A 41,338-nucleotide genomic window follows, 5' to 3' on the forward strand; every position below is an offset into this window, starting at 1 on the left:
GCGGAGTCCGTCCAAAATCGACCAAACCGCCGCTCAGGCGGCACAAACGGCGCGAAAATCGCTGGCAACGGCGTCTGTCCGGCGCCAAACTGCCTTCAAGCCGAAGCCTCGGCGCAGCCGAAGGCGTTGATCAGACGTTCCCTTATTGCCCGCACGCCAAAATCCATGCGCGAGGACCGAGACTGCCAATAAAATGCTCGCCGTCAAATTTTTCATGGGTGCTCCCGTGCGGGCTTGCTTTCCTAGGAAAGATAGCTGTTCACCCAAGGTCCGCAATGGGCTCTCCCCCGACCTTCGCCGCCCATCCCCCAAACGCCTGCTATCTTCACCGGAAAAGGACAATCCACCGCCCAAACCGGATCTCCTATGCGTCCAATTCCGGCCCCATGTTGCCTATGCGCCACCGAGGCGGGGCCGCAGAGAAACCCCCTTCACGCAAGGCGGCCTCTGGTGTCTACTTCCTCACCAACTGGCCAGGGGGGATACTGCCATGTCTGCATCATCGGATCACGCCGATTGCAAGAGGATCGTCATCATCGCGGGGGCCGCGGTGGCGCTGCTCCTGGCGTTCCTTCTGTTCCTGTTCGGCCTGGGCACCATCTGGTCGCTGATCGTTGGTCTTCTGTTCTTTGTCGCGGTGATCGTCTTCGGCCCGGACCTTTTCTGCGGCGACAACCCGCGCTTTGACGTAGGCTCCATGGCCGACACCGCGCGCGCCAAGGCGGCGGCCTCGGTCGCCACTGGCCCCGCCGTCGCCCCCACGCCGGAACCCGAGCCGGAACCGGAGGAAGGCCCCACGCCGGAGCCCGCCACCCCCGTCGTCGCCCCGCAGCCCGATCTGGATGCCGAGCCCGAGCCGGTCGAGGTCGCGCCAAGCGCCCCGCAACCGGTGGAGGATCACGAGACCGCCAAGCCAGAGGACCGCGCGCCCTCGACCATCGCCCCGAGCGCCCCGCAGCCGGTGGAGGACGCCGGCGCCGCCGCGCAGCCCGAAGCCCTCTCAGAGGCGCGCGAGGGCGGGCCTGATGACCTCAAGAAAATCAAGGGGGTGGGCCCGAAGCTGGAGCAGGTGCTACATTCGCTCGGCATCTATCATTTCGACCAGATCGCCGCCTGGGGGCCTGCCGAAGTGGCCTGGATGGATGACAACCTGGCCGGGTTCAAGGGCCGCGTCACGCGCGACGGCTGGGTCGACCAGGCCGGTCTATTAGCCGCAGGCGAAGACACCGAATTCTCTAAAAAAGTGGATGACGGCGACATATATTGACGCGCGGGAGGATGTGAGACATCCGAAAACGAGGATCAACAGAATGACTTTTGCCGATACTCTGTGGCGTAACGCGATCACCGCCCGCAGCACCATGATCACTGCGGCGAACTATTCCGCCGCCTTCTATGGCAATGCCGCCGTGCAGGGCTGGCACCTTGGCATGACAGCGCCGCTCACCTTCTGGCAGACCATGGCACGCACGGTCGCAAGCCCGGCCAATGCCGAGGCCACCGACAACGTGGTCGAGATGCTGCGCGACATCGCCTCGGAACCCGTGGCGGCCATGGCCGAGGTCGCGGAGATGGTCAGCGCCGAGGCCGCAACCGATCCGGCCCCCGTGGCCGAGGCCCCTGCCGCGCCTGTCGAAGCCGCGCCCGCAGAACCCGCGCCCGCAGAAGCCGCGCCGAACCCCGCCCTGCTGGACGCCCCGCGCGGCGGCAAGCCGGACGACCTGACCGCCCTGCGCGGCATCGGCGCGAAACTGGCCGGCAGCCTGAACGAGATCGGCATCTACCATGTCGATCAGATCGCCGCGCTGGACGCTGAGGGCATCGACTGGCTGGACGAGAACATCCCCGGCTTCAAGCTGGCCTGCACCCGCTTCGACATCGTCGCCGGGGCCGCCAAGCGGGCCTGACCCCGGCGCACACTCTTTATAAAACCCGCGCCGGTCAGCCCCGGTGCGGTTTTTCATGTCGCTTGCAGCCGGGCCAGTGGACATTCCCCGCCCGCCTGACCTAAAACCGATCCCGACCGACATGACGTGAAGGCCCGCCCGCCCGCAATGCCCTCCAGCCCCGACACCAACGCCCGCAAGGCGCGCATCGCCGCCATCGTGATGGCCGCGACCATGGTGCTGTGGTTTGGGGCGCAATTCCTGGGCGGACAGCTTGGCCTGCCCGTGCGCTATGTCTTCTTGTTCGACCTTGCGGCAATTGCGGCACTGGTCTGGGCGCTGATTGTGACATATCAGGTCTGGACGGCCCGCCGCCACGAAAGGGACTGAAGGATGCTCCAGGACAAAGACCGGATTTTCACCAATATCTACGGGATGCACGACCGCGACCTGGCCGGGGCCAAGAAACGTGGACATTGGGACGGCACCAAGGATCTGATCGCGCTTGGCCGCGACAAGATCGTCGAGATCATGAAGGCCAGCGGCCTGCGCGGGCGCGGCGGCGCGGGGTTCCCGACCGGTCTGAAATGGTCCTTCATGCCCAAGGAAAGCGACGGGCGGCCCGCCTACCTGGTGATCAATGCCGACGAATCGGAACCTGGCACCTGCAAGGACCGGGAGATTATGCGCAACGATCCCCACACCCTGATCGAGGGCGCGCTGATCGCCAGCTTCGCGATGAACGCGCATGCCTGCTATATCTACCTGCGCGGCGAATATATCCGCGAACGCGAGGCGCTGCAGGCGGCCGTGGACGAGGCGTATGATGCGGGCCTGCTCGGGCCGAACGCCGCCGGGTCGGGTTGGGATTTCGACCTCTACCTGCATCACGGGGCAGGGGCCTATATCTGCGGCGAGGAAACCGCGCTGCTGGAGAGCCTGGAAGGCAAGAAGGGGATGCCCCGGATGAAGCCGCCCTTCCCGGCGGGCGCGGGGCTTTATGGGTGCCCGACCACGGTGAACAACGTCGAGAGCATCGCCGTCGTCCCCACCATCCTGCGTCGTGGCGCGGAGTGGTTCGCGGGCTTTGGCCGGCCCAACAATGCGGGCACCAAGCTCTTTGCGATCTCGGGCCACGTCAACAACCCCTGCGTCGTGGAAGAGGCCATGTCGATCAGTTTCGAGGAACTGATCGAAAAGCATTGCGGCGGCATTCGCGGCGGCTGGGACAACCTCAAGGCGGTGATCCCCGGCGGATCCTCGGTGCCTTGCGTGCGCGGCGAGAACATGCGCGACGCGATCATGGATTTCGACTACCTGCGCGGCGACCTGCAATCGGGCCTCGGCACGGCGGCGGTGATCGTGATGGATCAGTCGACCGACATCATCAAGGCGATCTGGCGGCTGGCGGCCTTCTACAAGCACGAAAGCTGTGGCCAATGCACGCCCTGCCGCGAAGGCACCGGCTGGATGATGCGGGTGATGGACCGGCTGGTGAAGGGCGACGCGGCGGTCGAGGAAATCGACATGCTGCTGGACGTGACCAAGCAGGTCGAGGGCCACACCATCTGCGCGCTCGGCGACGCGGCGGCCTGGCCGATCCAGGGCCTGATCCGCAACTTCCGCGACGAGATCGAGGATCGCATCAAGCACAAGCGCGGCCCCATCGCGGCCGAGTAGGCGCCGGAATGCAGCGGCGAAATTCCTGACAAACCTGTCAGGAAAAGCGGACAAAGCTGTCAGGAATTTCCCGCAGCCCTCGCCGCATCGTGATTTTGCCGGGGGCGGGACCGGGGCTATGCTGACCTGGCCCATTCCCGCAAGCAGGAGCCCGCCCGATGTGCTACGGACCCCATGAACATCGCCAGATGATGCAGGATATGGCGCGCCGCACCGAGGGCCTCCGCGCGCCGAGGGTTTCGCTGGCGGGCGTGCTGGCCGCGCTCGGGCGCTGGCTCGGCGGGCGGCAGGAAGGGGCGCGGGCGGGGCAGCCCATTCCGGCGAAGGCCCGTCGCTAAACTATTGGTATCATGCCATATCCCGTCATGAGGCCCGATCCGAAAGCGCGCGCTGTTGCAAAACTGATCGCCCGACCGTCAGGCAGGCGCCTCATTTCTTGCCCGGTAGGCGCCCACCCGCTATGATACCCGTGAATTGGACAACGCCCCGCGAAAAAGGGGCGAGCCAACGGAGGCGGCAGTGGCAGATCAACCGATGCACAGCAATCGCCCGGTCCTGAGCGGGTTCTACCGGGCCTGGATGACGGTGGTGTTCCTGGTCCTGATCGGGCTCGGGCTTTGGCTCGGCTATACATGGGGCATCGGCGGCTCGATCCTGGGCGCGGTGATCGGGGCGCTGCTGGCGGGCATGGTGATGATGCTGCTGAACACGCCCGAAAAGCTGGAAGGCGCGATCTACTCGACGCTTGGCCTGGCCTTGGTGGGCCTGGTGATCTACCTGATCATCGCCTTCTGGGGCGTGCGGATATAGGCGGTTTCCTCAGGAAATCGGCGACTTCGGGCCGATGTCGCCGGATGACGGGCGGTTGATATTGAATGACAGGGGCCCGTGCCCCACGTCTCAAGCCTCGTCGAGCCGATTTTTCGAAAGGACCTGTTCATGATGCTCCGATTGACCCCGCTTCTGGTTGCGGGCCTTCTGGCCGCCGCGCCCACGCAAGCGCCCGCGCAAGCCGAAGACTGGGACGCGCTGCGCAATGATCCGGTGATCAGCGAGGGCCTGATCAATTTCGCCATCGCGCGCCATATCCATAACCGCTGCCCCGATATCTCGGCCCGCCGCCTGCGCGCGATCGGCTATATCAACAACCTGGTGTCCGAGGCCGAGGCGCTAGGCTATTCGCGCAGCGAGATCCGCGCCTATGTGAACGACGAGGCCGAACAGGACCGGGTGCGCGCCCTGGCCGATGCCCGGCTGGAGCCGCGCGGGGCCTCGCCCACCATGATGGAAGGCTATTGCACCGTCGGCCGCGAGGAGATTGCCGCGGGCTCCGCCATCGGGCAGCTTTTGCGCTGATCGGCACCGCCTGCCGGAAAGAAGGCCCGCGCCGGGATGCCCCCCCCGGCGCGGGCCTTTTCGCGTGTCCGGCGCGGCGAAAAACCACCCCGTCCGGTCACGAATCCCCTCCGTCGCGCGTTGCAAATCCCTCCCGAACGCGGCATTGGGGGGGCCATGTGGAATTTCCGCGTGAATCCGGGTGGGCGCTGCGTTAGACAGGGCTGCAAACCACGCCCCTTCCGACGCGCGCGCCCTGCAAAGGTAAAGCCATGACCGAGCTACGCAAAATCAATATCGACGGCAAAGAGGTCGAGGTCGATCCGGCCATGACCCTGATCCAGGCCTGCGAACAGGCCGGGGTCGAAATCCCGCGCTTTTGCTATCACGAACGCCTCTCGATCGCGGGCAATTGCCGGATGTGCCTGGTCGAGGTCGTGGGCGGCCCGCCGAAACCGGCGGCAAGCTGTGCCATGCAGGTGCGCGATCTGCGCCCCGGCAAGGATGGTGAGCCGCCGATGGTCCGGACCAACAGCCCGATGGTCAAGAAGGCCCGCGAAGGCGTGATGGAATTCCTGCTGATCAACCATCCGCTGGATTGCCCGATCTGCGACCAGGGCGGTGAATGTGACCTGCAGGACCAGGCGATGGCCTATGGCGTCGATTTCAGCCGCTACCGCGAGCCCAAGCGCGCCTCGGAAGACCTGGAACTCGGGCCGCTTGTCGATACCCAGATGACGCGCTGCATCTCGTGTACCCGCTGCGTGCGCTTCACCTCCGAGGTGGCGGGCGTCATGGTGATGGGCCAGACCGGCCGCGGCGAGGATGCCGAGATCACCACCTATCTGGGGGCGATGATCGATTCGAACCTGCAAGGCAATATCATCGACCTTTGCCCGGTGGGGGCGCTGACGTCCAAGCCCTACGCCTTCACCGCGCGTCCCTGGGAGCTGTCCAAGACCGAGACCATCGACGTGATGGATGCGCTCGGCAGCAATATCCGTGTCGATACCAAGGGGCGCGAAGTGATGCGCATCCTGCCGCGCAACCATGACGGCGTGAACGAGGAATGGATCAGCGACAAGACCCGCTTTGTCTGGGACGGGCTGCGCAAGCAGCGGCTGGATAAACCCTACATCCGCGAGAATGGGCGTCTGCGCCCCGCGACCTGGCCCGAGGCTTTGGCCAAGGCGGCGGACGCGATGAAGGGGGCTGGCAAACTGGCCGGTCTGGTCGGCGACCTGGCCCCGGTCGAGGCCGCTTATGCACTGAAAACGCTGGTTGAATCGCAAGGCGGCTCGGTCGAATGCCGCACCGATGGCGCGCGCCTTCCCGCAGGCAACCGCGCCGCCTATGTCGGGACCGCCACGGTGGAGGACATCGACGATGCCGACATGATCCTGCTGATCGGCACCAACCCCCGCGTTGAGGCGCCGGTGCTGAACGCGCGCATCCGCAAGGCCTGGATCGCAGGCGCCGAGGTCGCGCTGATCGGCGAGGCCGCCGACCTGACCTATGACTACTACCATGCCGGGACGGGCCGTCAGGCGCTCTTGGACATGATCGCGGATGGTGTCTCGGAGGAAACCCGCGACGAGAAGAAGACCATCGTGATCGTGGGGCAGGGTGCCCTGCGCGAGGCCGATGGCGAGGCGGTGCTGGCACAGGCGCAGAAGATGGCCGAGATCTCGGGCTCGGGCCTTCTGGTGCTGCACAGTGCGGCGGGCCGGGTCGGCGCGATGGACGTGGGGGCCGTGACCGAGGGCGGCATGGAGGCCGCGATTGACGGCGCGGACGTGATCTACAATCTCGGCGCCGATGAGGTCGAGATCGACGCAGGCGCGTTCGTCATCTACCAGGGCAGCCATGGCGACCGGGGCGCGCACCGCGCCGACGTGATCCTGCCGGGGGCCGCCTATACCGAGGAACAGGGGCTGTTCGTCAACACCGAGGGCCGCCCGCAACTTGCCCTGCGCGCGGGCTTCGCGCCCGGTGAGGCCAAGGAAAACTGGGCCATCCTGCGCGCGCTCTCGGCTGAAATGGGGGCCACGCTGCCCTTCGACAGCCTGGCGCAGTTGCGGACCGCACTGATCGAGGCGGTGCCGCATCTGGGCCGTATCGACGAGGTTCCGGAAAACGAGGGTGATGCGCTGGAGCTTCGCACACCCGGCAATGCCGATTTCGTGCCCGCGATCGGCGATTTCTACCTGACCAACCCGATTGCGCGCGCCTCCAGCCTGATGGCGGAGCTGTCGGCAGGGGCTAAGGCGCGGGCCGAGACGGTCCTGGCGGCGGAGTAACCGGCGATGCCGGGGATCAAAATCGCGGCGTTCTGGGGCGCGTTGGCGGTGCTGGCCGCCTGCGCGCCCGGCGCGCGGCAGGCCGAAACCCCCGAGGCCCCCGAGGCCCCGGAGACCAGCCGCGACATCCCCGTGGAATTGTTCGAGTTCATGGGCGTGCAGACGCGCCTGCTGGATGACGATCTGGTCAATTTCCACGTCACGATGCGCGGCGCGCGCAACCGCGAGGATGTGGCGCTCTATGCCGAATGCGCCGCCGCGCAATATGCGGTGATCCGGGGCTACGGCTTTGCGCGACATGTGCGCACAAATGTGGATGAAGAGTCTGGCCTTTGGCGGGCAGATGCGGTTTACACCGTGTCACCGGCGCTCCCGCGGGGGGTGCAGACGATCGACGCCGAAGTGGTGGTCGCGGACTGTGCCGAGCAAGGCATACCGACGGTGTGAGGGACTATGGTTGAATTCTTTACGACAACGGGTTTGGGCATCACCCTGCTGACCGTGGGGCAGATCCTGCTTCTGGTGGTGCCGCTTCTGGTGGCGCTGGCCTTCCTGATGTATGCCGACCGCAAGATCTGGGCCGCCGTGCAGATGCGCAGGGGGCCCAATATCGTGGGGGCCTTCGGCCTGCTGCAAAGCTTTGCCGATTTCCTGAAATACATCCTGAAAGAGGTCGTGTTCCCCGCAGGCGCCGACCGTGCCGTGTTCCTGCTGGCCCCGATGGTCAGCCTGGTGATGGCGCTGATTGCCTGGGCCGTGATCCCCTTCGATGACGGCTGGGTGCTGGCCGATCTCAACGTCGCGGTCCTCTATGTCATGGCGATCTCGTCGCTGGAGGTCTATGGCGTGATCATGGGCGGATGGGCCTCGAACTCGAAATACCCGTTCCTGGGGTCGTTGCGCTCGGCGGCGCAGATGATCTCCTACGAGGTGTCCCTGGGCCTCATCGTCATTGGCATCGTCATCTCGACCGGATCGCTGAATTTCGGGGCCATCGTCGCCGCGCAGGATGGCAATCTGGGCCTGCTCAACTGGTACTGGCTGCCGCATTTCCCGATGCTGATCCTGTTCTTCATCTCGGCGCTGGCGGAAACCAACCGCCCGCCCTTCGACCTGCCCGAGGCGGAATCGGAACTGGTCGCGGGCTACCAGGTGGAATATTCCTCGACGCCCTTCCTTCTCTTCATGATCGGCGAACTTGTGGCCGTGGTGCTGATGTGCGCGCTGGTTGCGCTCCTGTTCTTCGGCGGCTGGCTCAGCCCCATCCCCGGCCTGCCCGATGGCATCTGGTGGATGTCGATCAAGATTCTGCTGGTCTTCTTCGTCTTCTCGATGGTCAAGGCGATCACCCCGCGCTACCGCTATGACCAACTGATGCGGATCGGCTGGAAAGTGTTCCTGCCGCTTTCCCTGGGTTGGGTCGTGCTGGTCAGCTTCGCGGCAAAGTTTGAATTGTTCGGCGGCGCCTATGCCCGCTGGATGGTAGGGGGCTGAACATGACCCAGATCGACTATACCCGCGCCACGAAATACTTCCTGCTTTGGGATTTCATCGTCGGCTTCAAGCTTGGGCTGAAATATTTCTTCTCGCCCAAGGCGACGTTGAATTACCCGCATGAGAAGGGGCCGCTTTCCCCCCGTTTCCGCGGCGAACACGCGCTGCGGCGTTACCCCAATGGCGAGGAACGCTGCATCGCCTGCAAGCTGTGCGAGGCGATCTGCCCGGCGCAGGCCATCACCATCGACGCCGAACCGCGCGAGGATGGCAGCCGCCGGACCACGCGCTACGACATCGACATGACCAAGTGCATCTATTGCGGCTTCTGCCAGGAGGCCTGCCCGGTCGATGCCATCGTCGAAGGCCCGAATTTCGAATTCGCGACCGAAACGCGCGAGGAGTTGTTCTACGACAAGGCCAAGCTTCTGGAAAACGGCGAGCGGTGGGAAGCCGAGATCGCCCGCAACCTGGAAATGGACGCGCCCTACAGATGAGTGAGAATGTGGATAACCTGATCCTGACCCAATTGTGGGAGATGCGCGAGGAGAACGCGACCTTCCGCAAGGAGGTTCGCAAGGAGCTGTCCGATCTGCGTAACCTGATCGGCGGGCAAGGAGTCTTGCTGACCTCCATCGCGGGATACATCCATCAGGTGGAAGAGCGCGTGGAGTCGCTGGAAGGGACAGACCCGACATGACCGACACCCCGCAAAACCCCTTCGAGGCGCTGTTCAAGCAGACTCAGGACATGGCCAAGGCGATGAACCCCGCGCTGGCCAGCTTCACCCCCGACGGGTTCGAGAAGATGTGGCCCACCATCCCCGCCGAGATGATGGAGATGATGATGGGCAAGCAGTTCAACCCGGAAGGTTTGGACTCGAAAACCCGTCTGCTGCTGACGCTTCAGGGCCTGACCATCCAGGGCGCCCATGCCGAGCCGCAGATCCGCCTGACCGTGCGCCACGCGCTGGAGGCCGGGGCCACCAAGCAGGAGATCGCGGATACCATCGCGCAGGCGGCCATGTTCGGCGGCGTGCCCGCGATGACCAAGGCGATGGACCTGGCCCGCCAGACCATCGACGGAAACGAGGAATAGACCCATGGGCGTTGTCGATTTCACCTTCTACCTGTTTTCGCTCACCACCGTCCTGGCGGGCCTCTTCGTCGTCGTGGCGCGCAACCCGGTGCATTCGGTGCTGTGGCTGATCCTGGCCTTCCTCAGCACGGCCGGCCTGTTCGTGCTGATCGGGGCGGAATTCGTCGCCATGCTGCTGATCATCGTCTATGTCGGCGCGGTGGCGGTCCTGTTCCTCTTCGTCGTCATGATGCTGGACGTGGATTTCGCCGAGTTGAAGGCCGAGATGGCGAAATACGTGCCGCTGGCGGGGCTGATCGGCGTGGTGATCCTGATCCAGCTGTCGATGGCCTTCGGGTCGTGGCAGTTCTCGGAAGGGTTCGACGGACGCCTCGGCAACCCGACGCCCGCGCTGTCCGAGATGCACAATACCGAGGCGCTCGGCGCGATCCTCTATGACCGCTACTTCCTGCTGTTCCAGCTTGCCGGGCTGATCCTGCTGGTCGCCATGATCGGCGCGATTGTCCTGACCCTGCGCCACCGCACCGACATCAAGCGCCAGAACGTGCTGGCCCAGATGTATCGCGACCCAGCCAAGGCGATGGAGTTGAAGGACGTGAAACCGGGGCAGGGTCTGTAACGCCCGCCCGCACAGATATTCGAGGGCCCGCGCGCCCTCGACGACGAATGAATGGGGACGTGAAAACCCCGGAGGGACGAGATGAGTATCGCACTTGAACATTACCTGACGGTGGCCGCCGCGCTGTTCGTCATCGGGATTTTCGGGATCTTCCTGAACCGCAAGAACGTCATCATCATCCTGATGTCGGTCGAACTGATGCTGCTGGCGGTCAATATCAACCTCGTCGCCTTCTCCGCCTATCTGGGCGATCTGACGGGGCAGGTCTTCACCCTCTTCGTCCTAACCGTCGCCGCCGCCGAGGCCGCCATCGGCCTGGCCATCCTGGTCTGCTTCTTCCGCAACCGCGGCACCATCGCGGTCGAAGATGTCAACGTGATGAAGGGCTGAGACCATGGAAACCATCCTCCTCTTCGCCCCCCTGGTCGGCGCCATCATCTGCGGGTTTTCCTGGCGGCTGATCGGCGAACAGGCGGCCTGCGTGGTCTCGACCGGCCTGCTGTTCCTGTCCATGGCGCTGTCCTGGATCGTGTTCTTCGCCTTTGACGGTGAGACCTATACCCGCGACCTCTTCACCTGGATCGCGTCCGGATCGCTTGACACAAGCTGGCAGGTGCGCATCGACCGGCTGACCGCGACGATGCTGATCGTGATCACCTCCGTCTCGGCGCTCGTGCATCTCTACAGCTTCGGCTACATGGCGAATGACGAGCATTTCCGCGAAGGCGAGAGCTACCGCCCCCGCTTCTTCGCCTATCTCAGCTTCTTCACCTTCGCGATGCTGATGCTGGTGACGGCGGACAACCTGTTGCAGCTCTTCTTCGGCTGGGAAGGGGTCGGCGTCGCCTCCTACCTTCTCATTGGCTTCTACTTCCGCAAACCGACCGCCGGGGCCGCCGCGATCAAGGCCTTCGTCGTCAACCGGGTCGGCGACTTCGCCTTCCTGCTTGGCATCTTCGCGCTCTACAAGCTGACCGACAGCATCAATTTCGACGTGATCCTGGCCATGGGGCCGGAACTGGCGGAGATGACGATCAGCTTCCTGGGCTATGAATTGAACGCGGCCAACACCATCGGCATGCTGCTGTTCTTTGGCGCGATGGGCAAATCGGCGCAACTGTTCCTGCACACCTGGCTGCCCGACGCGATGGAAGGCCCGACGCCGGTATCCGCGCTGATCCACGCCGCGACCATGGTGACGGCGGGCGTGTTCCTGGTCATCCGCATGTCGCCGGTGCTGGAATACGCGCCCTATGCGACGAATTTCATCGTCATCATCGGGGCCGCGACGGCGTTCTTTGCCGCGACCGTGGGCCTGGTGCAGAACGACATCAAGCGCGTCATCGCCTATTCGACCTGTTCGCAACTGGGCTACATGTTCGTGGCGGCGGGTGTGGGCGTCTATTCGGTCGCGCTCTTCCACCTCTTCACCCACGCCTTCTTCAAGGCGATGCTGTTCCTCGGCGCAGGCTCCGTCATCCACGCGATGCACCATGAGCAGGACATGCGCAACTATGGCGGTCTGCGCAAGAAGATTCCGCTGACCTTTGCCGCGATGCTGATCGGCACGCTGGCCATTACCGGCGTCGGCATCCCGCTGACCTATATCGGCTTTGCCGGGTTCCTGTCCAAGGACGCGGTGATCGAGAGCGCCTTCGCCTTCGGCGGCGGGCTTGGCCTCTACGCCTTCTGGGCGCTGGTCATCGCCGCCTGCTTCACCAGCTTCTATTCCTGGCGCCTGATCTACCTGACCTTCTTCGGCACCCCGCGCGGCGACCGCCATGCCCATGACCACGCCCATGAAAGCCCGATGACCATGCTGATCCCGCTTGGCGCGCTGGCGCTCGGGGCGGTGTTCTCGGGCATGATCTGGTACAGTTCCTTCTTCGGCTCGGTCGACCAGGTGGGCCGGTTCTTCGGTGTGGAATACGCCGAGGAGGGTGAGGTCGGCGCAGAGGAAGCCCATGCCGAGGAGGCGGGCGACCCCGTCACCGAGGAGGCCGCTGCCGAGGAGGCGGGCGACTACGCTGGCGAAGACGCGGGCGGTTACGGCGAAGCGCATTACGTCTTTACCGGCGCGCCCGGCGATGGTGCGATCCACATTGCGCCGGACAACAATGTCCTGAACGACGCCCATGCCGTGTCCACCTGGGTCAAGCTTGCGCCCTTCATCGCCATGCTGATCGGGTTCGGGACCGCGACGCTGTTCTACATCGTCAACCCGTCCCTGCCGCGCCGTCTGGCCGAGACCAACCGCCCCGCCTACCTCTTCCTGCTCAACAAGTGGTATTTCGACGAGATCTACAACTGGCTCTTCGTGATCCCCGCGGGCTGGCTTGGCCGTCTCTTCTGGCGCCGGGGCGATGGCAATATCATCGATGGTGGCATCAACGGGCTGGCGATGGGGATCATCCCCTGGTTCACCAGGATGGCGGGCCGCGCGCAATCGGGCTACCTCTTCCATTACGCATTCGCCATGGTCCTGGGCATCGCCCTTCTGATCACCATCGCGACCCTGAGCTTCGGGGGCTGAGAGATACGACATGCAAGATAACCTCCTGTCCATCGTCACCTTCCTGCCGCTCGTCGCCGCAATCGTGATGGCCGTGTTCCTGCGCGGCAATGATGAGGCCGCGCAGCTTGGCGCGAAACGCATGGCGCTGTTTGTCACCGCCGCGAATTTCGTCATCTCGCTGTTCATCCTGACCCGGTTCGACGCCTCCAATCCCGGCTTCCAGCTTGTCGAGGAGGGCGAGTGGATGATGGGCCTGACCTACAAGGTGGGCGTCGACGGGATCAGCGTGCTCTTCGTGCTGCTGACCACCTTCCTGATGCCCCTGACCATCGCCGCCTGTTGGGGGGTCAGCACCCGCGTCAAGGAATACATGATCGCGCTGCTGGTGCTGGAGGCGCTGATGATCGGCGTCTTCGTGGCGCTGGATCTCGTCCTCTTCTACCTCTTCTTCGAGGCGGGGCTGATCCCGATGTTCCTGATCATCGGCATCTGGGGCGGCAAGGACCGCATCTATGCCGCGTTCAAGTTCTTCCTCTACACCTTCCTCGGCTCGGTCCTGATGCTGGTGGCGATCGTGGCGATGTATATTGATGCCGGCACCACCGACATCCCGGCGCTTCTGGATCATCAGTTCAGCGCGGCCCCGCTTTCCGTCTTCGGCTTCCAGATCATGGGCGGATTGCAGACCGTGCTCTGGATCGCCTTCTTCGCAAGTTTCGCCGTCAAACTGCCGATGTGGCCAGTGCATACCTGGTTGCCCGATGCCCATGTGCAGGCGCCCACGGCCGGTTCGGTCGTGCTGGCCGCGATCCTGTTGAAGATGGGCGGCTACGGCTTCCTGCGTTTCAGCCTGCCGATGTTCCCCGTCGCGTCCGACATGATGGCCGAGTTCGTCATGTGGCTGTCGGTCATCGCGATCATCTACACCAGCCTGGTGGCGATGGTGCAGGAGGATATGAAGAAGCTGATCGCCTATTCCTCCGTCGCGCATATGGGTTATGTCACGATGGGCATTTTCGCCGCCAACCAGCAGGGCGTCGATGGCGCGATCTTCCAGATGATCAGCCACGGCTTCATCTCCGGCGCGCTGTTCCTCTGCGTGGGCGTGATCTATGACCGGATGCACACGCGCGAGATCGACGCCTATGGCGGTCTGGTGAACCGGATGCCCGCCTATGCCGCCATCTTCATGCTGTTCACCATGGCCAATGTCGGCCTGCCCGGCACGTCGGGCTTCGTGGGCGAGTTCCTGACCCTGATCGGCGTCTTCCAGGTCAACACCTGGATCGCGGTCCTGGCCGCGACCGGCGTGATCCTCAGCGCCGCCTACGCGCTCTGGCTCTATCGCCGGGTGGTGTTCGGCGATCTGATCAAGGAAAGCCTGAAATCCATCACCGACATGTCGACGCGCGAGCGCCTGATCTTCGCGCCGCTCATCTTCATGACGATCCTGCTTGGCGTCTATCCGAGCCTCGCGCTCGATATCATCGGCCCCTCGGTCGAGGCGCTTGTTTCCAATTACGACCTGGCGCTGGAAAACCTCGTTCCCGCCAACGCCGTCGCTGCCAGCAACTAGGGGTTTCTCGATGCTCGCCTCCGATCTCTCCATCCTGCTGCCCGAGATCATCCTCGCCGTCTTCGCGATGCTTGGCCTGATCACGGCGGTCTATACCTCCAAGGACGGGCTGGCCCCGGTGCTGGTCTGGCTGACCGTCGCGGTCTTCGTGGGCGTTGCGGCGATGATCGGCCTGTCGGGCGGGCCGACGCAATCGGCCTTTGGCGGCATGTTCATCGACGATGGCTTTTCGCGTTTCGCCAAGGTGGTGATCCTGCTCTCGGCGGCCGCGATCCTCCTGGTGGGGCAGGAGTTCATGGTCCGCGACGACCTGATGCGGTTCGAATACCCGATGCTGATCACGCTGGCGGCGGTCGGCATGATGGTCATGGTCTCGGCGGGCGACCTGATGACGCTTTACATGGGGTTGGAGCTGCAATCCCTGTCGCTCTATGTCGTGGCGGCCCTGCGCCGCGATTCCGCGCGATCGACCGAGGCCGGCCTCAAGTATTTCGTGCTCGGCGCGCTCTCCTCGGGGCTGCTGCTCTATGGCGCGTCGCTGACCTACGGCTTCGCGGGCACCACGCTTTTCTCGGGCATATTCGAGGCGGCAGAAGGGGGCGCGTCGCTCGGCCTGGTCTTCGGCCTTGTCTTCATGATCGCGGGCCTGGCGTTCAAGGTCTCCGCCGCGCCGTTCCACATGTGGACGCCGGATGTCTACGAGGGCTCGCCCACGCCGGTCACCGCCTTCTTCGCCACCGCGCCCAAAGTGGCCGCGATGGGCCTTTTCGCGCGGCTGGCGCATGACGCGTTCGGCGGCGTTGTCGGCGACTGGCAGCAGATCGTCGCGCTTCTGGCGGTGTTCTCGATGTTCCTGGGCGCCATCGCCGCAATCGGGCAGACCGACATCAAGCGGCTGATGGCCTATAGCTCGATCACCCATATGGGCTTTGCCCTGATGGGGCTGGCGGCAGGCGACGAACAGGGCGTCAGCGCGATGCTGATCTACATGGCGATCTACGTCACGATGAATATCGGCACCTTCGCCTTCATCCTGTCGATGACCCGCGATGGCCGTCACGTCACCAATATCTCGGCGCTGAACGGGCTTTCGTCGCGTGAGCCGGTGAAGGCGCTGGCGCTGCTGGTGCTGATGTTCAGCCTTGCGGGCGTGCCGCCGCTGGTGGGGTTCTTCGGCAAATACGCGGTGCTGGTCGCCGCCGTGAATGCGGGGCTGAACTGGCTGGCGATCCTGGGTGTCATCGCCTCGGTGATCGGCGCGTTCTACTACATCCGCATCGTCTATTTCATGTATTTCGGCGAAGAGCGGGAGCCGCTCGATCCCTCCGGCAACCGGCTGGCGATGGTGGGCCTGATGACCGCCGCCGCGATCATGCTGCTCGGGGTCTTCAACCTCTTCGGGATCGACGACCTGGCGATGGCGGCGGCCGCGACGCTGGTCAACTGATCCATGACCGGCTGGCCCCAGGGCGTGGGCCGCCGGGTCTTGTCCACCGTTGACAGCACCATGGCCGAGGGCGCGCGCATAGCGCCGACGCTGGCCGGTCCCGAATGGGTGCTGGCACATGCGCAGACGGCGGGCCACGGACGCCGCGGCAGGGCCTGGGCGTCACCGTCGGGCAATTTCATGGCCTCGCTGGTGATGCGCCCGACCGAGCCGCCCGAGGTGGTCGCGCTGCGCAGCTTTGTCGCCGCACTTGCCTTGCGCGACGCGCTGCAGGACGCGACGGGCAGGGGCGACGGGTTGTCCCTGAAATGGCCCAATGATGTGCTTCTGAATGGCGGCAAGCTGGCCGGTATCCTGCTGCAGAGCATCGGGGCGGGCGCGCGCGTCGATCACCTGATCATCGGCATCGGCGTCAACCTCGCCACCGCCCCCGGCACGGGGGAGGTGGAGCCCGGCGCGGTGCCGCCCGTGAGCCTCCTCTCCGAGACCGGGGCGCAGGTCACGCCCGAGGACTTCCTCGACCTCCTCGCGCCCGCCTATGCCCGCCATGAGGCCGCCTTCACCACCTACGGCTTCGCGCCGATCCGCACCGCCTGGCTGGCAGGGGCCGCGAGACTGGGCGAGACCATCACCGCGCGCACGGGCCGCGAGGCCATTACGGGTCGGTTCGAGACCGTGGACGAGGCGGGCAACCTCGTCCTCTCAACCCCCGGGGGCCAGCGGATCATTTCCGCCGCCGAGATATTCTTCTGACCACGACAGGGAGGCCGCGACATGCTTCTGGCCATCGACACCGGCAATACCAACACCGTCTTCTCGATCTGGGACGGGGACCAGTTCCTGGCGACCTTCCGCACGACCACGGAACATCAGCGCACGGCGGATCAGTATTTCGTCTGGCTCTCGACGCTGATGGAGCACAGGAAGCTGCATGATGTGGTGATCACCGACGCCATCATCTCGTCGACCGTGCCGCGCGTGGTGTTCAACCTGCGCGTCCTCTGCGACCGCTACTTTGACTGCCGCCCGCTGGTGGTGGGCAAGCCCGACTGCCTGCTGCCGACGCCCCCCCGCGTCGATGAGGGCACGCAGGTGGGCCCCGACCGGCTGGTCAACACCGCCGCCGCCTATGACCGGCATGGCGGTGACTTGATCGTGGTCGATTTCGGCACCGCCACCACATTCGACGTGGTGGCCCATGACGGCGCTTACGTGGGCGGCGTCATCGCGCCGGGCGTGAACCTCAGCCTGGAGGCGCTGCACCGCGCCGCCGCCGCCCTGCCGCATGTCGATGTGACCAAGCCGCAATCCGTCATCGGCACCAACACGGTGGCCTGCATGCAATCCGGTGTCTTCTGGGGCTATATCGGCCTGGTGCGCGGCATCTGCGACCGGATCCGGGGGGAATATGACCGGCCGATGCGAATTATCGGCACCGGGGGGCTTGCGCCGTTGTTCTCGCAGGGCGATGTGCTATTTGACCTGATCGAGGACGACCTGACCATTCACGGACTGACCGTGATCTACAAATACAACAAGGAACACGGGGCAATATGAGCAAATCCAAACGGCTGATCTACCTCCCCCTCGGCGGCGCGGGGGAGATCGGGATGAATTGCTATGTCTACGGCTACGGCGCCGAAGGCAAGGAGCGGTTTATCCTGGTCGATATCGGCGTGAGCTTTCCCGACATGGACGGCACGCCGGGGGTGGACCTTATCCTGCCCGACATCGCCTGGCTGGCGGAGCGCAGCGATCGGCTGGACGGCATCTTCATCACCCACGCGCATGAGGATCATGTCGGCGCGGTCGGCCATCTCTACCGGCACCTCAAGGCGCCCGTCTTCGCGCGGCCCTTCACCGCCTATCACGCGCGCCGCAAGCTGGAGGAGGCAGGGGCCGACCCCGATGTGGTGGTCGAGGCCCCGGTATGGCCCGAGACGGTCACAGCGGGCCCCTTCACCGTGGGTTTCGCGCCGACCTCGCATTCGATCCCCGAGGCGTCCGCACTGGTCATCGACAGCCCCGGCGGCCGCATCGTGCATTCGGGCGATTTCAAGATCGACCATGACCCGCGCGTCGGCGAACCCTTCGATGAGGCGATGTGGGAGGAGATCGGCAACGCGGGCGTCCGCGCCCTGATCTGCGATTCCACCAACGTGTTTTCCCGCCATGAGGGCCGCAGCGAAAGCGAACTGCCAAAGCCCATCACCGAGCTTGTGGCAGGTGCCAGGGGCATGGTCGTTGCGACCACCTTCGCCTCGAACATCGCGCGGCTGAAGACGCTGGCCGAGGCCGGCAAGGCGGCGGGGCGCACCATCGTGCTGATGGGCCGGGCGATGAAACGCATGGTGACGGCGGGGGTGGAAACCGGCGTGCTCAAGGATTTCCCCGCCACCATCAGCCCCGAGGACGCAACCCAGATCCCGCGCGAGAACCTCATGCTGATCGTGACCGGCAGTCAGGGCGAACGCCGCGCGGCCTCGGCGCAGCTCAGCCGTGGCAAGTATCTCGGCCATCAGCTCAAGGAAGGGGACATGTTCCTCTTTTCCTCCAAGACCATTCCGGGCAACGAGATCGGCGTCGCCCGCATCCAGAACGCGCTGTCCGAACTGGGGGTCGAGATCGTGGATGAGCAAAGCGGCTTCTACCACGTCTCGGGCCATGCCAACCGGCCCGACCTGCAGAAGATGCACGCGCTGGTGAAGCCGCAGATCCTGATCCCCAACCATGGCGAACACCGCCATTTGCGCGAACATTGCCGGGTGGGTGAGGGCGGTGGCGTGTCGTCGATACTGGCCCCGAACGGGTCGCTGGTGCAGCTGTCCGGCAATGCGCCGGGCGTGGTCGAGCATGTCGAGGTCAGCCGCACCTACCTGGATGGCTCACGCCTCATTGGGGCCTTTGACGGCGTCGTGCGCGACCGCATGAAACTGGCGCTGAACGGGCTGGTGGTCGTGGCGCTGATCGTCGACGAGGATGACACATTGCTGGAAGGCGCCTGGGTCGAGACGCGCGGTTTGCCCGAGACCATCGGCAAGGGCGCATCGCTGCAAGAGGCGCTGGAGGACAACCTGGAAGGGCTGTTGCCGCGCCTCGACGACAAGACGGTGATGGATGACGACAAGCTGGAAGACGCGGTGAAACGCGCCGTCCGGCAGGTCTGCGTGGCCGAGATCGGGCGCAAGCCCGAGGTCACGGTGATCACGTCACGGCTGATGGCGGATTGATGCGGTCGCGGCGGGGGGAGGCTTTTCGAAAAGCCTCCTGAGGGCCTTCGAAGGCCCTCACCCCCGTCAGGCCGCGCTTTCGTTGTCGTTTTCTGCCTCGGACGGCTCCTCGGCAGGCGCTTCCGCCTCGGGGGTCTCTTTCGGCTTCTTCGCACGGGATTTCCGCTTCGGCTTGGGCTTTTCCTCTGCCGCTGTCTCCGGGGTTTCCTCGACGTCGATCTCGACCGTTTCGTCCTCATCGGTATCCGGTGTCACGGGCCGCCCGCGCCGCTCATCGAAGCTGAGCGCGATGAAATCGGGCAGGTGATCGCCAAGGCCGACAACCTGACCCCTGGAGCCACTGCCACCGCCACCACGGCTGCTGCCGCGCGACGACCTGCGCGGGGCCTCTTTCGGCTTCTCCGCGGGCTGTTCCGGGGTCTTCGCCTCGGCGGGTGTCTCCTCGGCCTCAGGCTCCTTCGGCTTGGACCGCGAGCGGCTGCGCGATTTGCGGGCGGGTCTTTCCTCGTCCTGCTCCGGCTTGGCCGGGGACGTGCCGCTGCCGCCGGGAGACCACGGGGCTTCGATGCGCGGCACCGGCTGGCCGATCAGATCCTCGATCGCCGAGAGATATTTTCCGTCCGAGGGCACCGCCAGCATGATTGTCGTGCCCTTGCGACCCGCGCGGCCCGTGCGTCCGATGCGGTGGACGTAATCCTCGGCATGGCTCGGCACGTCGTAATTCAGCACGTGGCTGACATTGGGAATATCCAGCCCGCGCGCCGCCACATCCGAGGCCACCAGGAACTTGATCGAACCGTCGCGGAAGCCGTCCAGCGTCCGCGTGCGGTGCGACTGGTCCAGATCGCCATGGATCGGCTCGGCGTTCAGCCCGTGTTTCTTGAGCGACTTCGCCACCACATCCACATCCACCTTGCGGTTGCAGAAGATGATCGCGTTGGTCAGTTTCTCGCCTTCGCCCGTGATCACCGCGCGCAGCATCTCGCGTTTCTGCTTGGCGGTCTGGTCGCGGCGGGTGGGCTGGAATTCCACCAGCCCTTGCAGGATCGTGTCCGAGGCCGTGGCCTGGCGCGCCACCTCGATCCGCTCGGGGTTCGAGAGGAACATGTTGGTGATGCGCTCGATCTCGGGGGCCATGGTGGCCGAGAAAAAGAGCGTCTGCCGGGTGAACGGCGTCAGGCCGAAGATGCGCTCGATATCGGGGATGAAGCCCATGTCCAGCATCCGGTCGGCCTCATCGACCACCATGACCTTGACGTCGGAAAGGATCAGCTTGCCGCGCTCGAAATGATCAAGCAGTCGGCCCGGCGTCGCGATCAGAACGTCGACGCCCTTGTCGATCAGCTTGTCCTGTTCCTTGAAGCTGACGCCGCCGATCAGCAGCGCCTTGGTCAGGTTCACATGCTTGGAATAGGTGTCGAAGTTTTCCGCCACCTGGGCGGCCAGTTCGCGGGTCGGGCACAGCACCAGGCTGCGCGGCATCCGGGCGCGGGCGCGGCCACGGGCCAGCACGGTGATCATCGGCAGGGTGAAGCTGGCGGTCTTGCCGGTGCCGGTCTGGGCGATCCCCAGAACGTCGCGGCCTTCCAGCGCGGGCGGGATGGCGCCGGCCTGGATCGGCGTCGGCTCGGTATAACCGGCGTCGACAACGGCTTTCAGAACCTTGGGATTAAGGTTGAGATCGGAAAATTTGGTCATATGCGTCCAGTCAGGCGGGCATCGGTGCCCGGAGAAATTGGGTGATTGGAGCGCATGGTATCCTGTCGCGCCCCGCGGGCTGAGCGTCTCCGCAGATCGGGACGCTGCGCCCCGCAATAGACTATGCGGGCATGATCGTCAAATGGCTGTTTTCGCGGGGCCTTAGCCTGTGTTGCTGCGGGCGCGCATCCGCGAGAGCCGGGCAAAGACGCTGCGTGGATCCCCCATCAGGTCGCGCAAGAGGCAGCGGGTCATGGCGGCGCAAGGGCCTCGGCAAAAAGTGCGGCGGGCGCTTGGATGGGAATGGCCCCTTCACGCCCGATCAGGGTGGCGGAAAACCCGTTGCGCGCGGCGTGTTCCAGCATCATCGGCCCAAGCGCGATGAACCCGACCGCGTTGTCGCGGCAAGTGCCGTGGGTGCAGCCCGCGCGGCTGGGAAGGCGGCGGAAGGGCAGTGCGCGCCCGTCCTGCCAGGCCTGCCACATGCGGACCCGATGCACCCCGTCGCGGCGTTGCTGGATGACCAGCGCGCGGGTGGTCTCAACCCCGTCCGTGGCGATCAGGAAATGGCCCAGAAGCACGTGATGCGGGTGATCCGAGATCACCACCTGCCGCGTCACCGAGCCCGACAGGCCCGTATCGGGCGACACCAGGGCGGGTTCGGCCGCACAGGCGGAGAGGATCAGGCAAAGGGCAAGCGCACGCAGCATCGCCGCGAGCCTGGACCTATCGGGGTTAAGATCGGGTTAAGGCAACCTGGAGAGAGAGGCAGCGCCCGCCCCTTACACCATCATTTCCTTGGTCGCCGAGAGCGTCACATCGGGGTAGTCGCGCACAACGCGGTCGATATCCCACTGCATCCGGGTCAGGAAGACCTGGTCGCCATCGTTGTCGATCGCCATGTGCTGCTTGTTGGCGTTGATGAACTTATCGACTGCGGCCTTGTCGCCCGTCACCCACCGGGCCGAGGTGAATTGCGACGCCTCGAAGCGCACGGGCAGGCCGTATTCCAGCTCGATCCGGCTTGCCAGGACCTCGAATTGCAGCGCGCCGACGACGCCGACGATGAAGCCCGAGCCGAAACTTGGCTTGAAGATCTTGGCGGCGCCCTCCTCGGCAAACTGCATCAGCGCCTTTTCCAGGTGCTTGGCCTTGAGCGGATCGCCCGCGCGGCAGGTTTGCAGCAGTTCCGGGGCGAAGGAGGGGATGCCGGTAAAGCGCAGCGCCTCGCCTTCGGTCAGCGCGTCACCGATGCGCAATTGTCCATGGTTCGGGATGCCCATGATGTCGCCGGCCCAGGCTTCCTCGGCCAGCTCGCGGTCGCTGGCCAGGAACAGCACCGGATTGCTGATCGCCATCGGCTTCTTCGTGCGCACATGGGTCAGCTTCATGCCGCGCTTGAAATGGCCCGAGGCGAGACGCACGAAGGCCACCCGGTCGCGGTGCTTGGGGTCCATGTTGGCCTGCACCTTGAAGACGAAGCCGGTGACCTTGCCCTCCTCGGGCGCGACCTCGCGCGGGGTCGCGGTCTGCACCTGCGGCTCAGGGCCGTAACCCGCGATGCCTTCCATCAATTCCTTGACGCCGAAACTGTTGATGGCCGAGCCGAACCAGATCGGGGTCAGCGTGCCCTCGGCCATGGACTGCCGGTCGAAGCGGGGCAGCAACTCGCGCGCCATCTCGACCTCCTCGCGCAGCTTCTCCAGCAAATCGGCGGGGATGTGATCGGCCAGCGCGGGGTCGTCCAGCCCCTCGATCTTGACGCTTTCGGCGACCACGTTGCGGTCGGCGCGGTCCATCAGTTCCAGCCGGTCATTGATCAGGTCGTAGCAGCCCAGGAACTCGCGCCCCATCCCGATGGGCCAGCTTGCTGGCGTCACGTCGATGGCCAGGTTCTCCTGGATCTCGTCGATGATATCGAAGGTGTCGCGGCTTTCGCGGTCCATCTTGTTGCAGAAGGTCAGGATCGGCAGGTCGCGCATCCGGCAGACCTCGAACAGCTTCTGCGTCTGGCTTTCGACGCCCTTGGCCCCGTCGATCACCATCACGGCGGAATCGACGGCGGTGAGGGTCCGGTAGGTATCCTCGGAGAAATCCGAGTGGCCGGGGGTGTCGACCAGGTTGAAGCGATACTTGCCGTATTCGAACGACATGGCCGAGGCGGAGACGGAAATGCCCCGGTCCTTCTCCATCTGCATGAAGTCCGACCGCGTGCGCCGCGCCTCGCCCTTGGCGCGCACCTGTCCCGCCATCTGGATCGCCCCCCCGAAGAGCAGGAATTTCTCGGTCAGCGTGGTCTTGCCCGCATCAGGATGGCTGATGATGGCAAAGGTCCGCCGACGGGCAATCTCGGGCGGAAGGGCAGGGCGGTTTGAGGCATGATCCAGCATGGAGGCGCGTATAGGTGAAGCGGCAGGCGGGGGCAATCGGTGTCGCGCGATCTCGGGTGGTCGTGACGAAAATCGCTGTTTCCAGAGGGCCTTTGTAAATGGGATCTTGCGAAACACGGGAGGCGGAAACGCCTTCCTTTCCCAGTGCGACAGCCTGTGGTGCAGTCGAGATTTCGACCAAATGACGGTCTACCGTGTCAAGACCGAGAACCACGAGATGATCCTGGCCAATGGCGTCCCGGCGGAGAGCTTCATCGACTATGTCGGACGTGCCGCCTTCGACAACCACGCGGAATATCTCGACCTCTACGGCTGCGAGCAGCTGATCCCGGAGATGCCCGCCCCGCGTATCTCGACCGCGCGCCTGCTGCCCGAGGCGATCCGCGCGCGGTTGGGGATCGCCATGGAAACGGTCCCGCTCAGCGCCTGACGCCCGGCCTCAGGGCCTCGCGATCAGCACGTCGCAGGGCGGCACCCGCATCAGCGAGGTCGCGACGCTGCCCAACAGCGCCCGGTGCTGTCCGACCTGGCCATGCGCGCCCGCGCTGATCAGCGTGGTGGCCCCGCGGGCGGCCTCGTTCGACAGCACGTCCAGCGTGCTGCCGGTGCGGATCACGGTCGGCGCGGCGGCGGCGGGCAGCGGATATTCCCCGCGCCAGCGCGCATCGCTTTCACGCGCCGCCTTGCGGAAACTGGCCTCGATATCGTCGGTGCCGCCGGCCTGGGTCAGGATGCCCTGGTAGGGGACATGGATCGAATGCACCGGCGTCAGACGCGCGGCGGGGGCCAGCTCATGCGCCAGCTTGATCGCGGCGGCGGCGGCGGGCGAGAAATCGGTCGCGCCAAGGATATGGTCGTAGGGCGCTTCGGTCGGATCGACCGCGACCAGAACCGGGCAATCGGTCAGCCGCACGATGCGCTGCGCCGTGGTCTCGCGGATGCTGTCCAGAAAGCGTCGCTCGCGATGCGTGCCCATGATCAGCAGGTCGGGCCCCATCTCGCGCACCAGGTCGATCACGGTGGCGGTGGGGTCGCCGATGACGACCTTGACCGTCGTCCTGACCGCCTCGGGCGCAGCCTCCAGCATCCGGCGCAGGTCGCCTTCGCAGGCGGCCTTCAACTCGACCGCGATCGTATCGGGCGTGGCGTCATCGACGACATGCAGCACGCTGAGCATGGCCCCGGTGGCGTCGGCCAGCTGCACCGCCCGACGCAGGGCGCGGTCGCTGCGGGCGGACATGTCGGTGGCGACAAGGTACGAAAGGCTCATGGACGGATACTCCTGAAAAGGGGCGCTTTGCAGGTCAGATGGGGCGCCGGACCCATTCTCACAAGAGCGTGAGGCGCCGCCGCGACGATATGGCCGTCAGTCGCGCGCCTTGCCCTGGCTGGCGCGGGTCAGGCGGGTGGCGGGGTCTTCCCCGCCCTCCAGCGCGGTTTCCTGCACCTCGATCTCGGCGGCGTTCATCCGGTCCGAGGCATTGTCGCCGGGGGCCACGTCCTCGGGCAGGGCGGCGCGGGTCTGGGGCGTGACCAGCAGGCTTTCGACCGCGACGCCCTCGGCATAGATGATCTCGTGGCTGTCAAAGAGGATCTGGTAGGTCTCGATGAAGCCGCCTTCCTCGCGGGTGATGGTGTCGCCATTGACCAGATGCGCGGCCTTGACCAGCACCTCGGCGCGGCCGGTGCCAAGTTCATCCCGGCGCTGCCAGATGAAGAGGCGATGATGCGGGGAAAGGCGCAGGTCGCGGGCGACGTTCAGGGTGCCCTCGGCAATGCGCACGGGCGCCAGCGCCCCGGTCGCGCGCTGCACCTGCTGGCCGATCCAGCGAATAGGCTGCGGGCCGTGGTCGCGGGTCAGCAGGCGGTCGCCCTCGGCCAGCTCCTCGACCGGTTTCTGTGCGCCGCCCGCCAGCGTCAGGTGCGTGCCCGAGATGAAGCTGACACAGGCGATATCGGCCAGCCGTGCGGGCGCGCTCTCGGTCTCCGAGGCGACCAGTTCATATTCGCCGCGCGGCTCCAGCGTGGCCAGCGGCAAAACGTGGCGGGTGGTAGCCTCCTCGCCCGAGACGCCGAGGACAAGCAGGTCGATCAGTGTGCCGTCAGGGGCCATCACGCTGTGGCAGACCTCCAGCGTCACGCGGTCGCCGGGGCGGCCCACCTTGCTGCCATCGGCCACCTCCTGCCCCTCGGGGCCGTCCCAGATCGCCAGGGCGGCGGGCAGGGCGTCGCGGTGCAGCCGGTAGAGGTCGCCCGGCACGACATCGGCCAGCCCCCCCATCGGATCCTTCTCATTCGCGCCCCAGGACACGGTCAGGGCCTGCGCGGGATAGGTCGGAAAGCTGAACTGCGCGGTGCGGCGGGGCATGTCACTGGTCCTGGGGCTCGGGGGCTTTTTCACCTGCCTAGGAGGCGCGCGCGGACCCGTCAAGCGGCAGGTGCTGGTGCGCGGGTGCGGGCGATGCTAAGCCTGCGCCAACACGGTCAACAATCTGGGAGAGCTTCGATGGATCTGGGAATTGCAGGAAAACGCGCGTTGGTCTGCGCGTCCTCCAAGGGTTTGGGACGCGGCTGCGCCGAGGCGCTTGCGGGCGCGGGCGTCAACCTGGTGCTGAACGCGCGCGGGGCGGACGCGCTGGAGGAAACGGCCGCGGCGATCCGCAAGGCCCATGGCGTCGAGGTCACCGCCGTTGCCGCCGACATCACCAGCGAGGCGGGCCGGGCCGAGGTTCTGGCCGCCGCGGGCGATGTCGATATCCTGGTCACCAATGCGGGCGGCCCACCGCCGGGCATGTGGACCGACTGGGAGCGTGAGGATTTCATCAAGGCGATCGACGCCAACATGCTGACGCCGATCGCGCTGATGAAGGCGCTGATGCCCGGCATGATCGACCGGGGATGGGGCCGCGTGGTCAACATCACCTCGCAATCGGTGAAATCGCCCATCGCGGTCCTGGGCCTGTCCAATTCCGCCCGCGCCGGGCTGACCGGCTATGTCGCCGGAACCGCGCGCCAGGTGGCCGAGAAGGGCGTTGTGATCAACAATCTGCTGCCCGGCATCCATGCCACGGACCGGGCGGATTCGCTGGATTCCGGCGTGGCGAAGGCGCAGGGCATCTCGCTGGAGGAGGCCAGGGACAGGCGCGCCTCGGGCATTCCCGCGCGCCGCTATGGCACGGCGGAAGAATTCGGCGCCACCTGCGCGTTCATGTGTTCGCAACATGCGGGCTACATGATCGGGCAGAACATCCTGCTCGATGGCGGCGCGCTGAACGCCACCTTGTAAGCGCAAAGGCGGGATCGGGAGGGGGCAAGCGCGCTCTCTCGTCCCGCTGAGCCGCGATTTCGGCGGATTTCGTGGCCATTTCGGGCTTCGGAGACAGGGCAAAACCTGAGGCTTTCCGGGCCTCGCCATGTGATCCGCCGCAGTTCACTGAATTTTAAGGAAAATCCGCGACACCTTGGATAGGGTGCCGGGGCTGTGCCGTGCCGATTGTCATATGTTCGGGACGCAAGGCGCGAGGTTGAGACGGGCGATGGGATAGCGTCGGTCTGGGGGTTTGGGCGGTTGAATCGAGTTTCGATCAAAAGACGTGTCATCACTGAAATTTTGGCACAGAACACGACATTTTGCATCAAAACCCGAGGGGCACAGATTCCAAATACACAACACAGACAGGGTAGTCAGTTTCAGAGTCGTCGTATAAGATTCCATATATACGATAATCTTGCTGGTTTTCGGCAGGATGTCGGAAAATCATCGTTCACAGAGCAAAATTTTGTGATCAAATCGCTCAAACACCGAAGATTTTTCTCGCTGGCTCCCGGCATGTCGGGCCGAATCCGCCGACCTGCGGCGAACTGGCCGAAATCTCGCGGATCGCGGCGTGATTTTTATACCCTGCCGGATGGCACCTATGTGGACAAGTCTGTGGATGAAACAGGAAAGACATGGGATTCAAGTGTGATATCTCTGCATCTTGGAAAACTGGTTGAAGCGGCGTCTTCGGTCCCGACCGGCATGGCACGGCTTGAATCAGCCGCCGGTCGCTGGTAGCTGCAAAACCCGATGTAATTGATCGGAAATCCCATCGCCGTGCTGCCCGCCGCCCGCCTGGAAGTCGACCATATCACCTGTGACTTCGACGGGCGCAGGGTGCTGTATGACGTCTCGCTGGATGTCGCGGCGGGGCAGGTCATGTGCCTTCTGGGGCCGTCGGGCTGCGGCAAGACCACAACCTTGCGCGTCATCGCCGGGATCGAGCGGCAGAGCCAGGGCAAGCTGCGCATCGACGGGCAGACGCTGGCGGATGGCGCCCTGCACCTGCCGCCAGAGGCGCGCAGTGTCGGGCTGATCTTCCAGGATTTCGCGCTTTTTCCGCATCTCAGCGTGGCGCGGAACATCTCCTTCGGCCTGTCCGGCACGCGCCGCGAAAAGGCGGCCCGTGTCGAGGAGCTTCTGGCCCGCGTCGATCTGCAAGGCTATGCCGACAAGGCCCCCCACATGCTGTCGGGCGGTGAACAGCAACGCGTGGCGCTGGCCCGCGCGCTGGCCCCGAAACCCGCCGTGATGCTGATGGATGAGCCGTTTTCCGGCCTCGACAACCGGCTGCGTGACGGTATCCGCGACGAAACCCTGGACCTTCTGCGCGAGGAGGGGACCGCTGTTGTCCTCGTCACGCATGAACCCGAGGAGGCGATGCGCATGGCCGATACCATCGCGCTGATGCGGGGCGGGCGGATCGTGCAGCAGGGCGCGCCCTACAACATCTACAACGCGCCCTGCGACAAGGACGCGGCCGCCTTCTTCTCGGATATCAATGTGATCACAGGCACCGTGCAGGGTGCGCTGACCGACACCGCCTTCGGCCAGTTTCTCGCCCCCGGCTATGCGGACGGCACCAAGGTCGAGATCGTGTTCCGCCCGCAGCACGTCAAGATCGACTTCGACCGCGGCGGCCGCGGCCCCAACCCCACTCCGCATGACGGCGTGCCCGCGCGCGGCGTCGTGGAACGGGCGCGCTTCATGGGCCATGAAAGCCTGGTCGAGTTCCGCATGGACTTCAACAACCAGATCCTCAAGGCCACGGTTCCGGCGGTCTTTTTGCCCAAGCCGGGAATGGCGCTATGGCTGACCGTGCGGCGCGAACGCTGCTTCGTGTTCCGCAAATAGGGCCGATGACGCGATTTTGCGCAGGAATCTGCCCCCGCCGCACCGATTTGGGCTTTGATCCGGGGCGCAGAGCCCATACATCAGGGGGGTGACAGTCGCGGCGGCGTCCCAAACCGCCCGCCGCAAACAGGAGACAAGACATGCTCAACAATATTGGCCTGCCGGGCATCCTGCTGATCGCGGTCGTCGTGCTGGTGCTTTTCGGGCGCGGCAAGATCGCCGGTCTGATGGGCGAGGTCGGCAAAGGCATCACGTCCTTCAAGCGCGGCGTGCGCGAGGGGTCCGACGAGATCGAGAATGCCAGCGATGACGATGCCGGCGAAACCGCCCGCGACGTGACCCCCGAACGGGACCGCGAAAACGCCTGAACCGGCGAGAGCTGCGGGATCGTGAGGATCGCCCATGTTTGACATTGGCATGTGGGAGCTGATGGTTGTCGGCGTCGTGGCGTTGATCGTCGTGGGGCCGAAGGACCTTCCCAAGATGTTTCGCACGCTCGGCCAGGTGACCGGGCGGCTCAAAGGCATGGCGCGCGAGTTCCAGACCACGATGAATGCCGCGGCCAGCGAGTCCGGCCTTGACGATATTTCCAACGATATCAAGGGGGCGGCGGATTTCGGCAAGGATTTCCGCGACCTCGCCAACCCGCGCAAGGCGGGGCAGACGGCGCTGAAGAAGGCGGGCTCCGCGATCGACAAATGGGGTCCGGGCGAGGGCGATGAGCCGCGCACCGATACCGAGCGGCTGGCCCAGGAACGTGCGGCGGCCGTGCGGGAACGTGCCGAGGCTGTCCGCGAACGGGCCGAAGCCGCGCGCGCCTCGGTGGCCGCGCGCAACCCGCTGCCGGACAAGGGCGACGATCCCGAGACCCAGGCGGAGCGCCCGGAGACATGAAGAAGGACGAGATCGAGGACAGCGCCGCTCCACTGATCGAGCACCTGACGGAGCTGCGCACGCGGCTGATCCGGTCGGTCCTGGCCTTCGTCGTGGCGATGGTGGCCTGCTTCACCGTGGCCGAAGCGATTCTGGAGTTCCTGTTCCAGCCTATCGCCGACATCCTGCGCGAACGCGGCGAGGATCCCCGGCTGATCTTCACCGCACCACAGGAGAAGTTCTTTACGCTCATTCGCGTCTCGGTCGTGGTGGGCTTCGGCCTGTCCTTCCCCGTGATCGCGCACCAGATGTGGCGCTTCGTGGCCCCTGGCCTCTATCGCACGGAAAAGAATGCGTTTTTGCCGTTCCTGATCGCGTCACCGCTGCTGTTCCTGCTTGGCGCTTCCTTCGCGCATTTCGTGGTGACGCCGCTGGCGATGCGATTCTTCATCGGCTTTTCCGACGTGATTCCCGCGCTGACCAACCTCATTGCGGGCACCGGGGTCGAGGGCGCGGTCGGCTCGGAGAGTGAGTTGCAGACGGTTTTCCTGGGCTCGGTCAAGGAATCGCTGGACCTGGAACTGAAATTCATCTTTGCCTTCGGCATCTGTTTCCAACTGCCCGTGCTGCTGACCCTGATGGGCAAGGCCGGGCTGGTCTCCGCAGAGGGCCTTGGAAACATGCGTAAATACGCAGTCGTAGGTATCCTGACGCTCGCCGCGCTGGTGACGCCGCCCGATGTGATCACACAGTTGATCCTCTTCGTCGTGGTCTATGGCCTCTACGAGATCTCGATCCAGCTTGTCCGGCTGGTGGAGCGCAAGCGCGACCGCGAATTGCGCGAGGAGGGGTTGCTGGACGAGGAAGACGCGTCGTGAGCGCCGAGGCGCTGGACCGGATCGCCGCAGCACTTGAGCGGCTGAGCCCCGCGGCCGCCGATCCGCCCGACTGGAATGCCGCCAGCGCCTTTGTCTGGCACGCCGATCCCGATCGTCTGGAGCCGGTGGCCGAGGTCAACCGGGTCGATCTGTCCCTGCTGCTTGGCATCAACCGCGCCCGCGATATCCTGGCGCAGAACACCCGTCAGTTTGCGGGCGGCCTACCTGCCAACAATGCCCTCCTCTGGGGCGCACGGGGGATGGGAAAATCATCTTTGATCAAGGCGATACATGCCGATGTTCAAGCGGATTTCCTGGCCCTGAAACTGGTCGAGGTGCAGCGCGAGGATCTGCCCTCCATCGGTCGGCTTCTGAGCATCCTGCGCGCAGCCCCGGTGCAGATCCTGCTTTTCTGCGACGACCTCAGTTTCAGCCATGACGACCAGCATTACAAATCGCTCAAGGCGGTTCTGGATGGCGGGGTCGAGGGGCGGCCCGAGAATGTGCTGTTCTATGCCACGTCGAACCGCCGCCACCTGATGCCGCGCGACATGATCGAGAATGAGCGCGGCTCGGCGATCAACCCGTCGGAAGCGGTCGAGGAGAAGGTGTCGCTCTCGGATCGTTTCGGCCTCTGGCTCGGGTTCCATCCCTGTTCACAGAACGATTACCTTGCCATGATCCGGGGCTATTGCGATGCCTACGGGGTCGAGATCGACGCGGACACGCTGCGCGCCGAGGCCATCGAATGGCAGGCCACGCGCGGCGCGCGGTCGGGCCGCGTCGCGTGGCAGTATTTCACCGATCTTGCGGGCCGGAGGGGCGTCCGGATTTAGGGCAGATAGGGCGTCGGATCGACGCTCTCGAAACCCTGGCGCACCTCGAAATGCAGGAAGGCGGGATCGCCCGCGCCGACATCGGCGATGGTCTGCCCGCGCGTGACGCGGTCGCCGCGCGAGACGCGGATATTGTCGATATTTGCGTAGACGGTCAGCAGGTTACCGGGGTGGCGCAGCACGAGGATTGGAACCTGGTCGGTGTCCCGCGTGATCGCCGCGACCTCACCGGCATCGGCGGCGAGAACGGGCGTGCCGGCGGCGGCGGCGATGTTGATGCCCTCGTTGCTGCCCGAGAATCCGCGAATGATCTCGCCCTGCACCGGGCGCTGCATCTGCGCCTCCGAAGCGGGCGGCTCAACCTCTTCGACCGGGTCGGGCGTGGGCGCCTCAAGGTCGGGGGTTTCGGGCAATTCGGCGGTCTCGATGGTTTCGGGCAGAGGCTCGGACGAGGAGGGCGGGATCGGCGTGACCGAGGCCCCGGGCGCGCGGCCATCGGGGTCGCTTTCCCCTTCGGACAGGACCAGCGGGATGATCAGGTATTGGCCGTCGCGCACCGTCAGGTCGGGGCCAAGCCCGTTCCAATCGGCCAGCGCGCGCACCGAGACGCCATAGAGCCGCGAGATCGAATAGGCGGTTTCGCCGCGCGTGACGCGGTGGCGCACGGGCTCGGACCCGCCCTGCACGGTGACGGTCGCGGTATTGCCCGCAGCGTCGGTCGTGGTCGTGGTCGTCTCATCGGCCCGGTCGATGGCTGCCGAGGCGATCGAGGTGATGTCGGCCGTGTCGGCGTCCGCACCCGGCGGCGTCACGCGGCGGGGCAGGGCCAGCACCTCATCCTGGCGCAGCGGGTCGCCAAGCTCGCGCCCGTTGAAGCGCGCCAATTCGCCGGGATCCATGCCGATCCGGTTGGCGATCCCGGTGATCGTGTCGCCGCGATTGGCCACCACGACCTGGTAATTGGGATAGGTGATGAGGCCGAATTGATCGGGCTCCGGCCGCGCTGCGGTTTCGGTGGACTGGATGCCGGGGCTCACGCCATTGCCGCGAAAGTCGAAATCGAACCCGCCGGGGCCGCCGCAGGCCGCGAGAAGGGGCAGGGTCATTCCGAACACGAATATGGGAAGGCGTGACATGGGCTCTGGCGTCCTCAGATAATGGCTCGATGCGCGCGTCTCTTTCGGCGGCGGCGGTTTGTTTTGCAAGCGTTTTACACGGAAAACGGGCGCGCAATCCACCCCTTTGAGCCATCAGTCGTGGCCGAGCCCCTCGATAAGCGGAACAAAGCGCACCGGGCAGAGCTCATCGTAATGCAGCCCGTCGCCCCGGCGGGTGACCTTGATCAGGCTTTGCACCGCGTCGGACTGGCCCACGGGCAGCACCATGATGCCGCCTTCCTTCAGCTGCGCCAGCAGGGGGCCGGGGGGATCCTCGGCTGCCGCCGTCACGATGATGCGGTCGAAGGGGGCCTGTTCGGGCAGGCCGAAACTGCCGTCGCCGGTGATCACGGTGACATTGTGCAGGTCCATCGTGTCAAAGAGCTTTTCGGTCTCGCGCGTCAGGCGGCGGTGGCGGTCGACGGTATAGACCCGCCGCGCCAGGTGGCTGAGAATCGCGGCCTGGTAGCCCGAGCCTGTGCCCACCTCCAGCACCTTGTCGCGCGGCTGCACGTTCAGCGCCTGCGTCATCAGCCCCACGACCGAGGGCTGGCTGATGGTCTGCCCCGAGGAGATCGGCAGCGGCATGTCGTCATAGGCGCGGTCGGCGAAATGGCCGCGCACGAACCGGCCCCGATCGACCTTTTCCATCGCATTCAGCGTGCGCGCATCGGTGACCCCCTTGGAGCGCAGGGCGAAGAGGAACTGCATCTTGCGCTCGGCGTCCCAGGTCATTCGAGAACCGCTTTCAGGTCGTCGATCAGGTCATGCGCCGTCAGGTCGGCGCGCAGGGGTGTGATCGAGATATAGCCTTCAAGGTTGGCATGGGCGTCGGTGCCCTCGGCGGCGCGCACCCGCTGATCGCCGCCCGCGATCCAGAGGAAGCGCCGCCCGGCGGGGGATTCCGTCGGCTCGACCCGGAAATTCACGCCCCGGCGGCGGCCCTGCGCGACGATGCGCGTGCCCTTCACATCCGGGCCGGGAAGGGGCGGGAAATTGACATTGTAGAAGGTCATGTAATCGTCGCCCGCCCAATGCCCCCGGTCCAGAAGCGCGCGGATGACCTGGCCGCCATGCTGTGCGGCGGCCTCGAACGGGTCGTCGCGGTCGCGGTTTTCGGGGCCGTAATATTGCGACAGGGCAATGGCGCGCACGCCTTGCAGCGCCGCCTCCATCGCGCCGCCGATGGTGCCGGAATAGAGCACGTTTTCGGCCGAGTTGTTGCCCCGGTTCACGCCCGACAGCACCAGGTCGGGGGGGGCGGCGATCATCGCGTCATGGATACCCGCCAGCACGCAATCGGCGGGCGATCCCTCGGCGGCGAAACGACGCTCGCCCAGTTGGGCGATCATCGTGGGTTGGGTGTAGCTGATGCAATGGCCGACGCCCGATTGCTCGAAGGCGGGCGCGACGGTCCAGACCTCGCCTTCGGGGCCCGCGATCTCATGGGCGATGGCCTCCAGCACCTTCAGGCCCGGCGCGTTGATGCCGTCGTCATTGGTGATCAGAATGCGCATCACTGCCCCTTTACCCGTCTCTAACCGGTGTTAGCGGAGGGGCGGGGGGCGGTAAAGGGGGCGTCAGCCGCGTTGCACCTGCCGCAAAGAAACCCCGGCAATTGCGGCGGCCCCGGCGACAACGCCCGTCAGGAACATCCAGCCACCACCCGCATTGGCCGCGATGACGCCGATCAGCGCCCAGATGACCGCCGCCGCATAGGCCGGGCTGCGCAACCAGGTGAGGCAGGCGATGGCCGTGATCAGCGCCAGGACCAGCCCGATCCAGCTGCCTGTCGTCTGCGACAGCCCCTCGATATAGCCGACCGCGAGGGTCGTCAGCCCCACCCAGGAGGCCGCCGTGAGCCACCCCGCCAGCAGCATCAGGGGCACTTGCAACCACCAGGTATCGTTGCTTTTCACCGACCGCCCCGCCGCCACCAGGGCCAGCACCAACATGATCCAGATCGCCACCGTGGCCACGGGCGGCGACCAGACCGCCAGTGCAACCCAGGTCGCCCCAAGGGTTTGCACGGCGATGAGGGGCCAGCGGGTGCGGTCCCAGGCCGGATCAGTGTCGCGTTTAAGCAGCCCGAAGAGGCCGCTGGCAATCAGCGCGAGGAAGATCAGCCCCCAGATCGAGAAGGCGAAACCTGCGGGCGTCAGCGGCAGATCGGCGACCGGATAGGGGAACTGATCCGGCGCGAAGCCGCCGAAACCGGGCGTGAAGGTGGACCCGGCGGCAAAGCCCAATGCGGTCACCAGCACCAGGATCGCCTTCATTTTCGCAGTGCTGTCAGCGGTTTGCGGCGGAATGAGGTCAGACAAGATTTCCCTCCGGGGTCAGCGTGGTCTTGCCCCCCAGATATGGGTGCAGGGCGGCGGGAAGTCCAACCGAGCCGTCCTCCTGCTGGCCGTTTTCCAGCACCGCGATCAGGCAGCGGCCCACGGCGAGGCCGGAGCCATTGAGGGTGTGAACAAACTCCGGCTTGCCGCCGCCCTCGGGCCGGAAGCGGGCGTTCATGCGCCGGGCCTGGTAGTCGCCGCAGACCGAGCAGGAGCTGATCTCGCGGTAGGTGTTCTGCCCCGGCAGCCAGACCTCGATGTCATGTGTGCGGCGTGCGCCTGCGCCCATGTCGCCGGTGCAGAGCACCACCGTGCGATAGGGCAGCTCCAGCCGCTCCAGCACGGTTTGCGCGCATTCTGTCATGCGATCCAGCTCGTCACGGCTGTGATCGGGATGGGTGATCGAGACCATCTCGACCTTCTCGAACTGATGCTGGCGCAGCATGCCGGAGGTGTCGCGGCCCGCCGATCCGGCTTCGGAGCGGAAGCACAAGGAATGTGCGGTGTAGCGGCGGGGCAGGTAGCTTTCCTCGATGATGGTGTCGTTGACGATGTTGGTCAGCGTGACTTCCGAGGTCGGAATGAGCCACCAGCCTTCGCGGGTCTGGTAGCTGTCTTCGCCGAATTTCGGCAACTGACCCGTGCCGAACATCATCTCGTCGCGCACCAGAACGGGGGCGTTCACTTCCGTCAATCCATGCTCAACTGTATGTAAATCCAGCATGAATTGCGCCAGCGCCCGGTGGATGCGGGCGACACCGCCGGACATGAGGACGAAGCGGGAGCCCGAGAGCTTGGCCGCCGTCTCGAAATCCATGCCGTCCTGAACGGCCGGAATCTCGTAATGTTCCTTGGGGTCGAAGGCGAAATCGCGGGGGCTGCCCCAGCGGTGGATTTCCACGTTGTCGGACTCGTCCTGGCCGATGGGCGTGTCGTCGTAGGGGCGGTTCGGCAGCGCCGCGAGCATGTCGCGCAGGGCGGCATCCTTGGCCTTGGCCTCCTCCTCCATCCGGGCGATTTCATCTTTCTTTTCAGCAACTAAGGCGCGCAGGCGTTCGAACCCGGCCTCGTCTCCGCTGGCCTTGGCGCGGCCCACATCCTTGGAGGCCGCGTTACGTTCCGCCTGCGCCGTTTCGGCTGCCGAGATCGCGGCGCGGCGGGCCTCATCCAATGCCAGGATGGCAGGCGATTGCGGCGCCAGCCCGCGCATTTTCATGGCGGCGTCAAAGGCGTCGGGGTTCTCACGGATGGCGCGGATATCGTGCATGTCTGGCCTCGGCTCAGGGCGGAATTATCGCCTGTTCTATGCACCATCGGCAGGGCGGTTTGAACCCGAAAAGAGGGGGGTGCCCCCCGTACACCCCCCGATGCGCCCCCCGTGCAGACGCGGGGGGTGCCGCGTCCGAGGCACCTGCCGTCCCGAAACGCCGCGGACCCACCCGCACTTCGCCTTGCGCTTCGCCCCGCCCGCGATTAACGTGCCGCCGATTTCACAAGGGCCGAGGCCCTCCACGAAAAACCCAAGAGGACGCGCCCCACAATGGAAGCCATCGGCAGCTTTATCCCGCTTATCGCCATCATCGCGATCATGTATTTCCTGATGATCCGCCCGCAGATGCAGCAGCGCAAGGCGCATGAGGCGATGGTTCAGGCGCTCCGGCGCGGCGATGAGATCGTGACGGCAGGCGGGCTTTTCGGCAAGGTCACCAAGGTCAAGGACGAGCACGAGGTCGAGGTGCAGTTGGCCGAGGGCGTCAAGGTCCGCGTCGTGCGCTCCACCATTGCCCGCGTCGTCAACAAGACCGAACCGGCCAGCGAATAATCCCTGAACGCGGAAAGCGCTTCGATGCTGAATATCCCTACCTGGAACCGGGTGCTGATCTGGGGCGTCGTCGTCCTGGGCCTCGCCTTTGCGATGCCGAACCTCTTTTACGACCGGGTCGAGCGGCGCAATGACGCCGTCACCGCGATCGAGGAGGCGGGGGGCGATCCGGCGGACCTGGCCGGTGACCTGGGCGGCTGGCCGTCCTACCTGCCGTCGAGCCTGGTCAACCTGGGGCTGGATCTGCGCGGCGGCGCGCATCTCCTGGCCGAGGTGCAGGTCGAGGAGGTCTATGAGGCGCGGATGGATTCGCTCTGGCCCGAGGTGCGCAACACGCTGCGCGATCTGCGGGCCGAGGTTGGCGGTATCCGGCGCCAGGATGCGCCCGCGGGTGAATTGCATGTGCTGATCGGGAACTCCGAGGGTATGGCGACGGCCCTGGCCGCGGTGCGCGAATTGGCGCAGCCGGTGGTCAGCCTGACGGGCGTGGGGGCGTCAACGCTGGAAGTGGAGGCGCGGGGCGATGTGATCGTCATCCGGCTCTCCGAGGCCGAGCGCGCCGCGACCGACAACCGGACCATGATCCAGTCGGTCGAGATCGTGCGCCGCCGCGTCGACGAGGTCGGCACCCGCGAGCCCACGATCCAGCGCCAGGGCCAGCGCCGCATCCTGATCCAGGTGCCGGGGATCGGCAGCGCCGAGGAGCTGAAGCGCCTGATCGGCACGACCGCGCGGCTGACCTTCCACCCGGTCACGGGCCGCGCGACATCGGCCGATGCGGAAGCGCCCGCGCGCGAGATGATCGTGCCGGACCGCGACAATGAGGGGCTCTTTTACCGCGTCGAATCCAGCCCCGTCCTGACCGGCGAGATGCTGACCGATGCGCAGCCCTCGTTTGACCAGAACGGGCGGCCCGCGGTGGCCTTCAACCTCAACACCACGGGCAGCCGCATCTTCTGCGACTATACCCAGAACAATATCGGCGCGCCCTTCGCGGTGGTCCTGGACGGCGAGGTGATCACCGCGCCCGAGATCATCTCGGCCATCTGCCAGGGCTCGGGCCAGATCACCGGCTCGCGCAACGTGGCGGAATCGACCGAACTGGCGGTTCTTCTGCGCGCCGGTGCCCTGCCGGCGGGCCTGACATTCCTGGAGGAACGCACCATCGGGCCGGAACTGGGCGCCGACAGCATCGCGGCGGGCGAGATCGCGGCCGTGGTCGCGGGAATCGCGGTCCTGGTCTATATGGGGCTGAGCTATGGGCTCTTCGGGCTTTTCGCCAATATCGCGCTGATCATCAATGTCGGCCTGATCTTCGGCCTTCTGTCGCTGATCGGGGCCACGCTGACCCTGCCGGGGATCGCGGGGATCGTGCTGACCATCGGTATGGCGGTGGATGCCAATGTGCTGATCTTCGAGCGCATCCGAGAGGAGCTCAAGACCGCCAAGGGCCCGGCGCGCGCCATCGAGCTGGGCTATGAAAAGGCGCGCTCGGCGATCTATGACGCCAATATCACCACATTCATCACCGCGGTGATCCTCTTCACCATGGGCTCGGGCCCGGTGCGCGGCTTTGCCATCACGCTGGGCCTGGGGATCATCACCTCGGTCTTCACAGCGCTCTACGTCACGCGGCTGATCCTCGTGATCTGGTTCGAACGCCGCCGTCCCAAGAAAATCGAGGTGTAACGCAGATGCGTCTGAAGCTTGTTCCCGCCGAGACCAACTGGGATTTCTTCCGGTTCTCGACCCTCGCCATGATCGGCTCAGGCGCGGCGGTCATCGCCTCCATCGTGCTGTTCTTCATGGTGGGCCTGAATTTCGGCATCGACTTTCGTGGCGGCACCACGATCCGCACCGAGGCCAACAGCCCGGTAGAGGTCGGCGAATACCGCGATGCGCTGGACGCACTTGGCCTGGGCGACATCTCGATCACCGAGGTGTTCGACCCCACCTTCGCCGAGGATCGCCACGTCACCATGGTCAATATCCAGGCGCAGGAGGGCGAGGAATCGGTCAGCCCCGACATGATCGCGGCGGTCGAGGCCGCCTTGCAGGAGGTCGATCCGACGATCACGTTCCCCTCGGTCGAAAGCGTGGGGCCGACCGTCTCGGGCGAGTTGGTGCAGACCGCCGTGCTGGCCGTGATGCTGGCGATCGGGGCGGTGCTGATCTATATCTGGCTGCGCTTTGAATGGCAGTTTTCCTTGGGCGCGGTGGCCGCGCTGGTGCATGACGTGATCCTGACCATCGGCGTCTTCTGCCTGTTGCAGATCCAGTTCGACCTGGCGATCATCGCGGCCCTTCTGACCATCGTGGGCTATTCGCTGAACGACACCGTGGTGGTCTTCGACCGGGTGCGCGAGAACCTGCGCAAATACAAGAAGCGGCCGTTGAAGGAGGTTCTGAACCTCTCGATCAACGAGACGTTGAGCCGGACGGTGATGACCTCGGTCACGACCCTGATCGCGCTGATTTCGCTCTATGTTCTGGGCGGCGACGTGATCCGGGGCTTTGTCTTCGCGATGATCTGGGGCGTTGTTGTCGGCACCTATTCCTCGGTCTTCATCGCCTCCACCGTGCTGGAGAAACTGGGCGTCAAGCGCGACTGGTCCAAGCCCGATGGCGGGGCCGGCACGCAGTTTTCCAATGTAGATGCCTGAAGCGCTCCAGACCGTCCTGGCGACACCGGGGCTGGTCTGGATTGTCGTCGCGGCGGTGGCGGCGGGCGTGGTGCGCGGCTTTTCGGGCTTCGGCACCGCGATGGTGTTCCTGCCCGTCGCGGGGCAATTCCTGAGCCCGGTGACCGCGCTTGTGGCGATGACGGTGATGGACATTTTCGGGCCGCTGCCGCATGTGCCGCGCGCCCTGAAACATGCCCACAGGCGAGACATCGTGCGTCTTTGCGCGGGGCTGGTGGTGGCGCTGCCCCTGGGGCTGTGGGTGCTGGTGACGGTCCCGGCGGAGGTGTTCCGCTATGGTGTCTCCTCCATCTCGCTGGTGTTGCTGGTGCTGCTGATGATGGGCTGGCGCTACCGGGGCGAGGTGCGGCGGGGCATGATCTACCTGACGGGGATGTTGGGCGGGCTTTTCGGCGGGGCGGCGGGGCTGGCCGGGCCGCCGGTGATCATGATCTACATGGCGCGCCCCTTGCCCGCGCCGGTGGTGCGCGCCAACCTGATGCTCTATCTTATCGGCGCGGACGCGCTGATGATGGCGATGTTGGGCGCGGGCGGACGGCTGAGCCTTGTTGCGGTGATGACGGGGCTTGTGGTGACGCTGCCCTACCTGGCGGGCAACCTGATCGGGGCCTGGCTGTTCCGGCCCGATCACGAGCGCGCCTATCGGTGGGCCGCCTACACGATCATCGCGGTCTCGGCCCTGTCGGGCCTGCCGCTGTGGGATTGAGCAAAGGAGGCGCAGACATGCAGTTGAACGAGATCAATTTCGGCGATGCGCAGCCCGTGGAAGGCTACGGGCCGGGGTTCTTTCGCATCGGAGGCCAGGTGATCCAGGGGCCGGTGCTGTGCCATCCCGGCGGCGTCGCGGCCTGGGGCGGGCTGGAGGATCTGGACGCGTTGGCCGCGCTGGCGGGGAAGATCGACGTGCTGCTGGTCGGCATGGGCGAGGAGATCGCGCCGCTGCCCGACACGCTGCGCCAGCGGCTGGAGGCGGCGGGCGTCGGCGTCGACGTGATGGGGACGGGGCCCGCGGCGCGGACTTATAACGTGCTGCTGGCGGAAGGTCGCCGGATCGGGGCGGCGTTGCTGACGGTGTGAGGTTTGTTGCATGTGGAGCGATTGCAGGCATCGGCTGCACGGGGTGGGACGGGCGATATTGCGGACGAAGCCGCCGTTTGGATGCGCGGTATTTAGTGCTAGTATCCTTAGAAATCTGCGATGTAGGAGCAAACAAATGCTGTGTGCAATTATCGGATATGGACCTGGGCTGGGTACTGCTTATGCTGAAGTATTCGAACGCGCGGGTTACAACATCGCTCTTTTAAGCAGGTCGGGTGCAGGCAAAGCGACATCAAGTCAAACTAATGCAGTCACAAAGGCTTTTCACTGCGACGCGGGCAATCCTGAACACCTAAAGTCCGCACTTCACGATGTTGAAGAGAAGCTCGGGCCAATTGACGTCTTGATCTACAACGCTGACCTCGCCCAATTCGGGACTCTTGAAGAAATCTCGGAAGATCAGTTTGAACAGAGTTGGCGCGTAGGGGTTTTAGGCCTTTTCTCCACCGCGAAATTCCTTGGCCCCCGCATGGAACAGCGCGGAAAGGGAACACTGATTGTGTCAGGTGCGACGGCAGCTTTGCGCGGCAATGTTTGGACAACGGCCTTTGCAGCAGCGAAATCGGCGCAACGCAATCTTGCTCAATCATTGGCGAAACAGCTTGGCCCGAAGGGTATCCACGTGGCTTACTTGGTGATTGACGGAGTGATCGATACGGAGGACACGCGAATAAGCTTTGCACCAAAGGAGCCGGATGAGTTTTTCATGGATCCAAAGAGCATTGCCGAAACAGCATTGATGTTGGTCGGGCAGCACAAGTCAGCCTGGAGTTTCGAACTGGATCTGAGACCGTTCGGTGAGAAATGGTAATTGTCTGCACCCGTTCGTTCCATGGTATCCCGGTGGCCGCACTTTAGGTTGTGAAGAATTTTTAGCCAGGTGCTGTGGTTGAGCGAAAGTACTGCCACAGGATTTGCACTACAACGGCGCTGCATTCACCTCGATCGTGTTCAGGTCCGGATCAAGCAAATAGAGTTGTGGAAATCCGGAAAGCCCTTCGCGAATGATAAGCATTCTTTTTCTGTCGTTCTTCGGTAGGTCCGATCTAAGGAACGTCTGATCAACGCCTTCGGCTGCGCCGAGGCTTCGGCTTGAAGGCAGTTTGGCGCCGGACAGACGCCGTTGCCAGCGATTTTCGCGCCGTTTGTGCCGCCTGAGCGGCGGTTTGGTCGATTTTGGACGGACTCC

46 protein-coding genes are annotated in these 41,338 nt (G+C 65.0%); 35 read left to right on the forward strand and 11 right to left on the reverse strand.

Features of this window, described 5'->3' with window-relative positions; translation table 11 throughout:
* The first annotated feature begins 490 nt into the window (after positions 1-490).
* The 21 genes from AC13C7_RS00900 (at position 491) to AC13C7_RS01000 (ending at position 19,180) form a co-directional block, all read left to right on the forward strand.
* Positions 491-1,267 (forward strand): hypothetical protein, encoded by a 777-nt coding sequence (locus tag AC13C7_RS00900; RefSeq protein WP_482866314.1) that lies wholly within the window; start codon positions 491-493, stop codon positions 1,265-1,267.
* Positions 1,268-1,310: 43 nt separating this feature from the next.
* A complete protein-coding gene (locus tag AC13C7_RS00905; RefSeq protein WP_482866315.1) occupies positions 1,311-1,907 on the forward strand; it encodes a hypothetical protein in 597 nt (198 codons plus the stop codon).
* Between the two features lie 147 nt (positions 1,908-2,054).
* Positions 2,055-2,276: a DUF5337 domain-containing protein gene (locus AC13C7_RS00910; protein WP_474886586.1), complete on the forward strand. Its 222-nt coding sequence runs from the start codon at positions 2,055-2,057 to the stop codon at positions 2,274-2,276.
* A 3-nt stretch (positions 2,277-2,279) separates the two neighbouring features.
* On the forward strand, positions 2,280-3,566 hold the full coding sequence (gene nuoF / locus AC13C7_RS00915) for an NADH-quinone oxidoreductase subunit NuoF (protein WP_172317242.1): 1,287 nt from the start codon (positions 2,280-2,282) through the stop codon (positions 3,564-3,566).
* A 158-nt stretch (positions 3,567-3,724) separates the two neighbouring features.
* Positions 3,725-3,904: a hypothetical protein gene (locus AC13C7_RS00920; protein WP_172317244.1), complete on the forward strand. Its 180-nt coding sequence runs from the start codon at positions 3,725-3,727 to the stop codon at positions 3,902-3,904.
* A 181-nt stretch (positions 3,905-4,085) separates the two neighbouring features.
* Complete coding sequence (locus AC13C7_RS00925) at positions 4,086-4,376, forward strand: hypothetical protein (RefSeq protein WP_482866316.1); 291 nt, start codon at positions 4,086-4,088, stop codon at positions 4,374-4,376.
* A 129-nt stretch (positions 4,377-4,505) separates the two neighbouring features.
* Positions 4,506-4,922 carry a DUF5333 domain-containing protein gene (locus tag AC13C7_RS00930; protein WP_482866317.1) on the forward strand — a complete coding sequence of 139 codons (417 nt, stop codon included), beginning with the start codon at positions 4,506-4,508 and terminating at the stop codon, positions 4,920-4,922.
* A 251-nt stretch (positions 4,923-5,173) separates the two neighbouring features.
* Positions 5,174-7,201, forward strand: coding sequence for an NADH-quinone oxidoreductase subunit NuoG (gene nuoG / locus AC13C7_RS00935; RefSeq protein ID WP_446169623.1), 2,028 nt, complete (start codon positions 5,174-5,176; stop codon positions 7,199-7,201).
* Positions 7,202-7,207: 6 nt separating this feature from the next.
* Positions 7,208-7,648, forward strand: coding sequence for a hypothetical protein (locus tag AC13C7_RS00940; RefSeq protein ID WP_482866318.1), 441 nt, complete (start codon positions 7,208-7,210; stop codon positions 7,646-7,648).
* Between the two features lie 6 nt (positions 7,649-7,654).
* Positions 7,655-8,695 (forward strand): NADH-quinone oxidoreductase subunit NuoH, encoded by a 1,041-nt coding sequence (nuoH, locus tag AC13C7_RS00945; protein ID WP_172317254.1) that lies wholly within the window; start codon positions 7,655-7,657, stop codon positions 8,693-8,695.
* 2 nt (positions 8,696-8,697) lie between these two features.
* Positions 8,698-9,192, forward strand: coding sequence for an NADH-quinone oxidoreductase subunit NuoI (nuoI, locus tag AC13C7_RS00950; protein WP_446169624.1), 495 nt, complete (start codon positions 8,698-8,700; stop codon positions 9,190-9,192).
* Complete coding sequence (locus AC13C7_RS00955; RefSeq protein WP_482866319.1) at positions 9,189-9,395, forward strand: hypothetical protein; 207 nt, start codon at positions 9,189-9,191, stop codon at positions 9,393-9,395. The genes nuoI and AC13C7_RS00955 overlap by 4 nt, the downstream gene beginning before the upstream one ends.
* Positions 9,392-9,793 carry a carboxymuconolactone decarboxylase family protein gene (locus tag AC13C7_RS00960; protein ID WP_482866320.1) on the forward strand — a complete coding sequence of 134 codons (402 nt, stop codon included), beginning with the start codon at positions 9,392-9,394 and terminating at the stop codon, positions 9,791-9,793. Before AC13C7_RS00955 ends, AC13C7_RS00960 begins: the two co-directional genes overlap by 4 nt.
* A 4-nt stretch (positions 9,794-9,797) precedes the next feature.
* Complete coding sequence (locus AC13C7_RS00965) at positions 9,798-10,412, forward strand: NADH-quinone oxidoreductase subunit J (RefSeq protein ID WP_172317264.1); 615 nt, start codon at positions 9,798-9,800, stop codon at positions 10,410-10,412.
* An 81-nt stretch (positions 10,413-10,493) separates the two neighbouring features.
* Entirely contained in the window at positions 10,494-10,802 is a 309-nt protein-coding gene (nuoK, locus tag AC13C7_RS00970; RefSeq protein WP_172317266.1) for an NADH-quinone oxidoreductase subunit NuoK, read from the forward strand.
* 4 nt (positions 10,803-10,806) lie between these two features.
* The gene (nuoL, locus tag AC13C7_RS00975) at positions 10,807-12,945 is read left to right on the forward strand and encodes an NADH-quinone oxidoreductase subunit L (protein WP_482866321.1); all 2,139 of its coding nucleotides are present in this window, start codon (positions 10,807-10,809) and stop codon (positions 12,943-12,945) included.
* Between the two features lie 10 nt (positions 12,946-12,955).
* Positions 12,956-14,503, forward strand: a complete 1,548-nt coding sequence (locus AC13C7_RS00980) for an NADH-quinone oxidoreductase subunit M (protein ID WP_172317270.1) — start codon at positions 12,956-12,958, stop codon at positions 14,501-14,503.
* Positions 14,504-14,513: 10 nt separating this feature from the next.
* Entirely contained in the window at positions 14,514-15,950 is a 1,437-nt protein-coding gene (nuoN, locus tag AC13C7_RS00985; protein ID WP_172317272.1) for an NADH-quinone oxidoreductase subunit NuoN, read from the forward strand.
* Between the two features lie 3 nt (positions 15,951-15,953).
* Positions 15,954-16,703 (forward strand): biotin--[acetyl-CoA-carboxylase] ligase, encoded by a 750-nt coding sequence (locus AC13C7_RS00990; protein WP_482866322.1) that lies wholly within the window; start codon positions 15,954-15,956, stop codon positions 16,701-16,703.
* Positions 16,704-16,724: 21 nt separating this feature from the next.
* Positions 16,725-17,507: a type III pantothenate kinase gene (locus AC13C7_RS00995; RefSeq protein WP_172317276.1), complete on the forward strand. Its 783-nt coding sequence runs from the start codon at positions 16,725-16,727 to the stop codon at positions 17,505-17,507.
* Entirely contained in the window at positions 17,504-19,180 is a 1,677-nt protein-coding gene (locus AC13C7_RS01000; RefSeq protein WP_482866323.1) for a ribonuclease J, read from the forward strand. Before AC13C7_RS00995 ends, AC13C7_RS01000 begins: the two co-directional genes overlap by 4 nt.
* Positions 19,181-19,246: 66 nt before the next feature.
* Here the strand turns inward: AC13C7_RS01000 and AC13C7_RS01005 are convergent, their stop codons facing one another.
* The 3 genes from AC13C7_RS01005 to AC13C7_RS01015 all read right to left on the reverse strand — a co-directional run bounded on the left by AC13C7_RS01005 (position 19,247) and on the right by AC13C7_RS01015 (position 23,268).
* Positions 19,247-20,878 carry a DEAD/DEAH box helicase gene (locus tag AC13C7_RS01005; RefSeq protein WP_482866324.1) on the reverse strand — a complete coding sequence of 544 codons (1,632 nt, stop codon included), beginning with the start codon at positions 20,876-20,878 and terminating at the stop codon, positions 19,247-19,249.
* A gap of 251 nt (positions 20,879-21,129) precedes the next feature.
* Positions 21,130-21,588 carry a hypothetical protein gene (locus tag AC13C7_RS01010; protein WP_482866325.1) on the reverse strand — a complete coding sequence of 153 codons (459 nt, stop codon included), beginning with the start codon at positions 21,586-21,588 and terminating at the stop codon, positions 21,130-21,132.
* Positions 21,589-21,660: 72 nt separating this feature from the next.
* The gene (locus AC13C7_RS01015) at positions 21,661-23,268 is read right to left on the reverse strand and encodes a peptide chain release factor 3 (RefSeq protein WP_482866326.1); all 1,608 of its coding nucleotides are present in this window, start codon (positions 23,266-23,268) and stop codon (positions 21,661-21,663) included.
* Positions 23,269-23,449: 181 nt separating this feature from the next.
* Between AC13C7_RS01015 and AC13C7_RS01020 the strand changes: the two genes are divergently transcribed.
* A complete protein-coding gene (locus AC13C7_RS01020; protein ID WP_482866327.1) occupies positions 23,450-23,698 on the forward strand; it encodes a hypothetical protein in 249 nt (82 codons plus the stop codon).
* Positions 23,699-23,707: 9 nt separating this feature from the next.
* Here the strand turns inward: AC13C7_RS01020 and AC13C7_RS01025 are convergent, their stop codons facing one another.
* Positions 23,708-24,538 carry a universal stress protein gene (locus AC13C7_RS01025; RefSeq protein WP_172317288.1) on the reverse strand — a complete coding sequence of 277 codons (831 nt, stop codon included), beginning with the start codon at positions 24,536-24,538 and terminating at the stop codon, positions 23,708-23,710.
* Between the two features lie 96 nt (positions 24,539-24,634).
* On the reverse strand, positions 24,635-25,636 hold the full coding sequence (locus AC13C7_RS01030; protein WP_482866328.1) for a Hint domain-containing protein: 1,002 nt from the start codon (positions 25,634-25,636) through the stop codon (positions 24,635-24,637).
* Positions 25,637-25,774: 138 nt separating this feature from the next.
* Here AC13C7_RS01030 and AC13C7_RS01035 point away from each other — a divergent pair, with 138 nt between their 5' ends.
* The 7 genes from AC13C7_RS01035 to AC13C7_RS01065 all read left to right on the forward strand — a co-directional run bounded on the left by AC13C7_RS01035 (position 25,775) and on the right by AC13C7_RS01065 (position 31,028).
* Positions 25,775-26,554: an SDR family oxidoreductase gene (locus AC13C7_RS01035; RefSeq protein WP_172317292.1), complete on the forward strand. Its 780-nt coding sequence runs from the start codon at positions 25,775-25,777 to the stop codon at positions 26,552-26,554.
* A gap of 324 nt (positions 26,555-26,878) precedes the next feature.
* The gene (locus AC13C7_RS01040) at positions 26,879-27,325 is read left to right on the forward strand and encodes a hypothetical protein (protein ID WP_482866329.1); all 447 of its coding nucleotides are present in this window, start codon (positions 26,879-26,881) and stop codon (positions 27,323-27,325) included.
* Between the two features lie 21 nt (positions 27,326-27,346).
* A complete protein-coding gene (locus AC13C7_RS01045) occupies positions 27,347-28,441 on the forward strand; it encodes an ABC transporter ATP-binding protein (RefSeq protein WP_482866336.1) in 1,095 nt (364 codons plus the stop codon).
* A gap of 140 nt (positions 28,442-28,581) precedes the next feature.
* Positions 28,582-28,809, forward strand: coding sequence for a twin-arginine translocase TatA/TatE family subunit (locus AC13C7_RS01050; protein ID WP_482866330.1), 228 nt, complete (start codon positions 28,582-28,584; stop codon positions 28,807-28,809).
* A gap of 34 nt (positions 28,810-28,843) precedes the next feature.
* Positions 28,844-29,335, forward strand: a complete 492-nt coding sequence (tatB, locus tag AC13C7_RS01055; protein ID WP_172317296.1) for a Sec-independent protein translocase protein TatB — start codon at positions 28,844-28,846, stop codon at positions 29,333-29,335.
* Entirely contained in the window at positions 29,332-30,192 is an 861-nt protein-coding gene (tatC, locus tag AC13C7_RS01060; protein ID WP_172317298.1) for a twin-arginine translocase subunit TatC, read from the forward strand. Before tatB ends, tatC begins: the two co-directional genes overlap by 4 nt.
* Entirely contained in the window at positions 30,189-31,028 is an 840-nt protein-coding gene (locus AC13C7_RS01065; protein ID WP_172317300.1) for an ATP-binding protein, read from the forward strand. Before tatC ends, AC13C7_RS01065 begins: the two co-directional genes overlap by 4 nt.
* Here the strand turns inward: AC13C7_RS01065 and AC13C7_RS01070 are convergent.
* From AC13C7_RS01070 to serS, 5 genes are all read right to left on the reverse strand, one after another.
* Entirely contained in the window at positions 31,025-32,134 is a 1,110-nt protein-coding gene (locus tag AC13C7_RS01070; protein WP_235952578.1) for a LysM peptidoglycan-binding domain-containing M23 family metallopeptidase, read from the reverse strand. The two genes, AC13C7_RS01065 and AC13C7_RS01070, sit on opposite strands and share 4 nt — an antisense overlap.
* A 144-nt stretch (positions 32,135-32,278) precedes the next feature.
* Positions 32,279-32,920 (reverse strand): protein-L-isoaspartate(D-aspartate) O-methyltransferase, encoded by a 642-nt coding sequence (locus AC13C7_RS01075; RefSeq protein WP_172317304.1) that lies wholly within the window; start codon positions 32,918-32,920, stop codon positions 32,279-32,281.
* Entirely contained in the window at positions 32,917-33,702 is a 786-nt protein-coding gene (gene surE, locus AC13C7_RS01080; protein WP_172317306.1) for a 5'/3'-nucleotidase SurE, read from the reverse strand. Before surE ends, AC13C7_RS01075 begins: the two co-directional genes overlap by 4 nt.
* 63 nt (positions 33,703-33,765) lie before the next feature.
* A complete protein-coding gene (locus AC13C7_RS01085; protein ID WP_172317308.1) occupies positions 33,766-34,509 on the reverse strand; it encodes a hypothetical protein in 744 nt (247 codons plus the stop codon).
* A complete protein-coding gene (gene serS, locus AC13C7_RS01090) occupies positions 34,502-35,794 on the reverse strand; it encodes a serine--tRNA ligase (RefSeq protein WP_482866331.1) in 1,293 nt (430 codons plus the stop codon). Before serS ends, AC13C7_RS01085 begins: the two co-directional genes overlap by 8 nt.
* A gap of 273 nt (positions 35,795-36,067) precedes the next feature.
* On the opposite strand from serS, the gene yajC reads away from it, so the two are divergent.
* From yajC to AC13C7_RS01120, 6 genes are all read left to right on the forward strand, one after another.
* The gene (gene yajC, locus AC13C7_RS01095) at positions 36,068-36,349 is read left to right on the forward strand and encodes a preprotein translocase subunit YajC (protein WP_172317311.1); all 282 of its coding nucleotides are present in this window, start codon (positions 36,068-36,070) and stop codon (positions 36,347-36,349) included.
* A 24-nt stretch (positions 36,350-36,373) separates the two neighbouring features.
* The gene (gene secD, locus AC13C7_RS01100; RefSeq protein WP_482866332.1) at positions 36,374-38,038 is read left to right on the forward strand and encodes a protein translocase subunit SecD; all 1,665 of its coding nucleotides are present in this window, start codon (positions 36,374-36,376) and stop codon (positions 38,036-38,038) included.
* A gap of 5 nt (positions 38,039-38,043) precedes the next feature.
* Positions 38,044-39,012, forward strand: a complete 969-nt coding sequence (gene secF / locus AC13C7_RS01105; protein WP_482866333.1) for a protein translocase subunit SecF — start codon at positions 38,044-38,046, stop codon at positions 39,010-39,012.
* A complete protein-coding gene (locus AC13C7_RS01110) occupies positions 39,005-39,757 on the forward strand; it encodes a TSUP family transporter (protein ID WP_172317316.1) in 753 nt (250 codons plus the stop codon). The genes secF and AC13C7_RS01110 overlap by 8 nt, the downstream gene beginning before the upstream one ends.
* Before the next feature lie 17 nt (positions 39,758-39,774).
* Positions 39,775-40,128, forward strand: coding sequence for an Mth938-like domain-containing protein (locus tag AC13C7_RS01115; protein WP_172317318.1), 354 nt, complete (start codon positions 39,775-39,777; stop codon positions 40,126-40,128).
* Between the two features lie 136 nt (positions 40,129-40,264).
* Entirely contained in the window at positions 40,265-40,960 is a 696-nt protein-coding gene (locus tag AC13C7_RS01120) for an SDR family NAD(P)-dependent oxidoreductase (RefSeq protein WP_482866334.1), read from the forward strand.
* 108 nt (positions 40,961-41,068) lie between these two features.
* Here AC13C7_RS01120 and AC13C7_RS01125 read toward each other — a convergent pair.
* Positions 41,069-41,338 (reverse strand): hypothetical protein (locus AC13C7_RS01125; RefSeq protein WP_482866335.1); only part of this gene is annotated, 270 nt, incomplete at its 5' end.

The organism is Alterinioella sp. B-7 (genome assembly GCF_056857775.1).

Coding starts and splice junctions, on each gene's coding strand:
- AC13C7_RS01010 (WP_482866325.1), bottom strand. CDS start 21,588: ATGCTGCGTGCGCTTGCCCTTTGCCTGATCCTCTCCGCCTGTGCGGCC.
- AC13C7_RS00910 (WP_474886586.1), top strand. CDS start 2,055: ATGCCCTCCAGCCCCGACACCAACGCCCGCAAGGCGCGCATCGCCGCC.
- AC13C7_RS00920 (WP_172317244.1), top strand. CDS start 3,725: ATGTGCTACGGACCCCATGAACATCGCCAGATGATGCAGGATATGGCG.
- AC13C7_RS00995 (WP_172317276.1), top strand. CDS start 16,725: ATGCTTCTGGCCATCGACACCGGCAATACCAACACCGTCTTCTCGATC.
- nuoI (WP_446169624.1), top strand. CDS start 8,698: ATGACCCAGATCGACTATACCCGCGCCACGAAATACTTCCTGCTTTGG.
- tatB (WP_172317296.1), top strand. CDS start 28,844: ATGTTTGACATTGGCATGTGGGAGCTGATGGTTGTCGGCGTCGTGGCG.
- serS (WP_482866331.1), bottom strand. CDS start 35,794: ATGCACGATATCCGCGCCATCCGTGAGAACCCCGACGCCTTTGACGCC.
- secF (WP_482866333.1), top strand. CDS start 38,044: ATGCGTCTGAAGCTTGTTCCCGCCGAGACCAACTGGGATTTCTTCCGG.
- nuoK (WP_172317266.1), top strand. CDS start 10,494: ATGAGTATCGCACTTGAACATTACCTGACGGTGGCCGCCGCGCTGTTC.
- AC13C7_RS01115 (WP_172317318.1), top strand. CDS start 39,775: ATGCAGTTGAACGAGATCAATTTCGGCGATGCGCAGCCCGTGGAAGGC.
- nuoG (WP_446169623.1), top strand. CDS start 5,174: ATGACCGAGCTACGCAAAATCAATATCGACGGCAAAGAGGTCGAGGTC.
- surE (WP_172317306.1), bottom strand. CDS start 33,702: ATGCGCATTCTGATCACCAATGACGACGGCATCAACGCGCCGGGCCTG.
- AC13C7_RS01000 (WP_482866323.1), top strand. CDS start 17,504: ATGAGCAAATCCAAACGGCTGATCTACCTCCCCCTCGGCGGCGCGGGG.
- nuoN (WP_172317272.1), top strand. CDS start 14,514: ATGCTCGCCTCCGATCTCTCCATCCTGCTGCCCGAGATCATCCTCGCC.
- AC13C7_RS01110 (WP_172317316.1), top strand. CDS start 39,005: ATGCCTGAAGCGCTCCAGACCGTCCTGGCGACACCGGGGCTGGTCTGG.
- AC13C7_RS00990 (WP_482866322.1), top strand. CDS start 15,954: ATGACCGGCTGGCCCCAGGGCGTGGGCCGCCGGGTCTTGTCCACCGTT.
- AC13C7_RS00900 (WP_482866314.1), top strand. CDS start 491: ATGTCTGCATCATCGGATCACGCCGATTGCAAGAGGATCGTCATCATC.
- AC13C7_RS01015 (WP_482866326.1), bottom strand. CDS start 23,268: ATGCTGGATCATGCCTCAAACCGCCCTGCCCTTCCGCCCGAGATTGCC.
- AC13C7_RS00980 (WP_172317270.1), top strand. CDS start 12,956: ATGCAAGATAACCTCCTGTCCATCGTCACCTTCCTGCCGCTCGTCGCC.
- AC13C7_RS01070 (WP_235952578.1), bottom strand. CDS start 32,134: ATGACCCTGCCCCTTCTCGCGGCCTGCGGCGGCCCCGGCGGGTTCGAT.
- AC13C7_RS00955 (WP_482866319.1), top strand. CDS start 9,189: ATGAGTGAGAATGTGGATAACCTGATCCTGACCCAATTGTGGGAGATG.
- AC13C7_RS01020 (WP_482866327.1), top strand. CDS start 23,450: ATGACGGTCTACCGTGTCAAGACCGAGAACCACGAGATGATCCTGGCC.
- AC13C7_RS00960 (WP_482866320.1), top strand. CDS start 9,392: ATGACCGACACCCCGCAAAACCCCTTCGAGGCGCTGTTCAAGCAGACT.
- AC13C7_RS01050 (WP_482866330.1), top strand. CDS start 28,582: ATGCTCAACAATATTGGCCTGCCGGGCATCCTGCTGATCGCGGTCGTC.
- nuoL (WP_482866321.1), top strand. CDS start 10,807: ATGGAAACCATCCTCCTCTTCGCCCCCCTGGTCGGCGCCATCATCTGC.
- AC13C7_RS00930 (WP_482866317.1), top strand. CDS start 4,506: ATGATGCTCCGATTGACCCCGCTTCTGGTTGCGGGCCTTCTGGCCGCC.
- AC13C7_RS01005 (WP_482866324.1), bottom strand. CDS start 20,878: ATGACCAAATTTTCCGATCTCAACCTTAATCCCAAGGTTCTGAAAGCC.
- AC13C7_RS01030 (WP_482866328.1), bottom strand. CDS start 25,636: ATGCCCCGCCGCACCGCGCAGTTCAGCTTTCCGACCTATCCCGCGCAG.
- AC13C7_RS00905 (WP_482866315.1), top strand. CDS start 1,311: ATGACTTTTGCCGATACTCTGTGGCGTAACGCGATCACCGCCCGCAGC.
- secD (WP_482866332.1), top strand. CDS start 36,374: ATGCTGAATATCCCTACCTGGAACCGGGTGCTGATCTGGGGCGTCGTC.
- yajC (WP_172317311.1), top strand. CDS start 36,068: ATGGAAGCCATCGGCAGCTTTATCCCGCTTATCGCCATCATCGCGATC.
- AC13C7_RS00965 (WP_172317264.1), top strand. CDS start 9,798: ATGGGCGTTGTCGATTTCACCTTCTACCTGTTTTCGCTCACCACCGTC.
- nuoH (WP_172317254.1), top strand. CDS start 7,655: ATGGTTGAATTCTTTACGACAACGGGTTTGGGCATCACCCTGCTGACC.
- AC13C7_RS01120 (WP_482866334.1), top strand. CDS start 40,265: ATGCTGTGTGCAATTATCGGATATGGACCTGGGCTGGGTACTGCTTAT.
- AC13C7_RS01075 (WP_172317304.1), bottom strand. CDS start 32,920: ATGACCTGGGACGCCGAGCGCAAGATGCAGTTCCTCTTCGCCCTGCGC.
- AC13C7_RS00940 (WP_482866318.1), top strand. CDS start 7,208: ATGCCGGGGATCAAAATCGCGGCGTTCTGGGGCGCGTTGGCGGTGCTG.
- tatC (WP_172317298.1), top strand. CDS start 29,332: ATGAAGAAGGACGAGATCGAGGACAGCGCCGCTCCACTGATCGAGCAC.
- nuoF (WP_172317242.1), top strand. CDS start 2,280: ATGCTCCAGGACAAAGACCGGATTTTCACCAATATCTACGGGATGCAC.
- AC13C7_RS01035 (WP_172317292.1), top strand. CDS start 25,775: ATGGATCTGGGAATTGCAGGAAAACGCGCGTTGGTCTGCGCGTCCTCC.
- AC13C7_RS01025 (WP_172317288.1), bottom strand. CDS start 24,538: ATGAGCCTTTCGTACCTTGTCGCCACCGACATGTCCGCCCGCAGCGAC.